The organism is Streptomyces sp. CA-135486 (assembly GCF_050936555.1).
Taxonomy (GTDB): domain Bacteria; phylum Actinomycetota; class Actinomycetes; order Streptomycetales; family Streptomycetaceae; genus Streptomyces.
The window spans coordinates 3,861,255-3,914,374 of the sequence record NZ_JBNJMM010000002.1; the positions used below are offsets into that span (position 1 = coordinate 3,861,255).

Sequence of the window (53,120 nt, forward strand, 5' to 3'; positions counted from 1 at the left end):
GCGCGTCCGATCGCACGCCCCGCAGGGGCGGCCTCAATCGCCCTCGATTCCCGGCGTGCCGCCCTCGGACTCGTCGCTCTCGTACACGCGAGCCGAGCGGTCGGCATGTGCGAGCCGCCGCAGCGACGCGAACAGCGTGTCCCCGAGCACCGTGCCCACGACCACGCTCTCCACCAGGTCGTCAAGACCGGCCCGGCCCGCGACATAGGCGAGGTCCTCCCGCGCGACCTGCTCCGCGGCGTCCGCGTAAGCCTCCAGCACCTGGGAGAAGGCCCCGTGGCCGACCCTCTCCAGCGCGGCGAGCGTTGCCGCCAGGGCCTCCGCAGCGGGGAAGTCCCCGTCGACCAGCCAGCCGCGTCGGGCGATCAGCTCGCGCACCTCGTGCCGTGCCGCGTCCAGTTCGGCGTCCGCTTCCTCGTCCGCGTACTTCGGGACGATCAGGTCCGTCGCCACCCCGAGGACCTTGTGCACGGACTTGCCGGGGTCGTCCACCGCCGCCAGGACATCCGCGATCGCGGCCACCTTCAGTCCGCCCACCTCCAGCAGCGCGCGGATCAGCCGCAGTCTGCGCTCGTGCGCATCGTCGTAGCTCGCCTGGTTCGGGCTCGTCAGCCGGCCGGGCGGGAGCAGCCCTTCCCGAACGTAGTACTTGATCGTCGGCACCGGTACCCCGGTCCTGCGGCTCATTTCGCCAATGCGCACTGCCCGTTCACCCTTCCGCCTCTTGCCAAGGTCCCGATCCATCATAGATAGTTCAACTATTGGATAGTGGATAGTATCGCTATCGCCTACGGGGGGAGCCGATGCGGCGGGAGGACTGGCGGCGGCGCATCTCACGCCAGGCCCGCTTCTCGCCGTCGGGCGCATCGACCTTGGGCTTTGCCGGCGGGGCGCTGGGCTCACCACCCCACCGTTACCCGCTGCGGGAAGCGGACTTTCCCGCAGTACGGCGCCCAGCACGAGGCGACTGGCTGCTTCGCCGGCGCGGACCTATGTGGCGCCTGCTACCGGGCCCTCACGCCGGAGGACCAGGAGCGTGCCTTCGAGCACGAGCAGCCGGAGCTCACAGCGAATAGCCCCGAAGGGCGGGCCCCACCACATCGATAGGAGGCCCCGACATGGCCAACCTTGCTCTGATCTACCCGATCGGCGCCGCTGTCGGCGCTACGTACGCGGCCGCCGCATGGGCCTGGCGCCGCTTCAAGGCCACGGCCCGGGCGGGCGTGTACCCCGGCTCGCCGGAGCACCAGGCCGCGCTCCGGTCGGTCGAGGACCGCACCGCAGCCCAGTTCACGTACTGGGCGTACCTGCCGACCGCGATGCAGGCCGCGCACAACCAGGCGGCCATCGACCACGCCGACACCGACCGGGGCAGCCCATGACCGAACCCCGACCATCCGGAGAGGAGGTGAGCGCCATGACCATCCCCGCCCTGATCGCGGCCGCTTCGGTGCTCACCGCCACGGCGGCCGCTTTCAAGCCTCTCGGAACCTACCGGCGGGTTACTTGCTCCCTGGTGTCCGAGCTAGGACTACAGGGCCGTTCCCAGACGCCCGCGCTGACACCGAGAAGGCGTTGGAGAACGGCTGGAGGCATCTGCAAGCCCTTTCGTTGCCGAGCGATGGGCTGCAGGAGCCGTCAGAACCGCCTACGCGGCACAGATTGCTCGGCGAACCCGACTCAGGACAGCACCTGGGACTTGCAGTCGTGCCCCAGCGATCTCAGCTGTCGCCGTCCTCGACGCCTCCTCGCAGACCTCACTCATCAAGGCCGGAGTAGATCAACGCGATGCGGCCATAGGTGGGCGCCCCTCCATGCGACCGTCGAGGGCTGGTTTTGCCCAGATCATCACCCAGCAGGTAGTCCTGGCTCCCGCCCACGCGCGAGCTGGTGCCATTCATGACTGCACTCGTCGGCGCAGAATCGCTCTCGGCGCCGCGCGTCGGCAAGACCCAGGACTTGGATCAGCAAGCGAAACGCCTTGATCCGCTCATGCCGCGGCGTCAAATTGGCGACCCTTCCCAACTGCATGTCTATCTGTCCGCGCATGACCAGAACTGACGGTGTGTGAGTTGGTCGGAGCCCAGACCGCCGGATGCCTTCCAAGGCGTCACCGCTGGTGGCACGTGCCTGAACGCAGAACTGACAGAGATCCCGCAGTGCAACTGACTGCTCCACATCAGTCAGGCCCTCGAACCATTCGAGCCCCTGCGACAGCGGGCGCAAGCCCTGCGCGAGCTCGTTGAGAACTACAGCGCGGTCATTCATCCGCGGCACCTCTCACCTTTGGGCTCATGGCTTCGGAGGGAGGGACTGGCCTTCATCGCGTGAGTATCCCGAGCCCGTACGACACGCTCAACCGGATTCGTCTGGCAGCGCGGCATCACCCAGCCCGGCGCCCAGGTCCCGGCGGCGTCGTGGCCGGCCGCTGTGGCGGCGAGGTGGGCGCGGAGGGTGGCCAGCGCTGGGTGGGGGTTCTCGCGGTGCCAGAGGAGCGAGTGCGGGTAGACGGGCGTCGGGTCGGTCACCGGGATGCGGCGCAGGCCGTGGTCGGCAGGCCAGACGAGGCGGGTCTGCTCGCCGATGAAGGTGGCCAGGGCCGGGGTGTCGGCGACGGTGTCGAGGAGCGCGTCGGAGCCGAAGTTGGGGCCGGTCGCCTCGATAGTGAGGCCGAACTTGGCGACGAGGTCGTCGTAGTAGGCGGCCCACTCGGTACCGGGGGCGATGCCGGGCATCCAGATCCGGTGCCCGGCGAGCTGAGCGACGGTCACCGACCGCGCGCCCGCCAGCGCGTGGGCGGGGCCGGAGAGGAGCTGGAGCGGCTCGTCGAGCACCCGGACGGACTCGATGTCCTCGGGAAGGGGCCGGCCGGGCATGGCGACTGCCCGGAAGGACGCGTCGATCGCACCGGACCGGATGGCGGCGACGGCCGTCTCGACGTCGAACAGCATCACCACGTCGAGCTCGATCTCGGGGTGCGCGCGGTGGAAGCCGCGCATCAGGCCCGACGGCGCGACGCGCGAAGCGATCACGTCGACGCGCAGCGGACGGCTGCCGCTGCGCACGGACGCGACCGCGCGCTCGGCGACGCGCAGCAGTTCGCGCGCGTGGGGCAGGAACGCCTGCCCGTCGATGGTGAGCTCGGCGCCGCGCGCGGTGCGGGTGAACAGCCGCACGCCGAGGTTGCGCTCCAGCGCGGCGATGCGCTTCGAGACGGCCTGCTGGGTGACCGCCAGCTCGGCGGCGGCCTCCTGGAACTGCCCCGCGTCGGCGGCGGCGACGAAGGTCCGGACGGTGTCGAGGTCCATGCCGACACCCTAGGGGCACAACTGATGGTTGTGGCCAGGCGGCCCTGCGGTTGTTTGACCCCTGGTTATGGTGCTCGCTTTGATGCCTTCGATCGCGGATCGGTTGTGCAGGGCGAGTGTCGAGAGGCGTCAGGGATGAGGAGCGGGCACCGGCTGGGACATCTGCTCGGACATCGGCTGGGGCGGCAGTTCGGGTGGCTCTGGGGAGCGTACGGGACCAGCGCGCTCGGCACGTGGCTCGCCTTCGGTGCGCTCCCGCTGATCGCCATCCAGGTGCTGCACGCCGGACCTGCCGAGGTCGCAGCGCTCTCCTCCGTGGGGGCTGCGGTGGGCGCTGCCGTGGCGGTGCCGCTCGGCCCGTGGGTGGAGTTCCGCCGCAAGCGGCCGGTGCTGATCGCGATGGACCTGGTGCGGTTCGCGGCGCTACTGACGATCCCCACCGCGTTCGCCTTCGGCGCGCTCACCTTCCTTCAGCTCCTGCTGGTCTCGGTCGTCGTCGCGGCGGCCGACATCACCTTCCGCGCCGCCTCAGGCGCGTACCTGAAGACGCTGCTGCCGGCCGAGGACCTGCTCGTCGCCAACTCCCGATTCGAGTCCACGGCCTGGACGACCACGATCATCGGACCGCCGCTGGGCGGCGCCGCGATCGGGCTCCTCGGTCCGGTGGCGACGGTGGTGGCCGACGCGGTCAGCTACCTGCTCTCGGCCCTGGGCATCCGCGCGACGGGCGGGCACGAGCCGCGGCCCGAGCGCCGAGAGGCCGCGCGCATGCGGGCCGGGGACCTGCTCGACGGTTGGCGGTACATCCTCGCCGACGCGACGCTGCGTCCGCTGTTCTTCAACACCGCCCTGTTCAACGGCCTGGTGATGGCCGCCGCGCCGCTGCTGGCCGTCCTGATGCTCGGCCGACTCGGGTTCGCACCATGGCAGTACGGCCTCGCCTTCGCCGCGCCCTCGATCGGCGGGCTGCTCGGTTCGCGGCTGGCCCGACCGCTCGTCACCCGGTTCGGGCAGCACCAGGTCCTCATCGTGGCCGGGGCGCTGCGCGCGATCTGGCCTGTCGGCCTGGCCTTCCTGGGGCCGGGCACCGGAGGGCTGCTGCTGGTGATGGGCGTCGAGCTCGGGCTCATCTTCTGCTGCGGGGTCTTCAACCCCGTCTACGCCACCTACCGCCTCGAACGCACCGCGACCGACCGGGTCGCCCGAACGCTGTCCGCCTGGGCGGTGACGACCAAAGCTTCGACCGCGCTCCTGACGGCTGTCTGGGGCGTGCTGGGCGGCCTCCTCGGCCCGCGTACGGCCATCGGCCTGGCCGGCGTGCTCGTCCTGGCTACCCCGCTGCTGCTCCCCGCCGCGCGTCAGCGCGTCTCTCCGAGCCGGAGCCGGCACTGAGCCGCGCCTGACGGGCCGCCACGGCCGTCACCGCGATCGGGGGCCGCCAGGCCGTCGCCGACGAACCTGACCCACCGATACCGCCCCGTCCCCGCCAAGGCTGGACGACGAAGGAGAGTCTCAACGTGCGGGGATGGTGTGGCCTACGACGGCCAGGAGCTGGAGTTTGTCGGCGGTGTCGGAGGCGGGCGGTGCGGTGCAGGCGACGACCGCCACCTTTGAGGAGTTCCTCGCGGGTCATGGAGGAGCGGCCGGGGATACCGGCGTCCGTGGCGCGCTGGTAGAGCTCGGCCTTGGTCAGGGAATCGAATGACGAAGCCCATGTCTGCTTCTTCGCCGTCGTTGTCTTGCCGGCCCGGTGCTTGTCGGGCGGCGTCCTTGATCCGCGCGGGGGGAGCGCCGGTGGATGTGGCCTTCTCCTTGCCGCGGTCGGTGGAACTCTTGTCCCGGTCGACGCTGGCGCGCGGCGCGTCCATCAGGTCGACCACGTTCGTGGCCTTCGTCGGCGGTTCTGCCTTCTCGACCGTCTCACCGGCCCGCTTGGCCTCGCTGAGCTTGGCGACCTGTTCCTGGAAGGTGTCGTGGAATTCCTCCGGCTTCCAGTCCATGCTGAGTGCGTCGATGAGCTGCTCGGCCATCGTCCTCCGCACCGAGCTGCCAGGTGTGCGGCGGTATCAGCCACGACCAGCCGAGCAGTTCACCCCGGCCAAGGGTGTCGACGGTGGCCGCCCGGCGGCCAGGGACATGCACGTCGATCCCCACCATTGCGGTGCGGATAATCCAGAACCGATCGGCCCGGGCGCCTTCCTGGAAGATGCGGGCGCCCAGGCCAGGCTTCTTGAGGCTGGGCGCTTGCCAGTCGTCTCGTGCTGTCCTCAGCCCCGGAGCAGCTCGGCGAGCACCTCGGCTTCGCTGATCTCGGGATGTTTGGTTGCGGTGAGTAGTGTCAGGGTCCGGTCCTTAGCGAGGTTGCGCAGGTGCGCCAATGCGTCTTGGTGCTGGGGATCCTTGAGCTCGGTCCGGTAGCGGCGGCTGAATTCCGCGAAACGTTCGGGGTCGTGGCTGTACCACTTGCGCAGCTCCGTGGACGGTGCGACCTGCTTGCACCAGTCGTCGAGGTGAGCCTTCTCCTTTGTCATTCCCCGGGGCCAGATGCGGTCGACCAGCACTCTGGCGCCGTCGGCCTGCGCGGGAGGGTCGTAGACGCGGCGGACGTGCACCGTCCTCGTGTTTGCCATGGAGAGACCTCCTTGTGAGCTGAGCAGGCTGTGTCTTCCGGCGTCACACGTAGATACGAGAGATGATCTCGAGCCGCGCCGCTTCCTCCGGCCCTGGATAGGCCACCAGCACTGGCAGGCCACTGGGATCCCGGCCCTCGATGACGGTGAAGCCCTCGCCGTGCCTGGTGTTCACCTGGTCGGACCGGGCTCTGAGCACGCGCTCACACCGCTGGAAATCGGCGGGGCCGTCCGCCGTCCAGATCACGTACTGGGCGCCGACGTGACCCACCGGGTGGGCGGCGTGCGGTCCCACGGCGCGTACGTACACCTGGAAGCCGTTCCGGCCCACGAGCAGCGCGGCCGTGGCGGTGCGGACCGTGACCTCCATCTTCAGCAGCTCCCGGTAGAAGTCCGCCGAGGCGTCGAGATCGTGGACGAACACCACGACCGAGGCGAGCCGCGGCCCGTGCGGTCCGCTACCGAGCGGCTCCGAATCCGCTGGAAGCGGCGCACGATGGGGGTCGGAGGGCGAATCCTGTGGATGCGTCATGAGGACCCCTTCGCCTTCGACCCGCGATACGAGGGCTGCCTGTCCGTTTCCTGGTCCCGGTTTCCACGCTACCCGGCCCGTGTCCGGCCCGCCGGAAGCGCAGCAGCCGGCCCTGTACGGTGTCGGCCGAAGTTCTCAGCGCGGCCAGGTGAGGAACGCTCCGACGATGGTGCCGTAGGCGAGGTGCGCGGCGAGGCTAGAGGCCGACCTCGTTGGCGAGAGCCACGAACTGGTCCATGAGAGACACCGCTTCGTCGGCGCGGCCGCATCGGGCGAGGGCTTCGATGAGCCAGAAGGAGCAGGCCGTGCAGCAGCTCGAGCAGCAGACTGGCGTCCACTTCGTTGCTGTCGGCGGAGCGCATGTAGCTGTTCAGCCGCGAAGAGAAGCAGCGGCCGTCGACGAACTCGGCGATGGCCTGTCGCTCGCGGCGCCACCGGGCCGGCTGCCGGTCCGGGATCAGCCGCCGGCCGGCGAGGTCGAGGGCGAGAGGGGCGGCTCGTCACTGAGGCTCGTGTAGTGGTCTCTACTACTGGAAGTGCCTGTTCAGGAGGCTCTGCGGACGACGAGCGCCGTGATGTCGTCCCGCTGTTCACCTGCGGTGTGTTGGCTCAAGTCCTTGGCCAGATTGTCGGCGACTGTCCAAGGGGAATCGTCTGCCCAGGCTCGCAGACGCTCTTCGAGGGGATAGAAGGCACCGGAGATGCTGCGTGCCTCGGTGACGCCGTCGCTGCAGGCAAGAAGGGTGGCCCCCGGCGGAAACGGGAACCACGCGACGGTCCGCGGTTTCGGAGCGAGGTCCGCAAGACCGAGGGGGACGCCGGGGTCGCCGAGCCGTACAGGTGTGACCGCTCCCGCGTTCAACAGGTAAGGCGGAGGGTGGCCGCAGTTGACCGCCTGCGTGTCCGTCGAGGCGTCGATCCCCAGGATGAGCGCGGTGACGAACCGTTCAGGTTCGCCGGTCTGCTGGGCAAAGACGTTGTGCCGGACAACGGCCATCTCCAGGTCGTCCGCGAGCGCGGTGAGCGTCGGCTCGCGCAAGGCGGCTTCGCGGAACGCGCCGAGCGCGGCGAAGGCGGCTCCGATCGCAGGCAGCCCCTTGCCCTGGACATCACCGAAGAGCAGACGTGTGCCGTATGGCGAGGCCACTGCCTCGTAGATGTCTCCTCCTACCAGGCGGTCATGCTCCACCGGCAGGTACACGCCGTCGACGATCACCCGGTCGGTGAGGAGGGGCAGAGGGCGCAGCACCTGCCGTTGGAGGGCGACAGCCGTGGACCGGACACGGCGGAGATCCCGCTCGCGCCGGATCCGCAAGTGGCAGGTCAGGACGCATAGCACGCCAAGCGTTGCGGCCAGCATCATGACGATCATGTAGTCGTACCACGAGGGGAGTGGCCGGTAGATCAGTACTCCAGTGATGACGATCAACACCCAGCCGAGTGCGTAGGCGGTCTGCCGCACCGTGCCGATCGCCGCCGGGAAGGCCGGCAGCAGGATCAGGAGGGGGGTGAGCCGCACCGTACGGTCATCGATGGCCAGCTCCAGCACCACAATCGGGATCGTCAGCGCGACCACATAGGCCATCGGAGCCCTGACCGCGCTTCTGGGAGATGGTTCAGCCCCGCGCTCGGCGCGTGGCAGACGCCTACTGAACACACGACCAGACTGTCTCGTCTCTGTTGACCCTGCAAACGGCGGATGTCGCACCCCGTTGATGTGATCACTCGCCTGCGTTCTCTTGCTCGTCAGACCGCCCCTCGAACGTCCCAGCCCCTCATCGGGACGATGTTGAGGGGGCAGAGCCCGGCGCCCCGAAATGCGCCGGGGGTGTGGAGCGTGCGCCTGCAGCGTGCTGGTGGGCTCGGCAGGAGGTGGGGTCGATGCTGACCACGCTCCAGTCGATCCGATCTTCGGCGTCGGCGTGCGCCAGGAGGGAGCAGATCTTGTCCCAGGTGCCGTCGGCCGACCAGCGTCGGTGACGCTCGTAGACGGTCTTCCACGGCCCGTACTTCGGAGGCGAGTCACGCCAGGGAGGGCCCGTCCGTAGGCGGAAGAGGATTCCATTGATCACTGTGCCATGGTCGTTCCAGCGTCCGCCCGGCCAAGCCGCTGCCCGGCAGCAGCCATTGCAGCCGTGACCACTCGGCATGTGCCAGATCGCCCCGCCCGCCCTCGGGCACGACGCCTCCGTTCCCCCAGATCTGATTGCGCGGGCGGTTACGCGGTGACCAGCCGTGCGTACACCTCGATCTCGATCTTCATGCGGGGGTCGGCGAGGCCGCACATGAGCATCGTGGCGGCCGGCCGGACCTCGCCGAAGGCGCGACGCAGGGTCGGCCAGCAGGGCTCGAAGTCGGCCCGGTCGGGCAGTAGATAGCGCACCCGCACCACGTCGGCGAAGGTGCACTTCGCCTTGACCAGTGCGGCCTCGATGTTGCGCAGGCACTGCTCGGCCTGCTCCACCACGTCGTCGGAGATCGTCATGGTGGTGTAGTCGAATCCGGTCGTCCCGGACACATGCACCCAGTCGCCGTCGACCACGGCGCGGGCATAGCCGATCTGCTCCTCGAACGTCGAGCCGCTGAGGATCGACATGAAGTGATATCTCTAAGCGTATGGAGCGCCCTGAACTTCCTCTTCCGCAACTGCACGCCTTCGTCGTGCTCGCCGAGGAACTCCACTTCGGCCACGCCGCCACCCGCCTGGGCATCGCCCAGCCGCCGCTGAGCCAGCAGATCCGGCGCCTGGAGGACAAGGTCGGCTACGCGTTGTTCAGCCGCGAACCAGGCCGCGTCACCCTCACCCCGGCAGGCCGGGAACTGCTGCCCGCTGCCCGGCATGCCCTCACCAGCCTCGCGGACGGCCTGGTCGCAGCCCGAGAGGTCGGCAGCGGCAGGGTCGGCCGCCTGCGGATCGGCTTCGCCGCCTCGCTCGCCTTGACCGTCCTGCCCGGCCTGCTGCGAACTTTCCGGGAACGGTTCCCCGCCGTGCATCTGGACATCCACGAAATGACCACCACGCCGCAGCTGGCTGCCCTGCACGACAGGACCATCGACATCGGCCTGCTGCGCGAGCCACCCGCCGACGACGCGGAACTCGGCTTCGAGACCGTACTGACCGAGCCTTTCGTGGCGGTTCTGCCGTCCGTACACCCCCTCGCAGCCCAACGAACCGTCCGTGTCGAGCAGTTGGCGGACTCTCCCTTCGTGCTCCTTCCCCGCGCCGTCGGCCCACAGCTGCACGACCAAATCACCAGCCTGTGCACCGCGGCGGGCTTCACGCCCCAGGTGGCCCAGCACGCCGTGGAATGGCCGACCGTCTGCGCCCTGGTGGAAACCGGCCTGGGCGTGTCGCTGGCCCCGGCGAGTACCCGCCGCATCCGCCTCAAAGGCGTTGCCTTCCGCAGGATCGAGCCCAAGACCGCTCGCACGAGAGTGGCCGTCGCCTGGCGCAAGAACGACCCGAATCCCCTGGTTGCACGCCTCCTGGCGACTCTCGGCCAAGATCCGCCGGACAGGACCCCCAGCACCCCCACGGCACCCGCTCAGCGGCGCAGGCCGAAGTCCTAGCCGAGCGCAAGTGGTACCACCACGATCCGGACCGCTTCGAGGAGTTCGGGCGCCGCTACCGCAGCGAACTGGAGGATCCGGAGCGTGCGGAGGCGCTTGCGCGTCCGCACGAGTTGGCGAAGCACCGGACGCTGACGCTCTCACCGTGACCAAGCAGCCCGAGATCAGCGAAGCGGAAGTTCTCGCCGGCCTGCTCCAGAGCTGAACTTCGGTGTCCGGCCGGGCCGCGGCAGCCGCGCCGCGGTCTGCGATGGGTCCCTGGCCACCGGTGGCGGACGGGCTCGCCCCAGTCCAGCCTGGGGGCAGGGGTCTCGATGAGGACGGCAGGCCCCGTGACCGGCGCGGTGTGGGCCCCGGCCCAAGCGCCGACCGAGCACATATCGCATGCGCAGCCTCGGCCGCACGGCGGAGAGGAGCGGCAGTGCCATGAATCCGTTGTCCGCACTGAGCGAAGCGGGAGTCTCGATCTGGCTCGATGACCTGAGTCGGGAAAGGCTGGTGTCCGGGAGCCTGGCGAAACTGGTCGAGCATGACCATGTGGTGGGCGTGACCACCAATCCGACGATCTTCGCCAAGGCGATCACACACGGTGAAGCGTACGACGGGCAGATCGGCGACCTGGCTGTGCGTGGAGTGGGGGCTGGTGAGGCGCTGCGGGCGCTGACCACGTTCGACGTGCGGTGGGCGTGCGACGTGCTGCGCCGGGTCTACGACGCGACGGACGGCGTCGACGGGCGTGTCTCGATCGAGGTGGACCCGAGGCTCGCGCACGACACGGCGGCGACGATCGCGGAAGCGCGGGCGCTGTGGTGGCTGGTCGACCGGCCCAACCTGTTCATCAAGATTCCGGCCGCCCGCCAGGGCCTGGGGGCGATCGCCGCGTGCCTGGCCGAGGGGATCAGCATCAACGTCACGCTGATCTTCTCCCTGTCGCGGTACGACCAGGTCATGGAGGCCTTCCTCGACGGGATGGAAGGAGCCCGCGCCGCGGGCCGGGAGCTGTCCGCGATCGGATCGGTGGCCTCGTTCTTCGTCTCCCGCGTCGATACCGAGGTCGACGCGCGGCTGGACAAGACCGGCAGCGCTCGGGCGGCCGGTCTGCGCGGGCGTGCGGCAATCGCCAATGCACGCCTGGCCTACCAGCACTACGAGCGGGTGTTGTCCTCGTCGCGGTGGAAGGCGCTGCAGGGCGCCGGCGCGCGACCCCAGCGACCGCTGTGGGCCTCGACGTCCGCCAAGGACCCCGCCTACCCCGACACGCGCTATGTCGTCGACCTGGTGGCCCCGGGCGTGGTGAACACCATGCCCGAGGCCACCTTGCGCGCGGTCGCGGACCACGGACAGGTGCCCGCCGACTCGGTGCGCTCCGGATACAGCGACGCGCAGCGGGTACTCGACGGGCTGCGGGCGGCCGGCGTGGACTACGACGACGTCGTACAGGCCCTTGAGGACGAGGGCGTGGAGAAGTTCGACGCCAGCTGGGAGAGGCTCGCCGAACAGCTCTCCGACACTCTCAGCACTGCGCGCCCACCGCGGACCAGGGGCTGATCATGGCTGACAACAGCGAGTATGTGATCGTCGGAGCCAGTCTGGCCGGGGCCAAGGCCGCGCAGGCGCTGCGCGAGGAGGGCTTCGACGGCACGCTGATCCTGATCGGGGAGGAGAGCGAGCGGCCCTACGAGCGGCCGCCGCTGTCGAAGGCTTACCTGATGGGCAAGGACGCCCGGGAGCAGATCTACGTCCACCCGCCCCAGTGGTACGCCGAGCACGACATCGACCTGCGCCTGGGGACGGCGGTCACCGCGCTCGACCCGGCCCCGCACGAGGTGACGCTCGCGGACGGCAGCCGCCTCGGGTACGCCGAGCTGTTGCTGGCCACGGGCTCCTCGCCGCGTCGCCTGCCGGTGCCGGGCGCGGACCTGGACGGGGTGCTGTATCTGCGCACGGTCGAGGACAGCGACCGGATCAAGGACGCCTTCTCCTCCGCCTCACGGGTGGCGGTCGTCGGGGCCGGCTGGATCGGCCTGGAGACCGCTGCCGCGGCCCGCGCCGCCGGTGTGGAGGTCACCGTGCTGGAGCGGGCCGAGCTGCCGTTGCTGGGTGTCCTTGGCCGCGAGGTCGCCCAGGTCTTCGCGGACCTGCACCGTGACCACGGGGTGGACCTGCGTTTCGGCGTGCAGGTCGCCGAACTCACCGGCAGCGCGGGTACCGTCGACGGCGTGCGGCTGTCCGACGGTACCCGCATCGATGCGGACGCGGTCATCGTCGGCATCGGCATCGTCCCCAACACCGGGCTCGCCCAGGCCGCAGGTCTTCAGGTCGACAACGGCATTCTCACCGACGAGCGGCTGGGCACCTCCGCACCGGGCGTCTACGCGGCGGGCGACGTCGCCAACGCCTTCCATCCCCTGCTGGGCCGGCGCATCCGCGTGGAGCACTGGGCCAACGCGCTGCACCAGCCACAGACCGCCGCCAAGGCGATGCTCGGCCGGGAAGCGGCCTACGACCGGCTGCCGTACTTCTTCTCCGACCAGTACGACCTGGGCATGGAGTACGCCGGATACGCCGAGCCCGGCGGATACGACCAGGTCGTCTTCCGCGGCGATGTCGACGCACGCGAGTTCATCGCGTTCTGGCTCTCACACGGCCGTGTGCTGGCAGGCATGAACGTCAATATCTGGGACGTCACCGAACCGATCCAGGCCCTCGTCCGCTCCGGCCAACAGGTTGACACCCGCAAACTCGCCGACCCACAGGTGCCCATCGACTCGCTCGCCGAGTAGCAACCGACGAGCAGTAGCTCAGGCCGCATGCCGCAACTTCAGGGCGGGCAGGCGGAGTTGGGGTGGGCGGCCACGACCAGCCAGGTCCGCCGGTCTGCGCCTCGGGTGCGCGGAGCTTCGGGCAGGTCCAGCCCAGCGTCTGCTTGATCATCCGGCAGGGGTGCTCAAGATCGAATCTGCGCTTAGAGCTCCTAACTCAATGCGGTGCGGAGGCGTCGCCAGCAGATGAGTGAGCAGGCGAGCTTGAGGAACGCCTCGTGGATGTCGTCCCGGATCTCCCAGCGGATGCGCAGGCGGCCGAACCAGTGCAGCAGCGCGATGGTCTGCTCGACCACCCACCGCTTGGTCCCCAGGCCGGAACCATGCTCAGTGCCGCGGCGTGCGATGACGGGCTTGACGCCCTTCGCCCAGACCAGGCGGCGGTAGCAGTCGTGGTCGTAGCCGCGGTCGGCATAGATCTCCCTCGGTCGCTGCCGGGGACGGCCTCGTTTGCCGCGGATCGGCGGGATCGCCGCCAGGAGCGGCATGAGCTGGGTGATGTCGTTGCGGTTGCCGCCGGTGAGCGTCACGGCCAGCGGGATGCCGCTCGCATCGCAGATCACGTGGTGTTTGGAGCCCGCTCGGCCTCGGTCGACCGGGCTCCGGCCGGTTTTGGGCCGCCCTTGAGCGCCCGGATGTGGGAGCTGTCGATCACCGCCCGCGACATGTCCAGGCGGTCTGCTGCCCGCAGCTCGGTCAGCAGCACCTCGTGCAGCCGCTGCCACACCCCAGCGTTGTTCCAGTCCCGCAAGCGTCGCCAGCAGGTCATGCCCGAGCCGAAGCCCAGCTCAGCGGGCAGCCACTCCCACCGGATGCCGGTGTAGAGCACGAACATGATCCCGCACAACACCTTGCGGTCATCCAGCGCCTTCCGCCCCGGGTGCCGATGCCGGCGGTGCCGAACCGGCAGCAGTGGCTCGATCCTCACCCACAAATCATCGTCAACCAGCCATGGTTGGGGATCACGCTTCCTCACACGTAGACAACTGAGTCACTCGGCTGGAGGACACGGGCCAATCTCATTCCGTTAGGAGCTCTTAGGAACGCCTGCCAGCGCAGGTCGACGTCCTCGCCCGACAGGCCGGTGGCCGACGTCCCCAGCCAGACTTGGAGTAGATCGTGGCCGTCGGGCAAGCGGTCGACCTCCAGGCGAATCAACGTGCGTTCGATAACGGGGAGTTCGCCGGTGTGGTCGATCCACGCGGAGCGGGTGGTCACACGAGGACGGATGCGGTCCCGAGCCATCGCGCGAGCGGTGCCATAGCGGTCTGTGACCTGCATGGTCGCGGCATCAGAAGCTGTGTCGGGTCCTGGGATGACAAGTCCGCCCAGCGCCTTGCCGAGTCGAAGTCGCCGGACTCTTCTGGAAGCTGACGGCATCCCGGGCAAGGCGTTCGTGAACGCCCCGCGGTACTTCGTCGCCCTCGCCGAGGAACTGCACTTCGGCAGGGCCGCCAGCGTCTGGAGATAGCCCAGCCGCCCCTGTCCCGCGCGATCGCCCGGCTCGAACGGCGGCTCGGGGTCATGCTGTTGGAGCGCATCACCCGCAAGGTCACGCTCACCGAAGCCGGGGCCGTACTGCTGTCCGAAGGGCGCGCTCAGCGCGGTGGCCGCAGCAGAGCGGCGTACCCAGCAGGCCGTGCAAAGGCGCCCCCGCCTCGTCCTCGCCGTCAAATCCGGCACCGCCGGCGAGTTGCTGGCCAAACTGCTCGACGCCTACCGCGCGGAGCCCGGCGCGGCCACCGTCGATCTGCTGCTCTGCGAGGCGCACCAGCAACAGACCTTGCTGCAGGACGGGCAGGCCGACGTGGCTCTGCTGCACTTGCCGTTCGATTCAACGGCCGGACTCGACAGCGAAACCCTGTACGCCGAGGGGCAGGTGGCGATCCTGCCCACCTCTCACCCCCTTGCCGGCCGCTCCGAGATCCGGATGGCCGAAGTCACCGCATTGCCGGAACTCCCGATGGCTCGCTGGCCCGATCCCGGCGGCAACTACCCGGAGGGGCCAGGGGTCGAGGTACGGAACCTGACACAGCTCTTCCAGCTGATCGCGCTCGGCCGTACCACAGTGAGTGTGCCCGAGTCCGCCGGCACCGACCTGCGCGGGGATCTCGCGCCGTGCCGGTCCTGGACGCTCCGCTCGTGACCACGGTGATCGCTTGGCCGTCGCAAAGCCGACTTCGCGCAGTCGCCGATCTGATCCGCGTAGCAACACTTCTCTGACTGGCTGCTCTGCATCTGCTCGCGTGGCGGCCGACTGTTCGGATCGGCGGCCGGAAAACCCGTCCGGAGCGACGTTCGGTGACGGACGTCCGGTGGTTCGCAGGGCCTGGTGCCGCAGGTGATGGGCGGATTTTCAGGGTGATGGCTGCCCAGGTGAAGAGGGCTCCGGTCATGTCGAGCGGAGCCGTCGAATAATCCCGTGCCATGCCGTCGGTGGAGGTGCAGACTCGCTCCATGGCGGAGATGCGGGCGTTCCAGGACGCGGTCAGTGGCTGGGCGACCGGCGGTCCCGGCGAGCCGGCGAGTGAGCTGGCTGTGCGACTGGGGGTGCGGACGGCGGTGCTGCTGGAAGGGCTGAGTGACCTCGCGGCCGTTGAGGCGCTGGCCGCCCGGCGTGGCCGGGACCTGGCCGCCGAGGGGGTGTGCGTCGTGCCGATGGGCGGGGCGATGAGCGTCGGCCGCTACGCCGGCCTCCTCGGGCCGCCCGGCCTTGGACTGCGCCTGGCAGGGTTGTGCGACGAGGGCGAGCAGCGCTTCTACGACCGCGGCCTGAAGCGGGCACGGGCGCCGCGCCGGGGTTTCTTCGTGTGCGTGACGGACCTGGAGGACGAGCTCATCCGCGCGCTGGGCACGGCAAGGGTCGAGGAGATCGTCCGGGCCGAGGGCGACTTCCGTGCCTGGCAGACATTCCTGCGCCAGCCCGCACACCATGGTCGGCCCCGGCAGCAGCAGTTGCGGCGCTTCCTCGGCACGAAGAGAGGCCGCAAGATCCGCTACGGCCGCCTCCTCGTCGAGGCCCTCGACCCCGAACAGGTACCGACCCCGCTCGACGACCTCCTCACAAGCCTGTGACTTGGTGACGAGGAGGGCTGTTGTGACGACAGTGGTTGAGCGCGAGACGTTAATGAGTTGACCGGGTGGCGCCGTCTGGGCAGGCTCCAGCCACGACCTGGATGAAAGCCTTCTTGCTGTGAGTCAGCAGATCGGAGATGCCGAGGGATGACTTCTCACCTCCACGCCCTCTGCTTCGATGCGAACGACCCGCTGCGTCTCGCGCGCTTCTGGGCCGGCGTCCTGGGCTGGGAAATGGCCGACGACTCCTACGACGGCATCGCGCTCCTGCCGAGCGATGACACTGGGTTCAGGATCCGATTTCTTCCGACCCAGGAGCAGAAGGCAGGCCAGAACCAGATGCACTTCGATCTGACGAGCACGTCCCTTGACGACCAGCAGCAGGTTGTGGCGAGGTCGCTCGGACTCGGCGCCCGGCACATCGACATCGGTCAACGCCCCGAGGAGGGTCATGTGGTGCTCGCCGACTCCGAAGGCAATGAGTTCTGCGTCATCGAGCCGGGCAACAACTTCCTTGCTGACTGCGGATTCATCGGAGCACTTGCGTGCGACGGTTCGCAGGACGTCGGGTACTTCTGGAGTCAAGCGCTGGGCTGGCCGCTGGTCTGGGACCAGGACCAAGAGACCGCGATCCGCTCGCCGCGCGGCGGTCCGAAGATCACGTGGGGCGGTCCGCCACTGATGCCGAAGACAGGGAGGAATCGGCTGCATTTCGACCTCGCTCCACCTGTCCACGGTGATCAGCAGGCGGAGGTCGACCGTCTCATCTCCCTCGGGGCGACTCGGATCGACATCGGCCAGGGCGAGGTCAGCTGGGTGGTGATGGCCGATCCCGATGGCCATGAGTTCTGTGTGTTGCCCTCCCGATAAGTGCCTGATTCTGAATCTGGCGGGTGTGAGCGGGTGGGTCGAGAGCTTGCTGAGTGCTGGTCAGGGTGCCCGCTGGTGGGGAGGGATGGACATGGCGGAGCCCGCACCGTTGTCGGTGCGGGCGATCCGCTGACGGGCCCGGCGGCTCGCAGGAGAGTAGGTGGTCGTGCTCGCGCCGACGGCCGCTTCGGAGTCGGCCGCCGTCTCCTCGACCGCCACCTTCCTGTAGCCCGAGCCGCTCACAGTGGTGAGCTCCGTTGCGGGGACACCCGCCGGTGAGCGGTGCGCAGGGTGTCGACGGAGGCGCTCGCCCTATGTAGGGGCGGTGAAGCTGACGGCGCCGCAGGTGCTGGCCTGCGTAGGGTTCGAGTCGGCAGGGTGCGGCTCCTGAGAGAGGCGATCAGGAGTTGCCTCCAAGGAATCCGGCACCACACACCGATTCGCTCACCGTCAGGGGTGCCTTGAACTCACAGTTGGGAATCGGGCTTCACGGTGAGTTTCTGAGTCCGGGCGGTGAGCAGGCTCCGGCGCTCAGCGCTGCAGGTCACAGGCCCTGTCCTCCGCCCGGGTATAGAGACAGCGAGGAGGCGACCGACCGGCCCGGAATCAAAGAAGATTTTTGAACTCACCGCGGCATCGGCTCCACCTCGAGGCCCGCGGACGGAAACTCGAGCCGGCCGCGGCTTCGGGAAACTCACCGCGGCCCAATGCAGAACTCACCACGATGGAGGCGGCCCCCGGGAACTGGCCTCGCCGCGTGTTGTCCGCCGCCTGGTGGCCGCTGAGCGGCTGTGCGCGGGCCGCCTCCTCCGTGATCCCGCCTGCGCAGGATTTCGTTGCGCAGGTGTGGGCCAGCGCGCCTCGGTCGTGCGTGCGATCCACTGCGGCCGATTGCGCAGCCCGATTGCACACTCTGGCAAGGGAATTGCGCGGGAGCCGTTACGGCACCCAGCTCGTCCTCCGCGCACTGCGCAATCGCGGTCGGACCGCTGCCCAAGAAGCGCCCGATCCATCCGAGGGCCGCGACCGTCCTCAGCGCCGGCCATCCTTGGCACCTTCGGGAACCTCTGCGCGGCGACGTCCGCACCCCCTTCCGCCGAACAGTCCGGCACACCCGGCGCCGGGACTCCACAGCGCGCCCTCTCGCGAACGCTACGTTCCTGTCGGCGATCACGTAATGCCCCACCTCCGGCGGTCACGTTTTCCTCATGGCGACGGCGGTCGGCGGATCTTGCGCAAGGCCCGGTGCAACACCAGCCGGATCGGGTGGATTCCGCAGCCGTTCACGCCGTCGCGCCTGGCACTCACGATGAGAAAGGCTCATTGACTTGCTCGGCTGCTGCCAGTGCCGGAGAGGGCGCGGAACTCAGGTCCGCTGATGCGGTGACGATGACGTCGTCCAGGACGTCGCGCGACCGGATCAGGTCGGCGATCATTCGGTCGATGCGGCTGCGTTCTGCGGTGAGTTCGTCGACGAGTCGGGGAGTTGCGATCTCGTTCGGTGTGCCGTCCCCGTCTCGCATGCAGGGGAGCAACTGGGCGATCTTCTTGCTGTTCAGCCCTGCGGCATAGAGTGCCTGGATGCGGATGACCCGGTCGACGGCCCATTCGCCGTAGTCGCGGTGTCCACCGGGGGTTCGCTCGGCCCTGAGCAGACCATGCGCCTCGTAGTAGCGCAGCGACCGCGTGCTTACACCGCTGCGCCGGGCCAGTTCACCGATCCGCATTTCCCACCCCACGTACTTCGTTGGAGGACTTGAACCTGACACTGAGGTCAACTTCTAACGTAGCGGCATGACGAACACCGAGCCGTCTACGGAGGGATGCATCGATGAGTGACTTGACCGGCAAGGTAGCGCTGGTGACCGGCGGCAGTCGCGGGATCGGCGCGGCCATATCAAAGCGGCTGGCTAGCGGGGGAGCGGCGGTTGCGCTGACCTACGTCCAGGCAGTGGACCAGGCGCGCGAGGTCGCCAAGCAGATCGAAGCGGATGGTGGCAGGGCCGCGGTCATCCAGGCCGACCTGACCCATCCGGCTGCCGCGGCGGAGGCAGTGGAGCAGACGGTACGGGAGCTGGGCCGCATCGACATCCTGGTGAACAACGCGGGCTTCCTCTCCTACGGCCCGGTGGCAGAGGTGTCCGCTCCGGAACTGGACCGGGTGCTCGCCGTGGACGTCCGGTCGGTGTTCCTGGCCGCCCAGGCCGCCGCCCGGCACATGGGCGACGGTGGGCGGATCATCAGCATCGGGTCGTGCTTCAACGGGCGCGTTCCCGGCTCGAATGTCGTCCTTCAGGCGATGGCCAAGTCCGCGCTCATCGGGCTGACCAAGGGACTTGCCCGGGAGCTGGGGCCGCTCGGGATCACCGCCGCCATCGTGGATCCGGGCCCGATCGACACCGACATGAACCCGGCCGACGGCGACACCGCCGACTTCCAGCGATCCCTCACCGCCCTGGGGCGTTACGGCGAGGCCGAAGACATCGCCGCCGCGGTGGTCTACCTGGCGGGTCCAGGCGGCCGCTACATCACCGGCACCGCCCTCGCCGTGGACGGTGGGTACACCACCTGACGGCGAGCTGTCCTTGTCCATTCGCCGCCCGGCTGGGACGGGGACCCGACCGGTGGCCGGAATTTCGTGACCGTCCACAGGGTCCGGGCAAAGCATGTCCAGTCGCCGTGGGGTGGGATCCTGGTCGAAGGTCTTGTACCAGCCGGGAGACTCGTTGATCCACGCGGCCAACGCCTCCAAGTAGCTCTCCAGCGTCGGATTCTCCCAATCGTCACCGTGTTCGATGAGATAGGCACGCAGGTTGCGGATGTGCGCCGCCAGGGCTACTCCTTCATTTGCCCCGTCTCGATGAATCTGACCTCGTCTCAGATGGCCTGGTCTGATTCGTTGTTGATCTCAGTTGATCTGGCTCGTCAGCCTGTGTTTTGTCGCAGCGAAGCGGTGATCACTGCGCCAGCTGTGACGCACGTCCGCCGCCGTCAGCCTGACCAAGTGGCGGCCTGGCTACGCGATCCCGGGTCCGCCGAGCGGGTGGGGCGCGGTGCCCTGTGGGTCGGTCCAGGGGCGGCCCTTTTTGCGCGCCGTCAGTCCTGGTTGGGCATTGTCGAGTTGGTCTGCCAGGTCTGCCAGGTCGTCGGCGTGCATGTTGAACCGGTCCGAGGAGGTGGGCGGGTCGCCGACGGGCGGGCGACGTAGGCGGTGCGCAGGCCCAGGCCCTGTGCTCCGCGCAGGTCCCAGGCGTGGGAGGCGACCATCAGGAGCCGCTCTGGGGGTCGTCCGGAGACGGTGACGGCCAGTTGGTAGACAGGACATCATTGACCAGGTGCCGTTGATCGCGCTGCTGTCCTTGGACAGTGAAGCCAGTCGCCCTGTCATCCAATCGAGGCGTTTGACACCGAACCTAGGCGTCCACGCCCTCGCGCCGCCCCGACCGGCCGGTACCGCCGATGGCCGGTACCGCCGCGATCGGGGCGGTTGTGCATCTGCCCGGCGCCGTCATCGAGGAGGGCCGGGGCCTGTCCTCGATGAGCGGCATCCTGGCCGACAGCGCCTACCGGCTGCTGCCCCCGGCCTCACTTCAGGTGCCGGCCGAAGAACCGGTCCCCGTCGTCCACCTCGAACCACGGGGTGCCGGCGTGCCCGCCCAGATTGGCGTGCAGCGTCTTCTCCTTGGTGCCGAAGGCGTCGAACAGGTCCAGGGCCCGCTGCCGGGGGTTCCCTTCGTCGTCCCACTGCAGCAGGAACAGCAGCGGAATGGTGACCTGCCGGGCCTCCTCGCGCTGGGCGCGGGGCACGTAACCCCCGGCGAAGAAACCGGCGGCCGCGATGCGCGGCTCGACCACCGCCAGCCGAATGCCGACGGCGGTCCACCCCGAATACCCGACCGGGCCGCCGATCTCGGGCAGCGAAAGGAGGGCGTCCAGGGTGGTCCGCCATTCCGGGACCGCCTTTTCGACCAGCGGGCCGATGAAGGACTCGAAGATCTCAGCGACCGGCTCGCCGGCCTGCATCGCGCGGCGGAGGTCGGCGCGGGCCTGCTCGTCGACGGCGGAACGGGGCCGGTCGCCGTGCCCGGGGGCGTCGATGGCGGCCGCCGCGTAGCCGTACGCCGCGGATTGCCGGGCCCGGGCCACCAGCCGCGGTTCCCGCCTGTGCAAGCCGCCGTTGTGGCCGATCAGGATCAGCGGAGCCGGTGCGGCGGATTCAGGCGTCCACAGGGTGCCGGGGATCTCGCCGAGGGTGAATTCGCGTTCGAGGACGCCGTCGTCGAGGCGCTGTTCGGAAGTGAATTGCATGGTCGTGCCTTTCGGGAGTGCTCTGGAACGGCGCTCCCGGACGACCTATCGCCCCACCGTGACCCCGGAGGGGAGCACCCATGTCGATACTGCGTTCACGGGTACCACCTCCTCGTTCTCTCGCACGGCCTCCGGAAAGTTAGCAGCGGTCGCCGTGGTCCACCAAACGGGTTTTTGCGGAGGCTCTGTGGCCGGATGCCACGGAGCCACTCGTCTAGCGGCCAAGGCCGTGTGGTTAAGGGCTTCGGGCCTGTGCGGTCACTGTGTGGCGCAGGCCGGGACGTAGAAGGACCGCTGCCTTGTGCCTCCCTCAAGTTTGTCCACAGCTGGTCGAGTTCATCACGGATGGCCGCCCCGAGGAACCGTACGCGTTCGGTATCGCCCACGGGGTGATCCCCTCATTGCTCGGTGGTGTCGGGCGGCCGGCAGTGTCCTACTACTTGGGGGCTTTTCGGATCCCGCTGAGAAGTCGCTGCGCCTGGCGGTCGGAGATGTCCTCGGCGGCGGCGATCTGCTTGGCGGTCACCTGGCCGTCGGAGTCCTTGAGCATCGTGCGGATACGGTCCTTGCGTGCTTCCTTGCGTGCTTCCTTGCGGGCGAGCGGCGGGTCGGCGGAGCGGTCGAGGGGCTTGCCGCCCGTGCCCTTGGGGGCCGCCGGCACCCTCGCCGGGACGCTTGTCGGGCCACTCGAGGATGGTGCGCCGGTACCAGTGCGCGACCCCGCAGATCTCCCTGTCCCGCTTGGGGGCGTAGCCGTGGTTGATGTACGAGCGCCACGCCTCGGGCTTGAGCTTGATACCGATCCTGATCAATTCCTGCCGGGCCTCTTCCCGGTCCAGCGCCGCGGCGCCGCCCAGCACCGCGAACGCAAACCGCTATCTCGCCTCGACCGAGACCATCGAGCAGATCGCTGGCGACGTCTCCACTGTGTGGAGCGATCTGCTCACCAGCGCGACGGGCTTCCGGGCAGAGCAGACGCTGCGACTGTAAGTCCGGTCGATGATGACCGAACACGGGTGCCTGCCGACTCAAGTCATCAACCGCCTCACGCAGAACCGGATCCGTCCGGCGGCTGAGAGGTCACGCTCCCCGTGTTCCGTAGCACCAGATGCGCAACCAGCTTGGGTGGTACCGCGGGCGACCGCTTCGGCCAGGGCCGCCGTAGCACCTCTGACGCGGGCACATCTGAGGGCGCTCACCTTCAAGGAGGGCGAGGTTGCGGGGGCGCACAAGGGCGGGATTGAGGTGCAGGACCCTCAACCGGAGGATGCACGGCGCTCTTTCCCGCCTGCGTCGGACCCCGCTGCCAGATGATGCTCGACATCGGCAGCGGGGAGCGCGCATCCACCGTCGTCTTGCAGATCTTCAACGGGAAAAGTGAGATCTGGGGAGGCGGCTCGACGCTTGCCCTACGAGGACGGGAAGGCCCAGTAGATGTTCGCTCAGCTGAAGCAGGCAGTTGGGCTCCTGCCGCTCGTATGAGGGCACAGGCTGGGTGGGGAAGTTCAAGGCCGCGCTGACGATGGAACAGGCCCCGGGGGCAGGGGACGAAGCCGTGCGATTCCGGGAGACCATCCCATGGGCCCTGAGTATCCCGGGGACCGCAACGAGCAGTTCACCGTGGTGCGGGCGGGGAACACCATCGTGACGGTGAATGGAGTGCTGAGGGCCGCGGAAGCCAACCTGAGCTCCGTTCTGCGCAGCCTTGTCGATGCCGTAGGACAGGCTGGAGGCAAGGGTGTGCCGGGCCTGGGCCAGTTCGCGCGCCACGTCGGCCGCGCAGTCCTTGCCGATGTCGGTCGCGGCGCGGCTCCGGTCACCGCGACGGCGCGCGGACATCTCTGTCAGGTCGCCGGTGCCGCGGATCCACATGCGGAGCGGCCAGCTGTTGCCCAGCGCTGCCAGAGCGCCGGGTCATGCGTCGTGGCCGGGAATGACGAACCGAGTGGTCAGTCGCGCGGCGGAGAGCTCTTCTTCCGGCCGGTACGCGGCGATCGGGCCGCGGGGGTTGCTGGCCGCGAGGCGCTGCCACACCTCAGTCGAGCCTCGCTCATGCGGTAATAACGTGGCTGGTCAGGGGACTTGATGAGGTCATCCCGTACACCCCGGCGTCGTCCCTCGCCACGCGTCCTCGGTGCGGTCTGCGGCAACGTCGAGACCCGGATCCTCCCCGCAGGAGGCGCTGCTTTTACGCGGCCGAGTGCTGCCACCCACAGTGCCCCCGCCCGAAACGGGGAAGAGCAACAACGCGTTCTGTGCCGTCTCCCTGCCGTATCAAACACCCTTCTGGAATGCTGAGCTGAGCTGAGCCGGTGCCGTGGGGTCCGGTACAGCTGCGAGCATCGCCATTGCCGAGGGGGGACGGCCATGGAGTGGACGGCATCCGTCACATATGGCGCGCTGGGCGGTTTTGTCGTGGAGATCGTGGTCTTCTACGGGCGGATCGCGGCGTGGCAGACGGCGCGGCACCGCGCTCTGGCGAAGAACCGGCGGCGGGACAAGCTGCCGCGCCTCGACAAGTACATCGACCCGCCGTCCGACGTGCTTGCTGCCCTGACTCGGGTATCTCTTGGCGCTGGCGCAGGCTGGCTCTTCGCCCCGCAGCTGACCGGAGCGCTGGCCACGGTCGCGGTGGGCGCCTCGGCCCCGGCACTGCTCCGGCAACTCGGCAGTGCGAGGACTCTCCAGGGGGTAATCGGCGGCGGGAACTCCGCTCCAGGCCCGACGGATTCCGGAAACGGGAATCCCTCCGCGTTGACGGGCGAGGCGGAGGTGCTGGAGTCATGAGCCGACTCGTCCAGCGCTACTGGGCCTCCCTGACGGATGCCAACCTTGAATCGCTGGACGGCCTGATCGAGCGCGGGAGGCGCAAGGATGGACCGTTGTGGCGGAGGTACCTGGCGTCTCTTCTGGATGTAGAACTGGCGGGGGAGCCGCCCGCTCAGATGCCGCGTGTGGAGCAGAACGCGGACGAGGAAGATCCGCCGATGTCCACCACTGGCTTCACATTCGAACCGCTCGTTGCCCTGGAGGTGCCCGCGTCGGCACCCCGGGCTCGACGCACGATGGCGGGGTTCGCCCTGGCTGCCGCGCTCGCCACAGCGACTGCGGTTGGCCTTCCGCTCTACCTGTCCGTAAACAAGCAGGTCGCCTCACCCGTCGTGATTGGTACATCGCCGCGCCAAAGCCCCCCACCCCGCGCGCACCGTGAGTCAGGCGGCTTCGCCTGGGTCACACCCACCGGTTGGCGGCGGGACGTGAAGACAGGAGAGGAGGTGCACTACACATCACCGGACGGCAGGCAAGAGCTCGCAGCCAAGGCATCTCTGGAGAGCGGCGACCTCGTGAAGACTTGGACGGCCTCAGAGCAGAACGCGCACGAAGGACAGAACTACCGGAAGATCCGCTTGGAGGAGGCCACCTTCAACGGCTGGCCCGCAGTGATCTGGGAGTACACCTTCACCTTGAACGACGCCCCCTGGCATGCCGTGCTCCTCGGCTTCAATGCGAACGGCAAGTCATACCAGATCAACACCTGGTACCAGCCGGACATCGAAACCCAGGCCCTCAAGGTTTATGGGCAAGTCCGCGACAGCTTCACCGTGCCGTGACGGGACATTGCCGGAGCGCTGCGACGTCGCCCTGCGGGGCCGCGGAAGGCGGAGAGGGCGGGGCGGCGGCGCGTTCGCTGATCTGGGTGGTTGCAGAGGACACGTGATCCTCACTGAAGGGAAATCGGGTTTGGGAGTGGTGCGGGTGAGCGGGCGGCGGGGCCAATCGCCGCCCGCTCACCGCCGTGCATGTCAGCTGGTGCATGCGTGTGTCGGCTTGTCGTCGGGCTGCTGAGTGCGCGCGTGTTGCTCGGGCTGGCCGAGGCGGACGGCGCCTTCGCGGGCGTGGTGGAGCCGGCGGTGCAGGGAGTGGATGGACCCGCCCTTGCTCAGCTGCCGGGCGGGCTTGCGCCGGTGGGACGCGCCACGAACATCATCTGCACCTGAGACCTCAGGCGGCAGCAGCTGCAGAGTGTTGTCGGGCTGTGGGGAAGGCGGTGTTGTGGTCTCTAGCTCAGTGTCTTCAGTGCCGTCGCGTCGTACGGCTTCAGGTCCTCGGACCGGCCCTCCAGGACCTTCGCCGCCCACTGCGGGTCCTGGAGCAGCGCGCGGCCGACGGCGACCAGGTCGAACTCGTCGCGCTCCAGGCGGTCGAGGAGGTTGTCGATGCCCTGGACCGGGGCGCCCTCGCCCATGAAGCCGCGGATGAAGTCGCCGTCGAGGCCGACCGAGCCGACGGTGATGCTGGGCCTGCCGGTGAGCTTCTTGGTCCAGCCCGCCAGGTTCAGGTCCGAGCCCTCGAATTCCGGGAGCCAGTAGCGACGGGTGGAGGCGTGGAAGGCGTCGACGCCGGCCGCGGCGAGCGGGGTCAGGATCGCCTCCAGCTCCTCCGGGGTCTCCGCGAGCCTCGCGTCGTAGGCCTCCTGCTTCCACTGCGAGTAGCGGAAGATCACCGGGAATTCGGGTGAGACGCTCTCGCGGACCGCGGCCACGATGTCGGCCGCGAACTTCGTACGGGCCACAGGGTCTCCGCCGTAGGCGTCGGTACGGCGGTTAGTCCCTGCCCACAGGAACTGGTCGAGGAGGTAGCCGTGGGCGCCGTGCAGTTCGACGCCGTCGAAGCCTATGCGCTCGGCGGCCGCCGCGGCCTCGGCGAAGGCGCCGATGACGTCGTCGAGGTCGTGCTGGGTCATCGCCTTGCCGGTGCCCTCGGTACCGTCGACGCGGATGCCGGAGGGGCCGACGGCGGGGGCGTCGGCGTAAGGCGGGTCGCCCTGCTTGCGCACCATGCCGATGTGCCACAGCTGCGGCACGATCGCGCCGCCCGCCGCGTGAACGGCCTCGGCGACCTTCGCCCACCCCGCCAGCTGCTCCTCACCGTGGAACCGCGGCACACGGTCACTCTGTCCGGCCGACTCGTGGCCGACGTAGGTCCCCTCGGTGACGATCAGGCCCACACCCGCGGCGGCGCGACGGGCGTAGTACGACAGCACGTCCTCACCGGGGACGCCGCCCGGGGAGAACATGCGCGTCATCGGCGCCATCACGACGCGGTTCGGGACGGTCAGGCCGTTCAGCGCGACCGGCCGGGACAGGATCTCGGCCGCGCGGGAGGCGGAGGACGCGGTGAAGGTCACGGGGGCTCCTCGTAGGTACCAGACGGTATGTGCACATGCATTGAATGCGTGTGAGCCCCAACCGTCCCGATGGTCACGGCATTCCGCCCGTCCGGCGAGCCGCCCTGTGATCCCGGACACGCGCCCAGAACACACCGTGCCCACGTGCCGTCGACGACCCTGGAAGCCCCAAAAATCCCCGCGCCGGCCGCACTCTCCACCAGGTCCTCGACACCCTCCACGACGGACAGAGGCGCTGGACCTCGCACACCACCGTCAACCGCCTCGCCCGCATCACAGCCACCCCGCAGTCAGGAATTTGCTCGCCTGCCGCGAGAGCCGACGGAAAGGCCCGGCACACCCCGTCCTGATGCCGGCGAGTGTCCTTGGCCAGCGAACCAAGTGGAGGGTCTTCTGTGTCACACGAACACAGGCGCCGCAGGCCAGTGGCCTGCGGCGCCCGCTCGGTGCCGAACGTGACCGTCTCGTCACCCATCTGGAGATCCGCACCTGGCGAGCGGAGTCGGCCGACCACCTGGACGGGCAGGTCGCGAAGGACCCAGGCCAGGCGCGTGATGTCGTATCCGGCATCACCGACGATCACAATGTCCGGCTCGCCCGGTGTCCTCTGGCCGGCGGCGATGAGCCGTTCGACCACGGCCCGCAGCTGGGCGGCCGTCACGACGGTGGCGTCGTCGACGGGTCCGAGCCGGACGAGGTCCAGGACGGTGGTCCTGGAGGTGCGGCCGGGCTCCAGCACGGCCACGAAGGAGTACGGCCAGCCCGGGATGAACTGCGACGCGGATTTGGCGCGGCCTGAGACGTGGCAGAACAGACGCTGGTCCGAGCACGGGGCGTCCGAGGGTAGCCAGGGCGACACATGGACGGCCAGGACGAGTCGACCGTCCGGGAAACGTGGCAGTGGCAGTCCCGCGAGCCCCCGCAGCCGTCCGACATCGATCCGGCCGCGGTTGAGCCCGCCGTTACAACGCGCCATGTCCACGCCACGCCGGTGTTCGGGCGGGAGCGTCAGGTCGAGGGGGACTCCACCGGGCCGTCGGCACACAGCGCCGCGTCCGTGAGCTCGAGCAGTTCATCGCGCCGAGCGGTCAGACACACATAGAAGTTGCCCGGAAGCTTGACGCTTGCGCGAACGCTTCCCGCCGGGCCCGGATAAGAGCAGACTCATGCTCACGGCCTTCGTGCTGATCAGATGCCTTGGTCAACACGGCACACGATCGCGCGAAGGCCGCTCACATAGCCGGTGAACTGCGAAGACTTGCCTCAAGTTCGAAGCCCGTTCGAGGCTCGAAGATAAAAGAACAAGCTCAAGAGCGTGCCGGACCGTCAGATCCAGCAGACCGCTGTTCGCACCGCCGGGGATGTCACGCTCGCGCAGGATCTGGCGGCGGATCATGTCCTGGCCGACCAGGGCGATGCCCCGGCCGTAGGCCTCGCGCAAGGCCCGCGGCCAGCGAGGACTTGCCGCTGGCGGAATTGCCGCGCAGCATCACCAGCCGGGCCGGTCCCATGGGGAGGTCGTTGGTCTCCGGGACACGCTACCCATCGGACGGTGCGCAGCATGGCGGTCAGCCGAGCCAGACGATGTCCATCACGCACAGCCGCCATGCGGTGGCCCCTGTCGGGTCGCCAGCCGCGAGGTCCCCACCGCCCGCCGCCGACCGCGAGCAAACCGCGGAATTTGCTGAAGCCCATCCATGGCAGCTCGGCGTGGCTCGCATGCACACCCGCCCTTCACCGGCCAGGCGCCTCATCGTCGTACCGGAGAATCGCTCTCGCCTGTGTGGATACCGCCCCCTACACGCGATGATCTCGCCTGCGCCGACCCCCACCTCCGCGCCAGGCAGGCGTCGAATCCGCCTTTCGCCATGTGCATGCCTCAACTCAGCACGTCCGCAAAGTAGTTGACAGGTGATCCAGGACGGCGCTTTGATCTAGCACTCGTAACGACCCGACACCTACAGGGGGAACGCTTGATGAAGCGCAGCACGGTAGCAAAGACCGGTATGGCTTTCGCGGCGAGCGTCATCATCGTCGGGGGCATGGCGGGCTCGGCCTCCGCAAGCGGAAGCAATGTGACCATCTCCCGGACCTGGGGCACGGCGACCTTTACGACCTACGGCGACGAGCTGAAGGTGAAGGACCTGTCCGCGGACGGCTACTCGGTGCAGGCCAAGATCCAGCGCTGGCAGAAGGTCAACATCGACGCGTGGAGCTGGGTGGATCACCGGACCGGCTGCTACGACACGACCACCAAGAGCGACACGACCGACGGCTACTCGATCTGCGACTACGACCTGACCGAGAACGACACCGTCCGGGTCTGCATCGTCCGCTCGAAGGACGGCGTCCGCTACGGCGACTGGGTCTGCAGCGCCGAGACGCAGGCCTGATTCCTGCCGCCCTTCGCGCCCCCGCCCGCCCTTGCCTCGTGCGGCCGCGGGCGCGCTGGGCGCGCAGGACACATCCGCCGCCCCTGAGAGAAACCAGCCCTGCCCAACCAGCTGACCCCGACCCGGGTCCGCCGGGGGTTCAGGAACATCCGCGCTCACATCCTCTGCCCGGCCCGTGTTCCCAAACCGACCGGCACCGGCCCCGGTCGGCCACCCGGCGTTAAGAACAAACACCGGGCACCCGCTACGACGTCGGCAAGACCGGCAAACGCGCCGAGACCCTCGCCGAACTCCACGCGTCTCGAACATATAGAACAAGCCAAGTACCTGTTCCTGAACTCCGCTGCCTGTGGTGGGTCGTTGGGCGGCCTTCGGTGCGCGGCCTGAGTAGTTTGAGGCACAGGAAATCCGGGGGCTTCGGATTGGTGTCAGGAGAAGTCTCTTCGCGCATCGCCGACCGGAAAAGGCCTAGACGGAGAGAAGTCTTGACCTCAGAGCGCTGATCCTGGCGGAGAACCACAGGGCGCATCCGCAGCACTGGGATCATGAGGCATGCGACCGGATGACTGGCAGTTCACCGAAGACGTCGACGGCTTTTTCGCCCGGGCCGGGGACTTCCTGCGTTCGCGGCCAGGCCCGCACGTCATGCAGCTGACGTGGGCTGAGAGAGTGCGAACGCGTGGGGCGGACGCGTTCGGCGCCGAAGCCCCCATCTTCGGTGTGCTGGAGCGAGCGGGTGAAGTCCACGCCACTTTCTACCGGCTGCCGCCCCGCGGGTTCGGCCTCTCCCCGCTCACGCCTGAGCAGGCCGACTCTCTCGCTGCCCGCCTGGCCGCCCTCGGGCACTCCCTTCCCTATGTCAGTGCGGACCACAACTCGGCGACCGCTTTCGCCGAGGCCTGGCAGCGGCATACCGGGGCGACGCCGAAACTCCGCGACACGCAGCTGCGGCTGTACCGCCTGGGCACGCTCACCCCGCCGGAGCCGATGCCGGCGGGTCGAGGCCGCGTCCTGGGCGAGCAGGACCTTGAACAAGTCATGTTCTGGTGCGGCGAGTTCGCCAGGGCCGTCGGGGAGGACGTGTCCATCGACGCCGACACGTGGGCTGACACCCGCTTCGCCGACAAGCGCTACACACTCTGGGAAACCCCGGACGGCACTCCCGTCTCCATCGCGGGAATGAACCCCCTGATCGGCGGCCAGATCCAGGTGGACATCGTCTACACCCCGGCCGACCTGCGCGGTCGCGGCTACGCGGGCGCCGTGACAGCGGAGGTGAGCCGGGCCGCGCTGGCTGCGGGTGCGAGCGACGTCGTGTTGTTCGCGGACCTGTCCAACCCCACCAGCAACGCCCTCTACCAGCGCCTCGGCTATCGCACGCTTACCGACTGGGCGGTGTACGACTTCGCACGCGCCACACCGGGAATGACTGCGGCGTCTGCCCGCGCTCAGGCCCGGGGATGAATGCGGCCGGGCCGCGGCGGAGCGGATCTGTCCGACGAGGCCGGCGGCAGCCCAACGGGCCATGAACCTGTAACAGGTGCGCAAGGGCGGGAAGTCCTTGGGCAGGGCGCGCCGCTTGCAGCCGGTGTCGACGACGTAGCGGATCGCGTCGACGATCTCTCGGCGGGGGTGCTTCTCGGGACGGCCGCCGGCCTTCGTCTCGCAGGCCGGTGTCGGCAGCAGAGGCTCAAGCGGGGTGTCACGACCAGCAGTAGACGAGGCTTACGTCGGCTAGTCGAGGGCCTCTGACCTGGGACGCCTCTATGAGAGCCGGACAACCTTCTTGTGTATCTGACCTGCTGCTTCTCTGATTTGGGGCCATCTGGGCTGGTACACCGCAACTTGGTCCGGACACACATCAAGTGCTCTTGGACGCGGTACGCAGCAGCGACCCGAGCCGAGACCGAACGTTCTGGCCGATCGAGCCGACGCCAATAGCGGCAGCTGAACAGCACCTATCCGAACGTGCAGTGTTCAGGCGTGTACCGAAGCGTGCCCTATGCGATCACTGGCAGGGGAGTTGAGAACGCTCGAGTACTGGGGCTCCGTCTGCTGCCCACCATGGTGCAGGAAGCACAGGAACTCGTGTACTGACGGTGGCGGGCCCCCGGCGCAGAGCGTCTTGGGCGCATGCCCCTCTTGAGTACAACGGGTGTGGCGCCCAGGCGCCTGGAGGAGAACGGACTGCGACGTGAATGAGCAGCCGGAACCGCGGTTCACGGACGACGATGTGCTGCGAGGTATCGCTCTGGTGCAGGCGCACGTCGACGACGACGTGGTGGCCGTCGAGAAGCTGCACAGCCAGGACTCCGAAGTCACCCGTGTCATGCTCGCGTCGTTGAAGCCTACCTACGCAGAGAGTTGCCAGAACTCAGTGAGCAGCTTCCGAGCCTCGCGGCACCGGAGCCCACCGAGCTACGCCTGGGTAGATTCGTGATCCTGTGGGCTGATGCATGCACTGGCTTCGCCCCTGAGTTCTCGCCGGCTGCCGATGCCATGTCCATCACGTTCACCGTCCTGTTCATCACGGAGGCGATCGGTATGGAGATCGATGACGTTCCGGACTTCCTCGAGGAGCTGCGCCAGGACACGAGGACGCCGCCTACGCGGTTGGACTGGACGGACCGCTTCGAGGGCGCCTCGGCCTATCTGAAGCGGCGCCCGCTGGCTCCGGCAACCTGGGCTCAGCTGCAGGAGAACATCGAAGCCGCACCGTATCGAATGCCGCCCGGCACCAAAGCGGTTGCCGTCACCGGCAGCCTGCGTCTGGCACCCGCGTTTCTGGTCGGTGCGGCCTTCCGCATGGTGACCGGTGCCGACCTGGCTGTGGTCCAGCGCGGCCGGTTGTGGTCATCCGCCGAGCCTTACGGGACCCCGCTGGCGCCTGCTGTCGACGAGCACGTCCTCGATCTCGGGCCTGATCTGGCTGTCGCCATGGCGGTCGCCACCGACCCTGCTCAGGATGTGCTGGACTTCCTGGCTGAGCAGCAGATCCCTGTCTCCCGGCTGCTGGTACTGCGCCCGCCCGGCGGGGCCAAGGACAACTCCATCCCGGATGGCGCAACGGCCAATGCCCTCACTGTCGGGATCCGCGCCCTGTTCCGCCTCGCCGCGTGTCCAGTGATCGTTCCGTATCCACCGGACCGTGCGCTCCGTGCTCTCACACTGTGGGAAGTCGACGCTGCTCAATCTGGTCGGCGGGCTTGACCGCCCGGACGCGGGTGAGATCGTCGTGGACGGCAAGGCCGTCACGGGGCCGGGTCCGGAACGGGCGATGGTCTTCCAGAACTACTCACTGCTGCCCAGGCTGAGCCTTCTCGCCAATGTGCGCGAGGCCGTCCGCGCGGCACGGCCGGACTGGTCCCGGACAAAAGCCGACGACATGGTCGAGCGGTATCTGACCGCCGTCGGACTGTGGGAGCACCGCGACAAGCGCCCGGGCCAGGTGTCGGGCGGCATGGCTCAGCGCGCCGCGGTCGCCAGGGCCTTCGCCGTGGGCCCCCGTACTCTGCTGCTGGACGAGCCGTTCGGTGCACTGGACGCGCTCACCCGCTCGCGGTTGCAACAACAACTCGTCGAGCTGTGGGGCAACGAGTCGGAGACCGAGAAGGTGCTCATGGTCACGCACGGGCTCGATGAGGCCATTCTGCTCGCCGACCGGATCGTGGTCATGTCCAACCCGCCGCAGCCGTCAGTGCGCACGATCATCCCGGTACCGATCCCGCGCCCTCGGGACCGCGCGACGATCACCAACCACCCGGCATACGCCGGTACCCAGGAGCAGTTGGCCGACCTGCTGCTCGCCGACCAGGCGGCGGCCTAGCCCACGCCTAGCCCGGCCGGTCCCAGGGTCGGTACACGTCTGCCGAGCGATCGATTGAGGTGAGATGACTGTGAGTGGTGGTCTCGGTCCCTCCAGGCCGAGACCACCGCCCGCAGTCACCTCGCACTTGTCCGGTTCAGGCCGCCGGAGCGCAGCTCGCTGTGACTCTCCGGGACGATCGGAGCACTGTTTGCGCAGTCGGGATCAGCCGGCGCGAGAATCGGGCCATGGTCATGGCACGGCATTACTACCCCGTGCGCCCTGCCGCGGGGTCTGCCCGCCGCATCCTTCGCTCCTCTGCCACGTCAGTGGCTAGCGGAACCGTGGCGCAGAGCCGGCCGTCGGGGGAGTGGACACCCGAGGCTGAGAAGAGGTGGGTCAGAGGGGCAGCGAGACTCGCACGGCCTTGCCCCGTCGATCAGGGTCGGAGCGGACTTCGAGGGTGCCGTCGACCTCGGCAGCGAGGTCGTGGACCAGCCGTAGGCCCCGCCCGCCGATGGCATCGGGGTGCGAAGGGGGCAGCACACGGGGGAGGCCCGGGTCGCGGTCGTGGACGGCAATCGTCAGAGAGTGGTCGTCGGTCACCAGTGTGAGCTCTGCGTGAGGGGACAACGGGGCGGCGTGCTTGACGGTGTTGGCCACCAGCTCGGTGATGATCAGCAGTGCACGGTCGAGACAGTCCTCCTCCATGCCCGGAGTACCGCCTACAAGGATGGCCTTGGCCGCGCGGCGGGTAGCGGGAACCGAATGGGCGTCGGTCCGGAAGGTCATTTCATAGCGGAACTGGGGAGCGCTCAGGGTCTGTATCAGGGGCTCGGGCGCCACCACACCATCTGCGCGGCCACTTTGAATCTGGGTTGTATACATTTCCAGTGACCGTCCTGACTGTCGGACTGGAGTGATGGATTGCGATCGACCTGATGTCTCGCGGAGAGGAGCGAGGCTGCGGCCGTGGGGCGTCGGCGGTGGAGGGGCACCTCTCTCGCCGAGAACTGGAGTTATGCATACATGTTAAGTAGGGGTGTAGGGGGTGTGTCAATGGCTTCACGAGAAGGATCAAGATGATATGTCCGACAATGTCGGGCATTGTGACCGGCCCGCGCTGTTGGCAGGAAGGGCGTGCGCCGGTCGGCGCACTCAAGGGGGGCTCAGCCGCCGTGAACGATGGCCTGCAGCTCTCGTGCCAGGCGGGCGACGGCTTCATCGGAGGTCTGCCGACCTGCAAGGGCATCGTGTGCGACTGCCTGGACAGCCAGACTCACCTGCTCGTAGCGCGGGCTCTTGGGGCGAGGTTTGGCTGTCAGGATGCTCTGCTCGAGCGTCGGCAGGTAGGGAAACCTGCGGACCAAGGCGGGGTCTGAGTACAGGGCCGCCCGAACGGGTGGCAGTGACCCTTGGGTGAGCACCTGGCGCTGGACGCGCTCGCTCGTGAGGTAGGCGATCAGCTCGGTTGCCGACTTCCGATGCCGTGAGTCGGCGTTGATGGCGAGGTTGGAGCCTCCGAGGATGCTCGAACCTTGGCCGTTCGGTCCGGGTAGCGGGACGGCGCCGACCTTCCCGGCGATCTCGGAGCCCTTCTCGTTGGCCAGGTCATACACATATGGCCAGTTGCGCAGAAAGAGTAGGTCGCCATTCTGGAAGGCGCGCCGGGATTCTTCTTCCTTGAAGGTAAGGGCGTCCCTGGGTATCCAGCCGTCGCGAACGCCGCGGGCGAGGAAGTCCAGGCCCTCGCGGGCGGCGGGGGAATCGACGGTGACCCGTGTTCCCTCGTCGCTGAGGATCTGGCCACCGGCAGACTGGATGACCTCGGCGATGTTGACGGTGAGGCCTTCATAAGGAAGGTATTGGCCGGCATAGCCGTCGAGGCCGTATTTCGGGGCGATCGACTTCGCCTGACTCTCGAGTTCGTGCCAGGTGCGTGGCGGCTGCCCGCCCTCTCGCTGGAGTAGATCCTTGCGGTAGTAGAGCAGTCCCGCGTTGGTGACGTAGGGGACGGCGTAGAGCTCTCCCTGGAAGGTGGCGGTGTCCACAACAGGAGGCAGAAAATCGTCGAGCGGGAACCGTTCGGCGTCGAGCGGGGTGATCCAGCCGGCGGCGGCGAATTCCGAGGTCCACGTGACGTCGATGTTGAGCACGTCGAAACGGCCACTGCCCGAACGCAAGCCGGTTGCCATTTGTGCGCGCACCTCGTCCGCAGCTTCCGGCAGCTCGATGACCTTCACCTTCTCGGCAGGATGCGAGCGGTTCCACTCGCTCAGCACGTTGCGCAGGTAATCTGTCAGGTCACCGCCGGTCACGAACGTCATCGGACCGGTCTCAGAGGGCCGTTGCGCGCTGCCGCCATCCCCGGTGCAGCCTGCGAGGAGTAGGGCTCCGACGATGAGGCTTCCAGTAGCGGCTCGCGCCCACTGCATAGATCCTCCTTCGTGTGGCGCGTTCGTCGCTCTCGCGGCGTATGCTCTATGCATACCTGTTAGCCATTACGGATACCAGAGCTGGTAGAAAAAGGAAGCAAGGCCGGAGGAAGTCAAAATCGCCTCCGCAATCCGCGGCGAGGGGAAAGATGCAGAGTGCGTCTCGCCCTGCTGGTGCTCTTGTGCAAGGGACCAGCTCATGGATATGAGCTCAAGCAAGCTCTTGAGCAGCTCATGGGTGCAGCTTACTCTCAGCCCAACATCGGACAGATTTACGTCACTCTCAGTCGTTTGGAGAACGCGGGTCTGATCCAGGGGGAGGAAGTCGCTCAGTCCAGTCGGCCGAACAAGCGCATCTACGAGCTCACCGAAGCCGGGCGGGAGGCGGTGGCTGATTGGTTTGAGGAGCCGGCCGAGTCGAAGGTGCGGGACGACTTCTTCATGAAGCTCGCGCTCGCCCGCGAGACGGGGGCGGCCGACCAGATCGGGTTGATCAACAAGCAGCGTCGCTACTGCCTGAATGCCATGCGTGATCTGTCCAAGCTCGCGGCCTCGGAAGACCGTGACAAGCGAATCTCGCAATTGCTCATCGAGGGTGCGATGCTGCACCTACAGGCTGACCTCGACTGGCTGGAACGCTGTCAGGAGGAGCTGGAATGAGCCGCGACCTTTCGTCTGCTGCCGCTTTTCCTCAGCCGATGGTGAAGGCGCAGGCTCTGGTCAAGACGTACCGGGCGGAAGGCGCCGAGGCAAGAGCGGTGCGGGGCGTCGATCTGCAGGTGGAGCCAGGCGAATTCGTTGCCGTCACCGGGCCCTCTGGTGCGGGCAAGTCCACGCTGCTGCATTTGCTGGGTGGCCTGGACCGCCCGGACAGCGGGACGATCTGGCTGGACGGCCGGCAGGTCGACTCGCTGAGCGAGGCTCGCTGGGCAGTGCTGCGCAGACGCAGTATCGGCATCGTCTTCCAGTTCTTCAACCTGATCTCCAACATGACCGTGGCCGACAACATCGAACTCCCGGCACTGCTGGCCGGCAAGAGTCCACGGCAAGCGAGGGCAAGCTGTGAGGAGCTGCTCGCCGAGCTGAACCTGGAGAGCAAGATGCGCAGCATGCCCGGTGAGCTGTCTGGAGGCGAGCAGCAGCGGGTGGCGCTGGCTCGTGCCCTGGTCAACCACCCGCGCCTGCTCCTCGCCGACGAGCCGACCGGCAGCCTGGACAGCAAGGGAGGCCGCGATGTCCTGCGATTGCTCACCCGCTTCCATCAGCGCGGCCAAACCATTCTGTTGGTCACCCACGACGCGAGGGCTGCCAGCACGGCGGACCGAGTGATCTGCTTCTTCGACGGTCAAGTAGTCGACGACGCGGTCCTCGGCGGGCCTGAGCATGTACCGAGCAGTGTCGCCGACATCCTGAGAATCAAGGGTTGACTGATGCGGGCCACCGTGCGGTGGGCGCACGCCGACCTTCGGGCCAACCGCGGCGAGGCATTGTTCATCGTCCTGGCTACCGCAGGGATCATCGCCTCCCTACTGCTGGCGGGCGCGCTCCTGCAATATGCGGCCAACCCATGGCAGCGCATCTTCACCGAGTCCTCCGGCGCACACGTATGGATCCATACCCGAGCAAACGAGCGCACCGAGAAGCTGACCGACATCGACGGCGTCGCAGCCTTCTCCGGGCCCTTCCTGACTGCCCCGGCCACCGCCGAAATCCGCGGCACGAAGGTGTCCCTGGAGCTGCGCGGTGCCGAAACGGAACCCCCCAAGGCGGCTCGCCCACTGGTTGACTCCGGACACTGGCTGGAAGCCGGCGTCCCCAATGGCATCGTGCTCGAGCGATCGGCCGCCGATGCGCTGTGGGCCAAGCCCGGCGACACTCTGCGAGTTCGTGGCAGCGACGGCAGGTTCACCACTCTTCGGGTCGTGGGGCTCGCGAACACCGCAGAACCGCCCTTCGTCCGTGGGGTGAGGGCCGGCGTCGCCTGGCTGCTGCCCTCACAACTTCACCGGGTCGAACCCGACACCCATCGTGTGGGGCAGACGGTCGGACTCCGGCTGGCCGATCCCCAGGACACCGATTTCGCCGCGCAGCAGGCGGTTACGTTGATCGGTGCCGACCAGGTTGCAAGTGTCTCTACGTGGGAGGAGGCGAGGTCTGAAGCTGAGGGCGACAACCGTCTCCTGGGATTGCTGCTTGGCTCCTTCGGTCTGGGGGCATTGCTGGCTGCCGCTCTTGCGGTGACCGGAGCAATCAATACCCGCGTTCGCGGCCATCTGCGGGACATTTCTGTCCTGAAAGCCATCGGGTTCACGCCCGGTCAGGTCGTACGCGCATTCCTGATCGAGCACGTGGCCTTCGCACTCATCGGCGTTGCCTTCGGGGCGATTGTCACGGAGACGCTGGGCCCCCGGATCCCCGGACGCATCGGGGACGCGATGATGCTGTGGCGCGAGCTGCCCCAGCATGCCTGGGCACTCATTGCCACGTCACTTGGGGCGGTTCTCGTCATCGCAACAGCTACTGGCCTGGCTGCCTGGCGGGCCGGCCGCGTTTCCCCTATTCCCGTCACCCGAGGAGCCATCAAGAGCGGCCGCCGACTGTCCAGAACTGCCAGATTCGCTCTGCGGCTGAGAACGCCGCCCGCACTCGTGCTCGGCTGGCGCGGGGCATTCCACCGCCCGGCGCGCGCCGCAGCGGCCGTGGGACGGCTCGCGCTCCCGCTGCTGATGATCACGATCGCCCTGGGGGCCTGGTCGACCCTCGACCGCTTTGAAAGCCGGCCTGAGGACGTGGGACTCGCCGCAGAACTCCGCGCCAAGCCGGAGGGCATCGACGACGCCACGGCACGCAGGCTGCTGTCCGATCAACCAGGCGTCGCCGCGGCCCACCCGGGTGTCGAAGTTGCGGCGCTGGTCCCTGGCCAGACCAGGACGATCACGCTCCGCGGCCTGGGCACCCCGGAGCACCCCTACCCCTTCACCATCGCAGAGGGCCGCACCATCAAGGACTCGGACGAGGCAGTGGCGGGCCAGGGGCTTCTTGACCTCATGGGAGCGAAAGTCGGTGACTGGGTCCGAATGACCGTCGGAAGCAGCCCGCAAGTCCTCCACATCGTAGGCCGCAGTATCGAGCCACAGGACGGCGGCCGAGTGATCTCCACGACCGTCGACACGCTTCGCGAGGGGGACACCTCGCTGCGGCCGGAGTTCTACAACTTGGTCCTTACGCGTGCGGCTGATCCCGATACTGTGAGCACCGCCCTGGCCGAGTCCTCCCACGGAGATCTCGAGGTCCGGAAGAACACCAACCCCGCCGATCAACTCTCCGCCGCCCGCGGGGTGATCATCGGACTCGTCGGAGTGCTCGCCTTCATCGGTCTGGCTGAACTGTCCACCGTCATCGCCGCCGGACTTCGCGACCACGGCCACGACCTTCTTGCCCTCAAAGCCATCGGGCTCACCCCCCGCCAGATCACCGCAGTGATCGTCACAAGCACGGGGTTCATCGCTGCGGCAGCAGCCCTGACAGGAACCATCCTGGGCGTGCTTGCGTCGACTTGGCTTATCGACCTGCAGGGGCGATCGAGCGGGCTCGGCGCGGGCGTTGCCCAGCCTCCTTCCCCGGGAGTGCTGCTCCTGCTCGGCGGAGCCGCCGTCGCTGGGGCGATCGCGGTCTCAACTCTGCCGGCCACGCGCGCCTCCCGACGCAGGCTGGCGGACACGCTCAGCGATGTTCTGTGAGCGTGTACGGCGTGACTGCTGTTCGAGGCTGTTCCGCGTACGTCATGCCGCAATGAGCGACATGGAGTCGTCTGTCCGACCATTCAACTTCGCCCCCGAGCCACCGATTCGGCAGTGGACCCAATACCAGGCCGAGGCCGCGTGACGAGCCACCAGAAAACCGGCAACACCGACGACCATCCGCCTGATGATGCGCCAGATACGACCTGGGCATGGAACAAGACCAGGACGAGCAGCGCCTGCGCCAGCTCCAGGTGCCCATCGGATGGGGCGAGTAACTGGCCTCGGCCGACTTCTGGAGCCGCTCGCTGTCGTGAGACCGAGCCGTGTTGGGGCCCTGCGTTGCCGGGACGCGCCGCCGCGATCTGGCCGGCCACGGACCGCAGGGCCCGGGGATGCCGTAACGCGCTGACCGTAGGGCGCGGCCACGCCGGGGAGAGGGCCTGGTGCAGCCGCAGACCTGTGGGGTCTAACAGGCCTCGGGCCCCTGGCAGAGGCCAATGGAGCGTCGGCTCCGGTCGCGGCTGAACATCCCGTGCTGCTCCAGCTTCCTGAGCTGGTACGCCGTCGAACTCCTGCTGGACAGACCGACCTGCTGAGGGCTGTGATCCGGGTGCAGTGGCCGACCGCCGAGTCCCACCCACCGCTTCCAGCCACCTACGCGGGGTTCTCCGGGGCCCGGGTGTTAGGGCACCGGACGGCGAGGGCCGCGATGTCGTCGTCGAGCCTTCCGCCGCTGTAGTGGATCAGGTCCCGGTGAAGCCGGTCGAGCAGCTCGCGGGGCGGTGCCGGGTCTTGCCGCCGAATCCAGTCCGGCAGCGGGAAGAACTCGCCGGTGCGGTCCCGGGTCTCTGTTACGCCGTCGGTGTAGAGCAGCAGCTGGTCGCCCGGGGCGACGGCGACGGTGTCGACGCAGTAGCTGTCTCCGATGAGCGTCGCGAGGTTGAGGGGCGGCGAGGGGGCGGTGGGCTCCAGGGCGCGGACCTCCCCGCGGTGCACGAGCAGCGGCGGGGGGTGCCCGCAGTTGAGAAGTCTGACGTGGCCGCCGCCGTGCGGGATCTCGGCGATAAGAGCGGTGGCAAAGCGCTCCGGCAGGTCCTGGGCGGGGAACGCGGCGCTGTGGCGGGTGATGCTGGTCTCCAGGCGATGGATGATCCCCCTCAGCTCGGGCTCGTCGTACGCGGCCTCCCTGAAGCAGCTGATCACCGCGGCGGCCGTTCCCACCGCGGGCAGGCCCTTGCCTCGTACGTCGCCGATGAGCAGCCGGACCCCGTACGGTGTGTCGGCCGCTTCATAGAAGTCCCCGCCGATCCGGGCCTGCTCTTGGGCCGCCAGATACAGCGACTCGATCTCGATGTCCGCGACGAGGTGTGGCAGGGGGCGCAGCAGCACCTTCTGGGCTGCGTCGGCGACGAGTCGGACGTGGAAGAGTGTCTCCTCCCGCTGGAGTCGGACATGGCTTGCATATGCGGCCGCCAAGGTGACCGCGACGATCGCAGCCGCCGTGTATGGCGTCCCCAGGTCGGTGTAGACGAAGCTGAGGCCGATCATGACCAGCAGGCAGAACGTCCCCAGCAGGATCGTGGGGAGCACGGGCCACATCGCGGCGGCGAGGGCGGGTGCGGCGGGCAGGAGGCGGCTGAAGGCGATCTCCCTGGGTGTGGAGAACGCCAGGCCGGCGATGAGGACGGTAAGGACCACCGGTGACAGCAGGGCAGCTTCCCACTGTCCGCCGTAGGGAGGACGACGGCGCCGCAGCCGCCCGGGCGTGATCACAAAATGCATCATATCGGGGCAAAGTATGCATTTATCCACTCCGGGGTCCGAGCAGCTGCGCTTCGGCGTCGGCGATGCGCTTCTCGGCGAATCGGTCCGCAGGAAGCCGTCCGACTCCCACGGGGATGCACCCGAAGCTCCTCGAGGATCTGGTTCATGCCACCTCCGTCCGGCCGGACGCACGGGTGTAGTGCCGCAGCTCTGCCAGCGCCGTCGGCGATCGGCACGCCTCGGTCCAGAACGTGTGACCGGCCAGTCGGCATGACAGCAGGATCAGGCGGCGCCGGAGCGCCGTCGTGCCGGCCGCGGGGGAGCGGCGGGCGAGATCCTCGTACGTGCGGATCCAGTCGCTCTGCATCTGCACCAGGTCGTCGGGGAAGCCGTTTCGCGCCATGACTTGATTAGATCACGTGTTCGATTTTTGGCGCGTGGGGAAACACGCCGAGGAATGCGCCCCGACAGGCAGCGGCCGACCCTGGAGTAGTCAAGAGGATCAACCACCGCTACGAACGCCACTCGCGGAACCTGGCCTTTCTCAGACTCGCCGCGGCCCTGTGCTGCTACAAGCGGCTCCTCCGAGTAACGGGTACGCAGCCCGCACACCCCAGCCCCCGAAAATGCGCCACCGCCCAGCTACCAGGCAACTTGCCCGCTGACAGGCTTTTCAGACGCCCTCTAGCGGCAAGAATGCGCCTCGATGGAAACACCAACTATCGGGGCGCATTCTTGGCATCGGTCTAGCTCCTTGCCCCTGAAAAAGGGTTTGGCCTGGTGGCGGGGGCCGTTGCTGCGGAGTGGCCCTGATGTCGGGCGGGGTGCCGTTGTTGTTCACCGGGCGATGACGGTCATCCGGTGGAGGTTGTAGGCGAAGATCCCGAGTCCGGCCCAGGTCTGTGCGCCTGCCAGGCGGCGGAGGCGGGTGCGGCGGAATCCGAAGCTGCGCTTGAGGTGGCTGATCCGGGCTTCGATACCGACTCTCCAGTTGCGCATTCGCCGGAACGGGCGGCTGCGTTCGTACTCCCGGCGGGCCTTCCCCGGGGTTCCGGTGCGCTGGAGGCCGATCCTCCGGACCCCGAGTTCGGCCAGCGCCCGGTCGTTGGCCGCGGTGCCGAAGCCGCGGTCGGCGACCACAGTTGCCGGCACCCGGCCGGCGAGCGTGCTCACCCGCTCGACCGCGGGCACCAACTGCGGGGCATCGGCCGGGTTCCCGCGGTGGACCTGGTGGTCGACGACGAAGCCGCCTTCGTCCTCGGCGACCAGCGCGGTGTAGCCGAACTGGGTGGGGTGCTGGGGCTTGCCCTTGCGGATCGGCCGGGCGTCAGGGTCGGCCAGCGACACCAGTCGGTCGGGGATCTTGCGAGTGCCCGCCAGCCGTAACGCGGTCTGTTCCAGCAGGCGCCGGGTGCCCGCCACCGTCCCGGCCAGCTCACCGACCAGGTGTGCCAGCCGCCCCGAGGGCCGCGCGCGCAGTGCGCGCCGCGCGTTGCGCTCCACCGCGGCCACATCCTGCAGCGTCGCTGAGGCGATGGCGGCGACTTCGCCGGTGAGCTGGTCGATTTCGCCCAGCGCCTGGCCGGTGCGCCGACGCAGGGTGCGGGAGATCTGCTTCAGGCGGCGGCCTGCTGATCGGCTGCGGTCCCGGAAACGGGTGCGACGGGCGGCGCCAGTGGCCTTGATCCGACGCACCAGCCGGCCCAGCTTGCGCACCCCGTGCTCCAGCAGGTCGGCGTCCGTGGGGTGGTCGATGTCGGCTTCGACCACGGTGGTGTCGATGCGCAGTTTGCGGCACCGCAGCAGCTTGTCCTCGACCAGCTTGCCCAGCAGTGCTGCGTTGAGCTGTTCAATGGTCTGGGTGCCGCTGCGGCGTACGAGCTTGACCAGCGTGGTCGGGTGAGGCACCGGGGACGTCAGCGGGATCCTGCAGAACCGCCTCCAGCTCAGCGAGTCCGCCACCTCACGGCACAGCGTCTCGTATCCGAGCTGGTAGCGGTGCTTGAGGTAGAGCAGGCGCAGCAGCGTCTCGACCGGGACCGACGGCCGCCCCAGCCGCTCGGCGAACACCATCCGCCACGGGGCGACGAACCGCTCGTCGTCCAAGTACGCATCGATCCGGGCCAGCTCGGCAGGCAGCTGCCGCGCCTGCTCCGGCAGTACCTCCCACCAACTGTCCTGCGGCACGGACAACCGCAACATCGCCACCACCCCCGGCCGCATCGACCCACCACCACTGTGGCGGCCACGGCCCCACGGCACCAGCACTCGGCCCAGGTCACCCCAGGACAAGCCCGGACTTCTTCAGGGGCAAGTAGCTCGTGATCCGGTTCGGGTCACCTGAAGCTCTTTGACTCGTTGGGTAGTGCGCGAACCTCTCTTCGGAACAAGCCGCGGAATTGCGGGCGTTGGCGGCAGACCGGCACGCGACGGCGGACGTGGCCCTTCGGGCCCCGCATCGTGTTGTGGGCCGGCGAGGGTCGCCGCCGTAAGGACGCCGAACTGGCCGGCGTGTCCGCGCGGACGGTGGACCGCACCAAGACCCGGTACGCCGAGCACGGCCTGGCGGGCCTGGTGGAAAAGAAGCGCGGCGGCCGGAAAGACCAGGTGCCGCCGCAGACCCGCGGCCAGGTGATCGCAATGAAGTCACGGGTGGCGGTCGAGAGTGTTCCATCGGGACGGAGCGGCCCGCCAGGGAACGGCGGATCGCTCCGGCGAGCAGCACCGTGGGCGGCCGGGTGTGCCGTGGCCAACCGCACACCCGGCCGTGAGGCCTACCCGTTCGGCCATCTGCCGACCCCGTCAACGGTGGTGGCGTCGGCGTTCAAGGCAGCGTGGACGGTCCGTCCGGGAGTCTTCCGCACGTCGACCGGGCGGACCGCTGCGGGTCGTGACCGGCCTTCTACCCGGGTCTCTCCATGCCCTCTCTTACGACGCCACGAGCCAGGTCTGGCAATGCGGCCATGGGTGGCGCCGCTAGGCGCACTGACGGGTGCGGAGGCGGAAGACTACCGGACCGGCAGGAAGCGCACGCCACTCGCCGATGTTGCCCCTGCCGGGACAGCAACGGCGTGCCACCGCGGGCCTCGGCCTCGCGGTACTCGCTGGCAGCACCGTTCAGATCATCGTGGACATCCGCCAGCAAGGTCCCGTGGCCGGGGTGTATCTCTAGGTCCCCCGGGACCTTCCGTACCCGCAGATCGTGGCTGAGTGTCGCAGCCGACCGTCCGCACAGCGCGGCAGCGTCTCAGGCCTTCTTAGCGGTAGTTGAGCCCGGCGCGGCTCTCTGGAGCTCCATTGTCCACTCGCGTTGTTCGGGGGTGTCGGGTACGGGGAGTCCCCGGGCCTGTTCGAGGCGGTTCCAGGCGGTGTCGGGATCGACGCCGTTGAAGATGAGGAGGGATGCGGCGAGGAGGGATGCGCGTCCTATGCCAAAGCGGCAGTGGGTAACGACGTGTGCGTCCTCACGCAGTCGCTCGGCGAGGCTGCGCAAGATGGGCAGGACCGTGGCGAGGTCGGGGACGGTGCGGTCGGGTATGGGGACCGCGACGAACTGCAGTCCCGCAGCGGTGGCTGCCTGGGCTTCCATGGCGAGACCGAGTTCGTCGAGTTCGGGCCGGGTGAGTGCGCAGACCAGTACGTCGACACCGGCGGCGCTCAGGGCGTTCATCTCATCCTCGAGCCAGTCCATACCCCGGGGCTTGGCCATGGTGCTCAGCCGTCCCGGGCCGGGCAGGTCGACGGTGAACAGGTGAGGTCGCATGTAGCGCTTTCGTTCGGTGGGGTCGGTGGACGAGCGGATGGTCATGGCAGAGGCCGGCAGGGCTCGGCGCGCAGTTCGCGCGGGGCGGGACTGAAGGGAGTGGCCGCGACGGCGAGACGCTCGAGAAGGGCGTCCAGGGCGCTCTGGCCGTCGTCGACGGCGGCGCGTTCGGCGTCGGTGAGCGGGATGTTCACGAGCATGCGCTGCAAGTTGGCCCTGGCTTCGATGAGTTGAGCCTTGGGCGGGTAGAAGTCGCAGCGGGCGCAGGCCATCCGGTGTTGCACTGCTCGAAGAAGGTGTAGGAGCAGAGCCCGTGTCCGAGATCGTAATACTGCCAGGGCCCGCCCCTTGCGGCGGCCTCGGAGGCGGTTCTGTCCAGCTGGAGTGCCCGCAATGCCCGGGACGGCCTTGCGGGAGTCGCCCCGCTGGGTGCGCCAGCGGGGCGGAATAGCCGCAGTGAGTCCGGTCGTTGGCCGAGGATGCGTGACAGGGGGACTGGCTCGCTGCATCGCTGCGCTTGTGAGTGCATCCCGCGGAGCTGGCGGCCGGGTGCCGAACCGACGCGGGCACGCCTGCTGGTGTTCCGGAACACCTTTCGCGACTGGTACTTCGGGGCGGACGCGGGCGGCATGTTCCTGACCAGTGCTTCGAAGGTCTGCTACCTGAATCTGCAGAACGCCCTGATCGACGTGCACTGCTTGGACGCGACCGGAACAGCTGCCGCGGAGCCGCTCGAGGAGGCCGAGTCGCGGCTGCTGCGGCATCTCGCCAGCGAACTGGGTCACCAGCTCGCCGAGGATGTGGGCGCCTCGCATCCGCCCCGGCTGCGCTGGTCCCGCGCGGACAGGACGGTGGAAGGACCGGAGCCGACGACGGTGCCGGTCCGATGACGACCGCCTTGGCCAAGTCCCGGCCGCTGCAGGTCAGACGCGGCCCGGGGGAGAGGACGCTTGGGCCAGGGCCGAGCGGAATCCCTCGAGCACCTACTGATTCCCAATGGAGTTGTCAATCTCATCCGGTGACGCACTGTGAGCGATTCATCCGAGCGCGGCAGGGCTGGCCGGAGCGGTGATCTCGAAGACTCGGCCGTCGCGTATGAGGGCCCAGAGAACGTTCAATCGACGCCGCGCGAGGGCGATGACCGCTTGCCTGTGGTTCTTGCCTTCGGCTCTCTTGCGGTCGTAGAACGCCTTCGAGGTAGGGCAACAGCGGGCAGCGACCTGCGCGGACATGTAGAAAACCCGCAGCAGGCGCCGGCAGTAGCGCCGTGGGCGGCGCATATTGCCGCTGATCCGACCAGAGTCCCTGGGAACCGGCGCCAGGCCGGCGACGCCGGCAAGGCGGTCAGGGCTGCCGAAGACACTCATGTCTCCGCCGGTATGGGCGATGAACTCCGCGGCCAGAACGGGCCCTATGCCGGGCATGCTCAGGATGACCTCGGCGTGCGGGTGCTCACGAAACCGGCCCTCGATCAGGACGTCGGTTTCGGCGATCTCCTCATCGAGGGCCATCACCTCCTTCGCGAGCTTGGCAACCATGGTGGCGGCCAGCTTCTCCCCGGCGACGGCAGTGTGCTGAGCCTCAGCGGCTTCGACGGCAGTGGCCGCGACAAGCTTGTAGTTGCGGACCTTGCGGTTCTTCCGCCACTCGGCGAGACGGTTCTTGCCGATCCGCCGGAGGGCGGCTGGGCTCTGGTAGCCGGTCAGCAGCACCAGGGATGCCTTTGAAGTGCTGTAGTCGAAGGCCCGCTCCAGAGCGGGGAAGTACTCCAGCATCTGGGCCCGCAGCCGGTTGATCGCCCGGGTGCGGTCCGCAGCCAGGTCCAGCCGGCGCGAAGTGAGGATGCGCAGGTCCACGGCGATCTCGTCGCCGCGGTGCATCTCCTGGAGGTCACGGCGCATTCGAGCTTGGTCGGCGATGACGAAGGCGTCTTTCGCGTCCGTCTTCCCGTCGCCCCGGTAGGAGCTGGAGGCATGATGGACCGCGCGGCCAGGGATGTAGATGACGTGCTGACTGTTGTCGGTCAGCAACGCGATCATCAGCGCGGCGCCACCGGCGTTGAGGTCGATCGCCCAGGTCACCGGCTCACCCTCGCTCAGTGCGAGGACATCGGCGATCAGTTTGAGCAGTGTGGTCTCGTCGTTGGCCACCCGCCGCGACAGCTTCCGCTGACCTTCGGTGTCGATCACTACGCAGTGATGCTCGGCCTTGCCCGCATCCGTACCGGCCCACAGTTCGGGCACGGCCACCTCCGAAGTCGTTCTTGTACTTGTCCCAGCAGACGACCTCGCCAGCGTGTCCTTACCAAGCGATCTTGTCGCGCGCATCCCAATCAGTGGCCGAGTCGTCGCGAGGCACCGGGCGGCCAATCAGTAGAAGCCACTCCTGCGGCATGAGCTTGACAGCCACACCCAGTGCCCCTGGGCCTCCCGATCCTACGAGTGACCGGAATCAACCCACCAACAACGTAAGGACCTTGTTCTTTAACCTGTCGGCTGTCGGCCCTGGCGTGGGGCGCCGTGCCCCGTGTTCCTTTGGCTGTCTAGGCTGCGTCCATGTGGAGAGAGGTTGCAGCCCAGGTATTCCCCGAGGCGCAGTTCAGGCCTCCCGTTGACGCCGCCGAGCTGACTGCGGCCGAGCAGCGTTTGGGCTGTGGCTTGCCGTCAGAGCTGGCCAGTCTCCTTCAGGAGACAGACGGCCTGGTCGGGTGCTGCGGAGTGGACACGGTCTGGTCCCTGGACCAGATCGTCGAGCAGAACCTTCGCTTCTGGTCAGACGCCTCGTTCGCCGGCCTGTACATGTCCTTCGAGCCGCTGTTCTTCTTCGGTGACCACGGCAATGGCGACCAGTTTGCCTTCGTCCGTGCACCTCAGCGTGCCGACATCTTCGTGTGGGACCACGAGGACGACAGCCGGCGGTGGGTCGCCCGGGATCTGCAGGACTACCTCGGTCGGTCCCTCGAAGACAGCGACGACGACTGGTACCAGTAGCCGAGCGCGCTTGGCGCGAGTTTCGGGATCTTGGTCGATCGTTGGGCGCCTGGCCACACCGATCAGGGGTGATCGGGATGAACTGCTGGAATCGCTGGGCAGGCGGCGACCGTGTCAGGAAGAAACCTGTCGTGAGGGAACCGGGTTTGCCTGATCGTCCGAAAGCTCGGGGCTCAGATGCGCGATTGCCCTCCTTCAGGACACGGGTTCAGTGTTCAGGATGCCCTCGACAGTCAGCGCACCTTCGCTGGTTGCCCTCAGCCACTCTGCCAAGTTGATGCCCTGAGGCCAGTGCTGGCCCGCATGCGTGCACCACATCGGCCCGGCGGGGTCGCGGAAGTCAACCAGGGACCAGATGGTGCAGCCCCAGTCATACACCGGTACCAGGCCGGCAGGGATCTGACCGGAGGGTTCCGGGCCGCCTTGATAGATCTCTGCCAGGTCATTCCAGTCGCCTTGGGAAGCTCCTCCGCGAACCCCCAGGATGCCCTCTGCCGGGCCGAAGCCCCCGTTCGCCACCTCCAGGTAGAGGTGCCGCAGCAATGGCGGGAGAGGGAAGCCGATGATCTTCTCGGCCTCCGTAACCGCCTCCGGTGTCGCCGGCGCAGGCAGGTTGCCCGCACCAGCGCAACCACGGACAGCCTCGACGATCGCTACATCCATCACGCTGGCAGCCTCACAGACCCCACCATGGCAGTTCACTCCGGGGTGTTGAACGGTAGGTCAGTCAGAAGTTGAGGTTAAGAGACAAGCTGAACCCGCCGGGGCCCCGGCGACGATGTGTCGTATGGTTTCCCCGCCCGCTCAGCCCCTACCCCGGCTGCCGAGCGCGGGATGAGCCCGAGCCCGGCCACTGCGGGTGAGATGAAGGCCCTCGCTTCCCTCCTGGCGGGGCGCCGACTCAGGAGGCTCGAGCCGTGGGGTCTCGCCGCGTTGCGTCTCTCGGACGCGTTCGATCTGCATGCGGGCGACCGAGTTGAGGATTCGCGGGTCGGGAGCGCGGTAGTCGTCGGTGTCGATGTTGATGTTGACGGACAGGACGACCGGCCCGGCCTGGGCGATGATGGTGGCCTGCAGGAGTTTTCCATGACGCAGCCCTGGGCGGCGAAGGCTTGGTCGGCGCCGGTCACGACGCCGCCTTGGTACTGCGTCTTTCTGAGGGCGAACCGGTCGATCGCGTCGGCGGTGCTGGTGTAGGAGCTGATGCTGAAGCCGACGGCACCGTCAAGGTCGGGCGCCTGGTAGCCGGAAGTCCCGTACGCGATAAGTCCATCGTCCTGGGCCGTGCCGTCTCGCATGCGGTGTCCTGTCGCCACCCACCTAGTCGGAACGTCCTCGGGCCCGGGCAGCGCGTCGACCTGCTTGAGCCGGGGAGAAGGCGGAGCCCCGCGTCATCCCCCCTGGCGGACGGGCCACCGGTTCGCCGAACTAACCGTGCTCAGCACGCGGCTCCAACTCAAGGCCGTGCTGGCCAACTGCCGCGAGCTGGACGCCCTCGCCAAGCACGTGCGGACCTTCGCCCACATGGTTAGGGACCTGCACGGTGACCAACTGCCGGAGTGGATCGAATCAGCCAGAACTGCTACCGACCCGCCCAGTCTCAGCCGGTTCGCCCAACACCTCGAACGCGACCTTGACGCCGTCGCCGCTGGCCTGACCCTGCCCTGGAACTCCGGTGTCGTGGAAGGCCATGTCAACCGCATCAGGATGCTCAAGCGCCAGATGTTCGGCCGCTCAGGCTTCGAACTCCTCCGTAAACGTGTCCTCTTGGCGTGACCGAGCGTCACCACACCGCACGAAGTGGACCAGAGCCCGAAGATCAATTGCAGAGCCGCGAAGCATGAGTCGGCGCGTCACTGCTCATCGAGGGATGCCTGCCGGGCAAGGAACTCCTCGAACGCCGCCTTCTGCTTCGGATCCATAAAGCCTTGGCGGACATTGCGGGCCTTCTCCTGGAGCCAGTGCGCCTCGTCGGGGTCCAGTAGCTCGGCGACTACCACGCCTTTGCGAGCAACCGCCATGCGCCCTCCTACGCGACGACGAAAGAGCGTGAACGCGCCGAATTCCGCTGGGTGGGCCAGTTCCGGCTCCTCCGCCACGGCCCGGGTCTCGTTCCCAGCGCCACTCGACGGGTAGGCGGTGGGGGCCCAATGCTCCCAGAGCGCCAGCGTGGCCGCGGGCACTAGCACCGCGCGTTCCGCCTCTTCACGCCCCTCCCACATGAACGTGACAGTGACGGGCTCGCCGACCGCCTCGGCCAACCCGAGCACCCTCTCCACCTCATCGTTGATCGGGTAACCCACCACTACATCGATCTGAATGCCCATGGCGCCTGAGGCTACTGGCCGCTTCCGACATGCCAGCCCAAAGCTCCTGCACCTCGTCGACCACGGCGCACCAGGTGGACCGTCCGAAACCGGCGATTTCACCGACCGAGCACCTGTCCGAGGCAACACTGCGACGGAGAGCAACCGCTCCACACAATGTGGGCCAGAGCCATTTCCTGAGAAGATTGGAGCTTCGGGTCAGAGTGATGCGGCCGACGAGCGTCGGCCGACTGTCGACCGCTGCAGGTCATGGCCGGTCATGAGAGATTCGACCACTCGCTGGTACGCGGGTGATCGGTGGGGCGTCAACTTGCGACTCCCGGGCGTCCGGGTAGGTCACGGCGCCGGCGGCTAGCGGGGAGGACCAGTCCTTCTCGACGGCGGCCAAGCGGTCGACTACGTCAGCATGGCTGCCGTCAGGACGGGAGCTGTCTGCATACTTCGGCGGCTAGGTCCAAAACGGACGGACGTTATTGACAGGTGGGTCTCTCGTATCTAGGAGACCTGCATGATGACCGAACGCGAGCTTTCCAGGCGTGCGAGGCACCGTCTGGCGACGCTGCGCCATGTGGAGGAGGTGAGTGGCAGTGTGGCCGCCACCTGCCGCTACTACGGCATCAGCCGCCAGTGCTACTACATATGGCTGCGGCGCTACGAGGCCGAGGGGCTTGAGAGGCTGAAGGACCGCTCGAGTGCACCGCACCACACTCCGCATGCCACCAAGGCAGACGTCGTGGAGAAGATCTTGTGATTGCGGCAGCAGTACCACTTCGGACCGGCCAAGATCGCGATGTATTTGGAGCGCTACCACGAGGTCAAGGTCAGCTCATCCGGCGTCTGGCGCATCCTGAAGAAGGTGGGTCTCAACCGGCTCCGGCCTCCCAGCGCTAGAAGCGCCGCTCCACCCGCTGGAAGCGCTACGAGAAGCAGCGCCCCGGCCACCAGCTGCAGGTCGACGTCAAGTTCATCCAGCCCCTCGGCCAGACCGGTACCGAGCACCTTGGTGAGGCCGGCACTCCGGGGACAGGTCGAGCTCGGCCTGCGAGGCGACCTTCGAGCATCGCCGACCGCACGGGCGACACCGGTGAACTCACCTTCCTCGCCCCGGCAGCGGCCGCCGCGCTGCGTCTGCTCGCCGATGCCATCCAGCGCGGCACCGACCGCGACATCGTCGTCCGGGCCCTGAAGGACGTCGGTGTTCACGAAGCGTTCGCCGACGTCCTGGATGCACATGTCGCGGTCGGCGACGTTTCGACTACGACCTTAACTCCAACGTCCTGCTCGAGACGAGCGGTGATCTGAAGTCCTCGGCCCGGGTCCGCGAGGGCCGGCCGCTGGTACTGATCGGTGACTCCGGCACCGGCAGGTCACACCTGCTCATCGGGGTGGGAACGGCGATCGCCGAGGCCGGGCTGACCGTCCGCTACACCACGACCTCGGCCCTGGTGAACGGGCTCGCCGAGGCGGATGCGGCCCGCCGGCTGTCCTCCGTGATTGCCCGCTACAGCAAAGTCGATCTTTTGTGTCTGGACGAGTTCGGCTATCTCAACCTGGACAAGAAGGGCGCCTGGCTGCTGTTCCAGATCTTGACCGAACGCGAGGAGTGCAAGGCGACCGCGGTGGCCACCAACTCGCCTTTCGCCGAGTGGGACAAGATCTTCGCCGATCCCCGGCTCTGCGCGGCCATCGCCGACCGGATCACCTTCCGCTGCAGGCTCATTCAGACCGGAACCGAGTCCTACCGCTTCCAGGCCACTCAGGACGAACGCAAGGCCCACGCGAAGCACTGAGCCGGAGTTGTTGGCAACTCACCTCTCTGGGCTGGCCTCTCAGCGAGGCGATAGCGTGCTCTCTCTTACCAGTCGTCAACCGGTCTTTGTGTCGCCAGAGGAGTCCGTCGTGCATTGGACGGGATGGGTCGTTTTGACCCTTGTTGTGATCATCGGCGGATGGATGCTGTTCGACGGTCTCCACGCTCTGGTCAGCGGAGATTTCGTCACGCCGAAGAACGGGGCACATGCGGGTCGGCTGGGGCCGTGGGCCAGCCTGCTGTCTGCAGGGGGGCTCGATCCACGTTCGATGCTGATCAAGCTTGTGTTCGTCGGCTATGCCAGTGCCTATCTCGCTGCTGGCATCACCTTCGTCGCGAGGGCGCCAGGAGCATGGTGGGCCCTGCTCATCCTCGCCATCCTCGGTCTTTGGTTTCTGCCGTTCGGCACCGTGGCCAACCTCGCGGTCATTGCGCTCCTGCTCGCGCCAGCGCTGCGGACAACGACATAGCAGGGACGGTCAGCGGGCCCAGGCGCGCAACTGGGAGGCTACCGCGCGCAGGGCGAGGGTGCCGTTTCGAAGGCTTGTAACCAGTTGGGGCATGCCCCCGGCGGGCGGTTTGACGGGCTCGCCGGATTCGCTACGAACCCGACCGCGTCGGTGACATGGTGTCGCCATCGGGCCCCGGAAGTCCGGCCTGACCGGCGGCCTGCCCACCCTCTCCCTGCTGGATGAAATCGGCCGTGGGGCATCGGTACAGCCGGCCAGCTGCTCGCCCAGATCTCCGAGGGCCGACGCCCTCCCACAGATCCGCGATTGTGAGCCGCAGGCGTCGGTCTGGCCGCCTCCACGGCAAGGACCCGCACGGACAAGCCGCTGCTGACGTTCAAGCAGATCGCCGTGGTGGTCGCGTGGACGTATGGGTGAAGCGGCCGGACGGCGCCGACTACGACGCTCCGCACATGGCCAGCGCGGTTCGCGCCAGCCCGCGCAGCCAGGCGTGGGCGTAGTCGGTGTCGTAGCGCTGATGCCACGACAGGTATATCGGTGCCGACGGCAGTTCGAGCGGGAGGGGGAGCACGACAAGGCCGAGGTCGGCGACCGCGGACCGCGTGGTGGCTTCGGGGACGCTGATCAGGAGATCGGAGCCGCGCGCGAACTCCAGCGCGGCCGCTTCCGTGGGCGCGGTCGCCACCACGCGGCGGGTGAGGCCGAGCCGCGCGAGGGCGTCGTCGAGGGCATTGCTGAGGTTTCCACGGCGCGAGACGGTGACGTGCTCAGCGGCGGCGTACCGCTTTGCGGTGACGGTCCTGACGCGGGTGAGGGGGTGCCCCTGCCTCACGACGATGACGAGGCGGGACTCGCCCACGTTCTCGGCACGGATGTCCGGTGCGCTCGGGCGGTTGGCGTTCGCCTCCAGGTCGACCTCGCCGCGCCGCAACTCGGGGGTGTCGATGCTCGATTCCGCGACGAAGCGCAATCGCACGCCCGGGGCCTGTCCGCGCACGGCCGCGAGAAGTGCGGGGCCGCTCAAGGCGACCAGGGAATCGTGCCAGCGGAGTGTGAAAGTGCGCTCCAACGTTGCCAGATCGAGTTCACGGCTCGGTGCCAGCACCCCCTGGACCTGGTGCAGCAGCTCGTGCACCTGTTCCCGGACGGCGATCGCATACGGCGTCGGGGTCATCGTGCGGCCGGTGCGCACCAGGATCTGATCCCCGGTCGTGCGCCGGATTCGGCCCAGACTCCGGCTCATCGCGGGGGCGGTGACGTGCAGGCGCGCGGCCGCCCCGGCCACACTTCCCTCCTCCAGCAGCGCGTCGAGCGCGG

The 53,120-nt window shown here is 68.0% G+C and carries 53 protein-coding genes and 14 pseudogenes (1 of these 67 only partly in view); 33 read left to right on the forward strand and 34 right to left on the reverse strand.

The annotated features are described in order from the left end of the window. Positions 1-33 precede the first annotated feature (33 nt). Positions 34-702 carry a MerR family transcriptional regulator gene (locus tag ACQEVG_RS37045; RefSeq protein WP_432992263.1) on the reverse strand — a complete coding sequence of 223 codons (669 nt, stop codon included), beginning with the start codon at positions 700-702 and terminating at the stop codon, positions 34-36. 416 nt (positions 703-1,118) lie between these two features. Between ACQEVG_RS37045 and ACQEVG_RS37050 the strand changes: the two genes are divergently transcribed. Next, complete coding sequence (locus tag ACQEVG_RS37050; protein WP_432992266.1) at positions 1,119-1,382, forward strand: hypothetical protein; 264 nt, start codon at positions 1,119-1,121, stop codon at positions 1,380-1,382. A 466-nt stretch (positions 1,383-1,848) separates the two neighbouring features. On the opposite strand, the gene ACQEVG_RS37055 is transcribed toward ACQEVG_RS37050, so the two are convergent. Both ACQEVG_RS37055 and ACQEVG_RS37060 read right to left on the reverse strand, forming a co-directional pair. Further along, positions 1,849-2,268 (reverse strand): DUF5958 family protein, encoded by a 420-nt coding sequence (locus ACQEVG_RS37055; RefSeq protein WP_432992269.1) that lies wholly within the window; start codon positions 2,266-2,268, stop codon positions 1,849-1,851. After that, positions 2,265-3,308, reverse strand: coding sequence for a LysR family transcriptional regulator (locus ACQEVG_RS37060; RefSeq protein ID WP_432992272.1), 1,044 nt, complete (start codon positions 3,306-3,308; stop codon positions 2,265-2,267). The genes ACQEVG_RS37055 and ACQEVG_RS37060 overlap by 4 nt, the downstream gene beginning before the upstream one ends. Before the next feature lie 135 nt (positions 3,309-3,443). On the opposite strand from ACQEVG_RS37060, the gene ACQEVG_RS37065 reads away from it, so the two are divergent. Beyond that, positions 3,444-4,700, forward strand: a complete 1,257-nt coding sequence (locus ACQEVG_RS37065) for an MFS transporter (protein ID WP_432992275.1) — start codon at positions 3,444-3,446, stop codon at positions 4,698-4,700. A gap of 143 nt (positions 4,701-4,843) precedes the next feature. Here ACQEVG_RS37065 and ACQEVG_RS37070 read toward each other — a convergent pair whose 3' ends face one another. The 4 genes and pseudogenes from ACQEVG_RS37070 to ACQEVG_RS37085 all read right to left on the reverse strand — a co-directional run bounded on the left by ACQEVG_RS37070 (position 4,844) and on the right by ACQEVG_RS37085 (position 6,470). Further along, a complete protein-coding gene (locus ACQEVG_RS37070; protein ID WP_432992278.1) occupies positions 4,844-5,338 on the reverse strand; it encodes a hypothetical protein in 495 nt (164 codons plus the stop codon). Positions 5,339-5,342: 4 nt separating this feature from the next. Then, positions 5,343-5,579 (reverse strand): annotated as a pseudogene (locus tag ACQEVG_RS37075) (cyclic nucleotide-binding domain-containing protein); the annotation flags it as partial. Continuing rightward, a complete protein-coding gene (locus ACQEVG_RS37080) occupies positions 5,576-5,938 on the reverse strand; it encodes a DUF488 domain-containing protein (RefSeq protein WP_432992281.1) in 363 nt (120 codons plus the stop codon). The gene ACQEVG_RS37080 and the pseudogene ACQEVG_RS37075, both read right to left, overlap by 4 nt. 43 nt (positions 5,939-5,981) lie before the next feature. Continuing rightward, positions 5,982-6,470: a VOC family protein gene (locus tag ACQEVG_RS37085; RefSeq protein WP_432992284.1), complete on the reverse strand. Its 489-nt coding sequence runs from the start codon at positions 6,468-6,470 to the stop codon at positions 5,982-5,984. Between the two features lie 236 nt (positions 6,471-6,706). On the opposite strand from ACQEVG_RS37085, the gene ACQEVG_RS37090 reads away from it, so the two are divergent. Continuing rightward, on the forward strand, positions 6,707-6,988 hold the full coding sequence (locus ACQEVG_RS37090; protein ID WP_432992287.1) for a hypothetical protein: 282 nt from the start codon (positions 6,707-6,709) through the stop codon (positions 6,986-6,988). Positions 6,989-7,014: 26 nt separating this feature from the next. On the opposite strand, the gene ACQEVG_RS37095 is transcribed toward ACQEVG_RS37090, so the two are convergent. From ACQEVG_RS37095 to ACQEVG_RS37105, 3 genes and pseudogenes are all read right to left on the reverse strand, one after another. After that, positions 7,015-8,055, reverse strand: coding sequence for a PP2C family protein-serine/threonine phosphatase (locus tag ACQEVG_RS37095; protein WP_432993180.1), 1,041 nt, complete (start codon positions 8,053-8,055; stop codon positions 7,015-7,017). A gap of 153 nt (positions 8,056-8,208) precedes the next feature. Then, a pseudogene (locus ACQEVG_RS37100) lies at positions 8,209-8,603 on the reverse strand (IS5 family transposase); the annotation flags it as partial. An 85-nt stretch (positions 8,604-8,688) separates the two neighbouring features. Beyond that, positions 8,689-9,066 carry a RidA family protein gene (locus ACQEVG_RS37105; RefSeq protein WP_432992290.1) on the reverse strand — a complete coding sequence of 126 codons (378 nt, stop codon included), beginning with the start codon at positions 9,064-9,066 and terminating at the stop codon, positions 8,689-8,691. Positions 9,067-9,086: 20 nt separating this feature from the next. On the opposite strand from ACQEVG_RS37105, the gene ACQEVG_RS37110 reads away from it, so the two are divergent. The 4 genes and pseudogenes from ACQEVG_RS37110 to ACQEVG_RS37125 all read left to right on the forward strand — a co-directional run bounded on the left by ACQEVG_RS37110 (position 9,087) and on the right by ACQEVG_RS37125 (position 12,823). Continuing rightward, a complete protein-coding gene (locus ACQEVG_RS37110) occupies positions 9,087-10,040 on the forward strand; it encodes a LysR family transcriptional regulator (protein WP_432992297.1) in 954 nt (317 codons plus the stop codon). Positions 10,041-10,102: 62 nt separating this feature from the next. Further along, positions 10,103-10,189 (forward strand): annotated as a pseudogene (locus tag ACQEVG_RS37115) (DUF488 domain-containing protein); the annotation flags it as partial. A gap of 277 nt (positions 10,190-10,466) precedes the next feature. Beyond that, positions 10,467-11,588, forward strand: a complete 1,122-nt coding sequence (gene tal, locus ACQEVG_RS37120; protein ID WP_432992300.1) for a transaldolase — start codon at positions 10,467-10,469, stop codon at positions 11,586-11,588. A 2-nt stretch (positions 11,589-11,590) separates the two neighbouring features. Beyond that, complete coding sequence (locus ACQEVG_RS37125; protein ID WP_432992303.1) at positions 11,591-12,823, forward strand: NAD(P)/FAD-dependent oxidoreductase; 1,233 nt, start codon at positions 11,591-11,593, stop codon at positions 12,821-12,823. A gap of 191 nt (positions 12,824-13,014) precedes the next feature. Here ACQEVG_RS37125 and ACQEVG_RS37130 read toward each other — a convergent pair. After that, a protein-coding gene (locus tag ACQEVG_RS37130; protein WP_432985456.1) for an IS5 family transposase occupies positions 13,015-13,811 on the reverse strand; the annotation gives its coding sequence in 2 pieces (ribosomal slippage) (positions 13,015-13,475 and positions 13,475-13,811; 798 coding nt in all). Between the two features lie 50 nt (positions 13,812-13,861). Then, positions 13,862-14,155 (reverse strand): annotated as a pseudogene (locus ACQEVG_RS37135) (NF041680 family putative transposase); the annotation flags it as partial. A gap of 103 nt (positions 14,156-14,258) precedes the next feature. Between ACQEVG_RS37135 and ACQEVG_RS37140 the strand changes: the two are divergent. The 3 genes and pseudogenes from ACQEVG_RS37140 to ACQEVG_RS37150 all read left to right on the forward strand — a co-directional run bounded on the left by ACQEVG_RS37140 (position 14,259) and on the right by ACQEVG_RS37150 (position 16,807). Then, a pseudogene (locus ACQEVG_RS37140) lies at positions 14,259-15,085 on the forward strand (LysR family transcriptional regulator). 234 nt (positions 15,086-15,319) lie between these two features. Continuing rightward, complete coding sequence (locus ACQEVG_RS37145) at positions 15,320-15,937, forward strand: TOPRIM nucleotidyl transferase/hydrolase domain-containing protein (RefSeq protein ID WP_432992306.1); 618 nt, start codon at positions 15,320-15,322, stop codon at positions 15,935-15,937. Between the two features lie 147 nt (positions 15,938-16,084). Beyond that, positions 16,085-16,807 (forward strand): VOC family protein, encoded by a 723-nt coding sequence (locus ACQEVG_RS37150; RefSeq protein WP_432992309.1) that lies wholly within the window; start codon positions 16,085-16,087, stop codon positions 16,805-16,807. A 60-nt stretch (positions 16,808-16,867) separates the two neighbouring features. Here the strand turns inward: ACQEVG_RS37150 and ACQEVG_RS37155 are convergent, their stop codons facing one another. Then, complete coding sequence (locus ACQEVG_RS37155; protein WP_432992312.1) at positions 16,868-17,050, reverse strand: hypothetical protein; 183 nt, start codon at positions 17,048-17,050, stop codon at positions 16,868-16,870. A gap of 1,061 nt (positions 17,051-18,111) precedes the next feature. Beyond that, the gene (locus ACQEVG_RS37160; RefSeq protein ID WP_432992315.1) at positions 18,112-18,534 is read right to left on the reverse strand and encodes a MerR family transcriptional regulator; all 423 of its coding nucleotides are present in this window, start codon (positions 18,532-18,534) and stop codon (positions 18,112-18,114) included. 104 nt (positions 18,535-18,638) lie between these two features. On the opposite strand from ACQEVG_RS37160, the gene ACQEVG_RS37165 reads away from it, so the two are divergent. Further along, positions 18,639-19,379 carry an SDR family NAD(P)-dependent oxidoreductase gene (locus tag ACQEVG_RS37165; RefSeq protein ID WP_432992318.1) on the forward strand — a complete coding sequence of 247 codons (741 nt, stop codon included), beginning with the start codon at positions 18,639-18,641 and terminating at the stop codon, positions 19,377-19,379. Between the two features lie 180 nt (positions 19,380-19,559). Here the strand turns inward: ACQEVG_RS37165 and ACQEVG_RS37170 are convergent. From ACQEVG_RS37170 to ACQEVG_RS37185, 4 genes and pseudogenes are all read right to left on the reverse strand, one after another. Next, positions 19,560-19,703 (reverse strand): annotated as a pseudogene (locus ACQEVG_RS37170) (hypothetical protein); the annotation flags it as partial. 222 nt (positions 19,704-19,925) lie between these two features. After that, positions 19,926-20,125 (reverse strand): annotated as a pseudogene (locus ACQEVG_RS37175) (haloacid dehalogenase type II); the annotation flags it as partial. 267 nt (positions 20,126-20,392) lie between these two features. Beyond that, complete coding sequence (locus tag ACQEVG_RS37180) at positions 20,393-21,115, reverse strand: alpha/beta hydrolase (RefSeq protein ID WP_432992321.1); 723 nt, start codon at positions 21,113-21,115, stop codon at positions 20,393-20,395. A gap of 436 nt (positions 21,116-21,551) precedes the next feature. Continuing rightward, positions 21,552-21,776 carry a hypothetical protein gene (locus tag ACQEVG_RS37185; protein ID WP_432992324.1) on the reverse strand — a complete coding sequence of 75 codons (225 nt, stop codon included), beginning with the start codon at positions 21,774-21,776 and terminating at the stop codon, positions 21,552-21,554. A 125-nt stretch (positions 21,777-21,901) separates the two neighbouring features. Here ACQEVG_RS37185 and ACQEVG_RS37190 point away from each other — a divergent pair, with 125 nt between their 5' ends. From ACQEVG_RS37190 to ACQEVG_RS37205, 4 genes are all read left to right on the forward strand, one after another. Beyond that, the gene (locus ACQEVG_RS37190; RefSeq protein ID WP_432992327.1) at positions 21,902-22,105 is read left to right on the forward strand and encodes a hypothetical protein; all 204 of its coding nucleotides are present in this window, start codon (positions 21,902-21,904) and stop codon (positions 22,103-22,105) included. 1,377 nt (positions 22,106-23,482) lie between these two features. Beyond that, entirely contained in the window at positions 23,483-23,902 is a 420-nt protein-coding gene (locus ACQEVG_RS37195; RefSeq protein WP_432992330.1) for a hypothetical protein, read from the forward strand. Beyond that, entirely contained in the window at positions 23,899-24,726 is an 828-nt protein-coding gene (locus tag ACQEVG_RS37200) for a hypothetical protein (RefSeq protein WP_432992333.1), read from the forward strand. The genes ACQEVG_RS37195 and ACQEVG_RS37200 overlap by 4 nt, the downstream gene beginning before the upstream one ends. A 243-nt stretch (positions 24,727-24,969) precedes the next feature. After that, positions 24,970-25,113, forward strand: a complete 144-nt coding sequence (locus ACQEVG_RS37205; RefSeq protein ID WP_432992336.1) for a hypothetical protein — start codon at positions 24,970-24,972, stop codon at positions 25,111-25,113. A gap of 62 nt (positions 25,114-25,175) precedes the next feature. On the opposite strand, the gene ACQEVG_RS37210 is transcribed toward ACQEVG_RS37205, so the two are convergent. From ACQEVG_RS37210 to ACQEVG_RS37220, 3 genes and pseudogenes are all read right to left on the reverse strand, one after another. Then, positions 25,176-26,303 carry an NADH:flavin oxidoreductase gene (locus ACQEVG_RS37210; RefSeq protein WP_432992339.1) on the reverse strand — a complete coding sequence of 376 codons (1,128 nt, stop codon included), beginning with the start codon at positions 26,301-26,303 and terminating at the stop codon, positions 25,176-25,178. Positions 26,304-26,796: 493 nt separating this feature from the next. Next, positions 26,797-27,457: pseudogene (locus ACQEVG_RS37215) on the reverse strand (transposase); the annotation flags it as partial. Positions 27,458-27,609: 152 nt separating this feature from the next. Continuing rightward, positions 27,610-27,814: pseudogene (locus tag ACQEVG_RS37220) on the reverse strand (kinase); the annotation flags it as partial. Positions 27,815-28,279: 465 nt separating this feature from the next. Between ACQEVG_RS37220 and ACQEVG_RS37225 the strand changes: the two are divergent. The 3 genes and pseudogenes from ACQEVG_RS37225 to ACQEVG_RS37235 all read left to right on the forward strand — a co-directional run bounded on the left by ACQEVG_RS37225 (position 28,280) and on the right by ACQEVG_RS37235 (position 30,160). After that, a complete protein-coding gene (locus tag ACQEVG_RS37225) occupies positions 28,280-28,696 on the forward strand; it encodes a hypothetical protein (RefSeq protein WP_432992342.1) in 417 nt (138 codons plus the stop codon). Positions 28,697-28,783: 87 nt separating this feature from the next. Then, positions 28,784-28,986: pseudogene (locus ACQEVG_RS37230) on the forward strand (NF041680 family putative transposase); the annotation flags it as partial. A gap of 262 nt (positions 28,987-29,248) precedes the next feature. Continuing rightward, positions 29,249-30,160, forward strand: a complete 912-nt coding sequence (locus tag ACQEVG_RS37235; RefSeq protein ID WP_432992345.1) for a GNAT family N-acetyltransferase — start codon at positions 29,249-29,251, stop codon at positions 30,158-30,160. 6 nt (positions 30,161-30,166) lie between these two features. Here the strand turns inward: ACQEVG_RS37235 and ACQEVG_RS37240 are convergent. Continuing rightward, positions 30,167-30,382, reverse strand: a pseudogene (locus ACQEVG_RS37240) (transposase); the annotation flags it as partial. Between the two features lie 508 nt (positions 30,383-30,890). On the opposite strand from ACQEVG_RS37240, the gene ACQEVG_RS37245 reads away from it, so the two are divergent. Genes ACQEVG_RS37245 through ACQEVG_RS37255 form a run of 3 tightly spaced genes read left to right on the forward strand, consistent with a single transcriptional unit; the run spans position 30,891 to position 32,522 of the window. Beyond that, positions 30,891-31,136, forward strand: a complete 246-nt coding sequence (locus ACQEVG_RS37245; RefSeq protein ID WP_432992348.1) for a hypothetical protein — start codon at positions 30,891-30,893, stop codon at positions 31,134-31,136. Further along, complete coding sequence (locus ACQEVG_RS37250) at positions 31,133-31,906, forward strand: SAVED domain-containing protein (RefSeq protein WP_432992351.1); 774 nt, start codon at positions 31,133-31,135, stop codon at positions 31,904-31,906. The genes ACQEVG_RS37245 and ACQEVG_RS37250 overlap by 4 nt, the downstream gene beginning before the upstream one ends. Then, on the forward strand, positions 31,854-32,522 hold the full coding sequence (locus tag ACQEVG_RS37255) for an ABC transporter ATP-binding protein (protein ID WP_432992354.1): 669 nt from the start codon (positions 31,854-31,856) through the stop codon (positions 32,520-32,522). Before ACQEVG_RS37250 ends, ACQEVG_RS37255 begins: the two co-directional genes overlap by 53 nt. A 378-nt stretch (positions 32,523-32,900) precedes the next feature. On the opposite strand, the gene ACQEVG_RS37260 is transcribed toward ACQEVG_RS37255, so the two are convergent. Both ACQEVG_RS37260 and ACQEVG_RS37265 read right to left on the reverse strand, forming a co-directional pair. Beyond that, entirely contained in the window at positions 32,901-33,389 is a 489-nt protein-coding gene (locus tag ACQEVG_RS37260; RefSeq protein ID WP_432992356.1) for an ATP-binding protein, read from the reverse strand. Positions 33,390-33,670: 281 nt separating this feature from the next. After that, entirely contained in the window at positions 33,671-34,936 is a 1,266-nt protein-coding gene (locus tag ACQEVG_RS37265; protein WP_432992359.1) for an ABC transporter substrate-binding protein, read from the reverse strand. Between the two features lie 156 nt (positions 34,937-35,092). Here ACQEVG_RS37265 and ACQEVG_RS37270 point away from each other — a divergent pair, with 156 nt between their 5' ends. The 3 genes from ACQEVG_RS37270 to ACQEVG_RS37280 are packed head-to-tail and all read left to right on the forward strand — an operon-like array spanning position 35,093 to position 38,676. Further along, the gene (locus ACQEVG_RS37270) at positions 35,093-35,596 is read left to right on the forward strand and encodes a PadR family transcriptional regulator (RefSeq protein ID WP_432992362.1); all 504 of its coding nucleotides are present in this window, start codon (positions 35,093-35,095) and stop codon (positions 35,594-35,596) included. Then, complete coding sequence (locus ACQEVG_RS37275) at positions 35,593-36,363, forward strand: ABC transporter ATP-binding protein (protein ID WP_432992365.1); 771 nt, start codon at positions 35,593-35,595, stop codon at positions 36,361-36,363. The genes ACQEVG_RS37270 and ACQEVG_RS37275 overlap by 4 nt, the downstream gene beginning before the upstream one ends. A 3-nt stretch (positions 36,364-36,366) precedes the next feature. Further along, positions 36,367-38,676, forward strand: coding sequence for an FtsX-like permease family protein (locus ACQEVG_RS37280; RefSeq protein ID WP_432992368.1), 2,310 nt, complete (start codon positions 36,367-36,369; stop codon positions 38,674-38,676). A gap of 657 nt (positions 38,677-39,333) precedes the next feature. Here ACQEVG_RS37280 and ACQEVG_RS37285 read toward each other — a convergent pair. Together ACQEVG_RS37285 and ACQEVG_RS37290 are read right to left on the reverse strand one after the other, a co-directional pair. After that, positions 39,334-40,452 (reverse strand): PP2C family protein-serine/threonine phosphatase, encoded by a 1,119-nt coding sequence (locus ACQEVG_RS37285; protein WP_432992371.1) that lies wholly within the window; start codon positions 40,450-40,452, stop codon positions 39,334-39,336. Positions 40,453-40,606: 154 nt separating this feature from the next. Beyond that, entirely contained in the window at positions 40,607-40,846 is a 240-nt protein-coding gene (locus tag ACQEVG_RS37290) for a hypothetical protein (protein WP_432992374.1), read from the reverse strand. Between the two features lie 92 nt (positions 40,847-40,938). On the opposite strand from ACQEVG_RS37290, the pseudogene ACQEVG_RS37295 reads away from it, so the two are divergent. Beyond that, positions 40,939-41,037: pseudogene (locus ACQEVG_RS37295) on the forward strand (IS5/IS1182 family transposase); the annotation flags it as partial. 243 nt (positions 41,038-41,280) lie between these two features. Here the strand turns inward: ACQEVG_RS37295 and ACQEVG_RS37300 are convergent. Beyond that, complete coding sequence (locus ACQEVG_RS37300; protein ID WP_432992954.1) at positions 41,281-42,645, reverse strand: ISNCY family transposase; 1,365 nt, start codon at positions 42,643-42,645, stop codon at positions 41,281-41,283. A gap of 258 nt (positions 42,646-42,903) precedes the next feature. On the opposite strand from ACQEVG_RS37300, the gene ACQEVG_RS37305 reads away from it, so the two are divergent. Continuing rightward, on the forward strand, positions 42,904-43,653 hold the full coding sequence (locus ACQEVG_RS37305; RefSeq protein WP_432992377.1) for a helix-turn-helix domain-containing protein: 750 nt from the start codon (positions 42,904-42,906) through the stop codon (positions 43,651-43,653). A gap of 37 nt (positions 43,654-43,690) precedes the next feature. Here ACQEVG_RS37305 and ACQEVG_RS37310 read toward each other — a convergent pair whose 3' ends face one another. Together ACQEVG_RS37310 and ACQEVG_RS37315 are read right to left on the reverse strand one after the other, a co-directional pair. After that, the gene (locus tag ACQEVG_RS37310; protein ID WP_432992380.1) at positions 43,691-44,251 is read right to left on the reverse strand and encodes a protein-tyrosine phosphatase family protein; all 561 of its coding nucleotides are present in this window, start codon (positions 44,249-44,251) and stop codon (positions 43,691-43,693) included. After that, entirely contained in the window at positions 44,248-44,406 is a 159-nt protein-coding gene (locus ACQEVG_RS37315) for a hypothetical protein (protein WP_432992383.1), read from the reverse strand. The genes ACQEVG_RS37310 and ACQEVG_RS37315 overlap by 4 nt, the downstream gene beginning before the upstream one ends. 378 nt (positions 44,407-44,784) lie before the next feature. Between ACQEVG_RS37315 and ACQEVG_RS37320 the strand changes: the two genes are divergently transcribed. Then, positions 44,785-45,096 carry a hypothetical protein gene (locus tag ACQEVG_RS37320; protein WP_432992386.1) on the forward strand — a complete coding sequence of 104 codons (312 nt, stop codon included), beginning with the start codon at positions 44,785-44,787 and terminating at the stop codon, positions 45,094-45,096. A 147-nt stretch (positions 45,097-45,243) separates the two neighbouring features. Here ACQEVG_RS37320 and ACQEVG_RS37325 read toward each other — a convergent pair whose 3' ends face one another. Further along, entirely contained in the window at positions 45,244-46,455 is a 1,212-nt protein-coding gene (locus tag ACQEVG_RS37325) for an IS110 family transposase (RefSeq protein ID WP_432992389.1), read from the reverse strand. A gap of 306 nt (positions 46,456-46,761) precedes the next feature. Here ACQEVG_RS37325 and ACQEVG_RS37330 point away from each other — a divergent pair, with 306 nt between their 5' ends. After that, on the forward strand, positions 46,762-47,196 hold the full coding sequence (locus ACQEVG_RS37330; protein WP_432992392.1) for an SMI1/KNR4 family protein: 435 nt from the start codon (positions 46,762-46,764) through the stop codon (positions 47,194-47,196). Between the two features lie 195 nt (positions 47,197-47,391). Here the strand turns inward: ACQEVG_RS37330 and ACQEVG_RS37335 are convergent, their stop codons facing one another. Next, positions 47,392-47,859: an SMI1/KNR4 family protein gene (locus ACQEVG_RS37335; protein ID WP_432993183.1), complete on the reverse strand. Its 468-nt coding sequence runs from the start codon at positions 47,857-47,859 to the stop codon at positions 47,392-47,394. Positions 47,860-48,060: 201 nt separating this feature from the next. On the opposite strand from ACQEVG_RS37335, the gene ACQEVG_RS37340 reads away from it, so the two are divergent. Both ACQEVG_RS37340 and ACQEVG_RS37345 read left to right on the forward strand, forming a co-directional pair. Then, a complete protein-coding gene (locus ACQEVG_RS37340) occupies positions 48,061-48,393 on the forward strand; it encodes a hypothetical protein (protein WP_432992395.1) in 333 nt (110 codons plus the stop codon). A 255-nt stretch (positions 48,394-48,648) separates the two neighbouring features. Beyond that, positions 48,649-48,972: pseudogene (locus tag ACQEVG_RS37345) on the forward strand (transposase); the annotation flags it as partial. 77 nt (positions 48,973-49,049) lie between these two features. On the opposite strand, the gene ACQEVG_RS37350 reads toward ACQEVG_RS37345, so the two are convergent. After that, a complete protein-coding gene (locus ACQEVG_RS37350; protein ID WP_432992398.1) occupies positions 49,050-49,523 on the reverse strand; it encodes a hypothetical protein in 474 nt (157 codons plus the stop codon). Between the two features lie 508 nt (positions 49,524-50,031). On the opposite strand from ACQEVG_RS37350, the gene ACQEVG_RS37355 reads away from it, so the two are divergent. After that, positions 50,032-50,274, forward strand: a complete 243-nt coding sequence (locus ACQEVG_RS37355; RefSeq protein ID WP_432992401.1) for a helix-turn-helix domain-containing protein — start codon at positions 50,032-50,034, stop codon at positions 50,272-50,274. Between the two features lie 53 nt (positions 50,275-50,327). On the opposite strand, the gene ACQEVG_RS37360 is transcribed toward ACQEVG_RS37355, so the two are convergent. After that, positions 50,328-50,756, reverse strand: coding sequence for a hypothetical protein (locus ACQEVG_RS37360; RefSeq protein ID WP_432992404.1), 429 nt, complete (start codon positions 50,754-50,756; stop codon positions 50,328-50,330). A gap of 26 nt (positions 50,757-50,782) precedes the next feature. Here ACQEVG_RS37360 and ACQEVG_RS37365 point away from each other — a divergent pair. Together ACQEVG_RS37365 and ACQEVG_RS37370 are read left to right on the forward strand one after the other, a co-directional pair. Continuing rightward, positions 50,783-51,313 (forward strand): annotated as a pseudogene (locus ACQEVG_RS37365) (ATP-binding protein); the annotation flags it as partial. Positions 51,314-51,422: 109 nt separating this feature from the next. Next, positions 51,423-51,803, forward strand: a complete 381-nt coding sequence (locus ACQEVG_RS37370) for a hypothetical protein (protein WP_432992407.1) — start codon at positions 51,423-51,425, stop codon at positions 51,801-51,803. 436 nt (positions 51,804-52,239) lie between these two features. Here ACQEVG_RS37370 and ACQEVG_RS37375 read toward each other — a convergent pair whose 3' ends face one another. Then, positions 52,240-53,120, reverse strand: partial view of a LysR family transcriptional regulator gene (locus tag ACQEVG_RS37375; protein WP_432992410.1) — the 3' portion only. The gene runs 25 nt beyond the window's last position; 881 of the gene's 906 nt are visible here — the last part of the coding sequence; the start codon falls outside the window, past its right edge; the stop codon is at positions 52,240-52,242.

What these genes read in the sequence shown, in the direction of transcription:
- ACQEVG_RS37050 (WP_432992266.1), top strand. Translation starts at nt 1,119, where the DNA reads ATGGCCAACCTTGCTCTGATCTACCCGATCGGCGCCGCTGTCGGCGCT.
- ACQEVG_RS37055 (WP_432992269.1), bottom strand. Translation starts at nt 2,268, where the DNA reads ATGAATGACCGCGCTGTAGTTCTCAACGAGCTCGCGCAGGGCTTGCGC.
- ACQEVG_RS37060 (WP_432992272.1), bottom strand. Translation starts at nt 3,308, where the DNA reads ATGGACCTCGACACCGTCCGGACCTTCGTCGCCGCCGCCGACGCGGGG.
- ACQEVG_RS37065 (WP_432992275.1), top strand. Translation starts at nt 3,444, where the DNA reads ATGAGGAGCGGGCACCGGCTGGGACATCTGCTCGGACATCGGCTGGGG.
- ACQEVG_RS37070 (WP_432992278.1), bottom strand. Translation starts at nt 5,338, where the DNA reads ATGGCCGAGCAGCTCATCGACGCACTCAGCATGGACTGGAAGCCGGAG.
- ACQEVG_RS37080 (WP_432992281.1), bottom strand. Translation starts at nt 5,938, where the DNA reads ATGGCAAACACGAGGACGGTGCACGTCCGCCGCGTCTACGACCCTCCC.
- ACQEVG_RS37085 (WP_432992284.1), bottom strand. Translation starts at nt 6,470, where the DNA reads ATGACGCATCCACAGGATTCGCCCTCCGACCCCCATCGTGCGCCGCTT.
- ACQEVG_RS37090 (WP_432992287.1), top strand. Translation starts at nt 6,707, where the DNA reads ATGAGAGACACCGCTTCGTCGGCGCGGCCGCATCGGGCGAGGGCTTCG.
- ACQEVG_RS37095 (WP_432993180.1), bottom strand. Translation starts at nt 8,055, where the DNA reads ATGGCCTATGTGGTCGCGCTGACGATCCCGATTGTGGTGCTGGAGCTG.
- ACQEVG_RS37105 (WP_432992290.1), bottom strand. Translation starts at nt 9,066, where the DNA reads ATGTCGATCCTCAGCGGCTCGACGTTCGAGGAGCAGATCGGCTATGCC.
- ACQEVG_RS37110 (WP_432992297.1), top strand. Translation starts at nt 9,087, where the DNA reads ATGGAGCGCCCTGAACTTCCTCTTCCGCAACTGCACGCCTTCGTCGTG.
- tal (WP_432992300.1), top strand. Translation starts at nt 10,467, where the DNA reads ATGAATCCGTTGTCCGCACTGAGCGAAGCGGGAGTCTCGATCTGGCTC.
- ACQEVG_RS37125 (WP_432992303.1), top strand. Translation starts at nt 11,591, where the DNA reads ATGGCTGACAACAGCGAGTATGTGATCGTCGGAGCCAGTCTGGCCGGG.
- ACQEVG_RS37145 (WP_432992306.1), top strand. Translation starts at nt 15,320, where the DNA reads ATGGCGGAGATGCGGGCGTTCCAGGACGCGGTCAGTGGCTGGGCGACC.
- ACQEVG_RS37150 (WP_432992309.1), top strand. Translation starts at nt 16,085, where the DNA reads ATGACTTCTCACCTCCACGCCCTCTGCTTCGATGCGAACGACCCGCTG.
- ACQEVG_RS37160 (WP_432992315.1), bottom strand. Translation starts at nt 18,534, where the DNA reads ATGCGGATCGGTGAACTGGCCCGGCGCAGCGGTGTAAGCACGCGGTCG.
- ACQEVG_RS37165 (WP_432992318.1), top strand. Translation starts at nt 18,639, where the DNA reads ATGAGTGACTTGACCGGCAAGGTAGCGCTGGTGACCGGCGGCAGTCGC.
- ACQEVG_RS37180 (WP_432992321.1), bottom strand. Translation starts at nt 21,115, where the DNA reads ATGCAATTCACTTCCGAACAGCGCCTCGACGACGGCGTCCTCGAACGC.
- ACQEVG_RS37195 (WP_432992330.1), top strand. Translation starts at nt 23,483, where the DNA reads ATGGAGTGGACGGCATCCGTCACATATGGCGCGCTGGGCGGTTTTGTC.
- ACQEVG_RS37200 (WP_432992333.1), top strand. Translation starts at nt 23,899, where the DNA reads ATGAGCCGACTCGTCCAGCGCTACTGGGCCTCCCTGACGGATGCCAAC.
- ACQEVG_RS37225 (WP_432992342.1), top strand. Translation starts at nt 28,280, where the DNA reads ATGAAGCGCAGCACGGTAGCAAAGACCGGTATGGCTTTCGCGGCGAGC.
- ACQEVG_RS37235 (WP_432992345.1), top strand. Translation starts at nt 29,249, where the DNA reads ATGCGACCGGATGACTGGCAGTTCACCGAAGACGTCGACGGCTTTTTC.
- ACQEVG_RS37260 (WP_432992356.1), bottom strand. Translation starts at nt 33,389, where the DNA reads ATGTATACAACCCAGATTCAAAGTGGCCGCGCAGATGGTGTGGTGGCG.
- ACQEVG_RS37265 (WP_432992359.1), bottom strand. Translation starts at nt 34,936, where the DNA reads ATGCAGTGGGCGCGAGCCGCTACTGGAAGCCTCATCGTCGGAGCCCTA.
- ACQEVG_RS37275 (WP_432992365.1), top strand. Translation starts at nt 35,593, where the DNA reads ATGAGCCGCGACCTTTCGTCTGCTGCCGCTTTTCCTCAGCCGATGGTG.
- ACQEVG_RS37280 (WP_432992368.1), top strand. Translation starts at nt 36,367, where the DNA reads ATGCGGGCCACCGTGCGGTGGGCGCACGCCGACCTTCGGGCCAACCGC.
- ACQEVG_RS37290 (WP_432992374.1), bottom strand. Translation starts at nt 40,846, where the DNA reads ATGGCGCGAAACGGCTTCCCCGACGACCTGGTGCAGATGCAGAGCGAC.
- ACQEVG_RS37300 (WP_432992954.1), bottom strand. Translation starts at nt 42,645, where the DNA reads ATGTTGCGGTTGTCCGTGCCGCAGGACAGTTGGTGGGAGGTACTGCCG.
- ACQEVG_RS37310 (WP_432992380.1), bottom strand. Translation starts at nt 44,251, where the DNA reads ATGACCATCCGCTCGTCCACCGACCCCACCGAACGAAAGCGCTACATG.
- ACQEVG_RS37315 (WP_432992383.1), bottom strand. Translation starts at nt 44,406, where the DNA reads ATGCTCGTGAACATCCCGCTCACCGACGCCGAACGCGCCGCCGTCGAC.
- ACQEVG_RS37330 (WP_432992392.1), top strand. Translation starts at nt 46,762, where the DNA reads ATGTGGAGAGAGGTTGCAGCCCAGGTATTCCCCGAGGCGCAGTTCAGG.
- ACQEVG_RS37335 (WP_432993183.1), bottom strand. Translation starts at nt 47,859, where the DNA reads ATGGATGTAGCGATCGTCGAGGCTGTCCGTGGTTGCGCTGGTGCGGGC.
- ACQEVG_RS37340 (WP_432992395.1), top strand. Translation starts at nt 48,061, where the DNA reads ATGAAGGCCCTCGCTTCCCTCCTGGCGGGGCGCCGACTCAGGAGGCTC.
- ACQEVG_RS37350 (WP_432992398.1), bottom strand. Translation starts at nt 49,523, where the DNA reads ATGGGCATTCAGATCGATGTAGTGGTGGGTTACCCGATCAACGATGAG.
- ACQEVG_RS37355 (WP_432992401.1), top strand. Translation starts at nt 50,032, where the DNA reads ATGATGACCGAACGCGAGCTTTCCAGGCGTGCGAGGCACCGTCTGGCG.
- ACQEVG_RS37360 (WP_432992404.1), bottom strand. Translation starts at nt 50,756, where the DNA reads ATGTGCATCCAGGACGTCGGCGAACGCTTCGTGAACACCGACGTCCTT.